Annotated in this window: 44 protein-coding genes and 1 pseudogene (2 of these 45 cut by a window edge); 31 read left to right on the top strand and 14 right to left on the bottom strand. The window is 73.5% G+C overall.

Annotated features, from left to right (window positions below):
- The 14 genes from OG286_RS07215 to metH all read left to right on the top strand — a co-directional run.
- Positions 1 to 193 carry the 3' end of a thioesterase domain-containing protein gene (locus OG286_RS07215; protein ID WP_405366038.1) on the top strand. Its footprint begins 647 nt before the window's first position, so the window shows 193 of its 840 coding nt (coding positions 648-840); the start codon falls outside the window, past its left edge; the stop codon is at positions 191 to 193.
- Positions 190 to 987 carry an FkbM family methyltransferase gene (locus OG286_RS07210; RefSeq protein WP_405362639.1) on the top strand — a complete coding sequence of 266 codons (798 nt, stop codon included), beginning with the start codon at positions 190 to 192 and terminating at the stop codon, positions 985 to 987. Before OG286_RS07215 ends, OG286_RS07210 begins: the two co-directional genes overlap by 4 nt.
- Positions 984 to 1,754, top strand: coding sequence for a thioesterase II family protein (locus tag OG286_RS07205; protein ID WP_405362641.1), 771 nt, complete (start codon positions 984 to 986; stop codon positions 1,752 to 1,754). Before OG286_RS07210 ends, OG286_RS07205 begins: the two co-directional genes overlap by 4 nt.
- A gap of 45 nt (positions 1,755 to 1,799) precedes the next feature.
- Positions 1,800 to 2,795, top strand: a complete 996-nt coding sequence (locus OG286_RS07200; protein WP_405362643.1) for an ornithine cyclodeaminase family protein — start codon at positions 1,800 to 1,802, stop codon at positions 2,793 to 2,795.
- Positions 2,792 to 3,712: an MBL fold metallo-hydrolase gene (locus OG286_RS07195; RefSeq protein WP_396322541.1), complete on the top strand. Its 921-nt coding sequence runs from the start codon at positions 2,792 to 2,794 to the stop codon at positions 3,710 to 3,712. The genes OG286_RS07200 and OG286_RS07195 overlap by 4 nt, the downstream gene beginning before the upstream one ends.
- Before the next feature lie 50 nt (positions 3,713 to 3,762).
- Positions 3,763 to 5,658 carry an FAD/NAD(P)-binding protein gene (locus OG286_RS07190; RefSeq protein WP_405362645.1) on the top strand — a complete coding sequence of 632 codons (1,896 nt, stop codon included), beginning with the start codon at positions 3,763 to 3,765 and terminating at the stop codon, positions 5,656 to 5,658.
- A 48-nt stretch (positions 5,659 to 5,706) separates the two neighbouring features.
- Complete coding sequence (locus OG286_RS07185; RefSeq protein WP_405362647.1) at positions 5,707 to 7,845, top strand: amino acid adenylation domain-containing protein; 2,139 nt, start codon at positions 5,707 to 5,709, stop codon at positions 7,843 to 7,845.
- 62 nt (positions 7,846 to 7,907) lie between these two features.
- The gene (locus OG286_RS07180) at positions 7,908 to 8,864 is read left to right on the top strand and encodes a TauD/TfdA family dioxygenase (RefSeq protein ID WP_396322538.1); all 957 of its coding nucleotides are present in this window, start codon (positions 7,908 to 7,910) and stop codon (positions 8,862 to 8,864) included.
- A gap of 164 nt (positions 8,865 to 9,028) precedes the next feature.
- On the top strand, positions 9,029 to 13,045 hold the full coding sequence (locus OG286_RS07175) for a non-ribosomal peptide synthetase (RefSeq protein WP_405364901.1): 4,017 nt from the start codon (positions 9,029 to 9,031) through the stop codon (positions 13,043 to 13,045).
- A 29-nt stretch (positions 13,046 to 13,074) separates the two neighbouring features.
- Complete coding sequence (locus OG286_RS07170) at positions 13,075 to 14,883, top strand: carbamoyltransferase (protein ID WP_396322536.1); 1,809 nt, start codon at positions 13,075 to 13,077, stop codon at positions 14,881 to 14,883.
- Positions 14,884 to 14,897: 14 nt separating this feature from the next.
- Positions 14,898 to 17,009, top strand: a complete 2,112-nt coding sequence (locus tag OG286_RS07165; protein ID WP_405364899.1) for a hypothetical protein — start codon at positions 14,898 to 14,900, stop codon at positions 17,007 to 17,009.
- 892 nt (positions 17,010 to 17,901) lie between these two features.
- A complete protein-coding gene (locus OG286_RS07160) occupies positions 17,902 to 19,233 on the top strand; it encodes a helix-turn-helix domain-containing protein (RefSeq protein WP_396322534.1) in 1,332 nt (443 codons plus the stop codon).
- A 130-nt stretch (positions 19,234 to 19,363) separates the two neighbouring features.
- A complete protein-coding gene (locus tag OG286_RS07155; RefSeq protein WP_405364897.1) occupies positions 19,364 to 23,182 on the top strand; it encodes an amino acid adenylation domain-containing protein in 3,819 nt (1,272 codons plus the stop codon).
- Between the two features lie 199 nt (positions 23,183 to 23,381).
- A complete protein-coding gene (gene metH / locus OG286_RS07150; protein ID WP_396322532.1) occupies positions 23,382 to 26,969 on the top strand; it encodes a methionine synthase in 3,588 nt (1,195 codons plus the stop codon).
- Positions 26,970 to 27,039: 70 nt separating this feature from the next.
- On the opposite strand, the gene OG286_RS07145 is transcribed toward metH, so the two are convergent.
- On the bottom strand, positions 27,040 to 30,384 hold the full coding sequence (locus tag OG286_RS07145) for a condensation domain-containing protein (RefSeq protein WP_405364895.1): 3,345 nt from the start codon (positions 30,382 to 30,384) through the stop codon (positions 27,040 to 27,042).
- 257 nt (positions 30,385 to 30,641) lie between these two features.
- On the opposite strand from OG286_RS07145, the gene OG286_RS07140 reads away from it, so the two are divergent.
- The 6 genes from OG286_RS07140 to OG286_RS07115 all read left to right on the top strand — a co-directional run bounded on the left by OG286_RS07140 (position 30,642) and on the right by OG286_RS07115 (position 35,592).
- Entirely contained in the window at positions 30,642 to 30,887 is a 246-nt protein-coding gene (locus OG286_RS07140; RefSeq protein ID WP_396322530.1) for an MbtH family protein, read from the top strand.
- Positions 30,884 to 31,618: a hypothetical protein gene (locus tag OG286_RS07135; protein WP_396322529.1), complete on the top strand. Its 735-nt coding sequence runs from the start codon at positions 30,884 to 30,886 to the stop codon at positions 31,616 to 31,618. Before OG286_RS07140 ends, OG286_RS07135 begins: the two co-directional genes overlap by 4 nt.
- Positions 31,619 to 31,622: 4 nt before the next feature.
- Complete coding sequence (locus OG286_RS07130) at positions 31,623 to 33,143, top strand: amino acid adenylation domain-containing protein (RefSeq protein WP_396322528.1); 1,521 nt, start codon at positions 31,623 to 31,625, stop codon at positions 33,141 to 33,143.
- 85 nt (positions 33,144 to 33,228) lie between these two features.
- Complete coding sequence (locus tag OG286_RS07125) at positions 33,229 to 33,624, top strand: phosphopantetheine-binding protein (RefSeq protein WP_396322527.1); 396 nt, start codon at positions 33,229 to 33,231, stop codon at positions 33,622 to 33,624.
- Positions 33,614 to 34,726 carry an acyl-CoA dehydrogenase family protein gene (locus OG286_RS07120; protein WP_396322526.1) on the top strand — a complete coding sequence of 371 codons (1,113 nt, stop codon included), beginning with the start codon at positions 33,614 to 33,616 and terminating at the stop codon, positions 34,724 to 34,726. The genes OG286_RS07125 and OG286_RS07120 overlap by 11 nt, the downstream gene beginning before the upstream one ends.
- Entirely contained in the window at positions 34,723 to 35,592 is an 870-nt protein-coding gene (locus tag OG286_RS07115) for an acyl-CoA dehydrogenase family protein (protein ID WP_405364893.1), read from the top strand. Before OG286_RS07120 ends, OG286_RS07115 begins: the two co-directional genes overlap by 4 nt.
- A gap of 66 nt (positions 35,593 to 35,658) precedes the next feature.
- On the opposite strand, the gene OG286_RS07110 is transcribed toward OG286_RS07115, so the two are convergent.
- Entirely contained in the window at positions 35,659 to 35,952 is a 294-nt protein-coding gene (locus tag OG286_RS07110) for an acyl carrier protein (protein WP_396322524.1), read from the bottom strand.
- Between the two features lie 99 nt (positions 35,953 to 36,051).
- Entirely contained in the window at positions 36,052 to 37,326 is a 1,275-nt protein-coding gene (locus OG286_RS07105; protein ID WP_405364891.1) for an MFS transporter, read from the bottom strand.
- Positions 37,327 to 37,508: 182 nt separating this feature from the next.
- Here OG286_RS07105 and sbnB point away from each other — a divergent pair, with 182 nt between their 5' ends.
- The 5 genes from sbnB (at position 37,509) to OG286_RS07080 (ending at position 42,218) form a co-directional block, all read left to right on the top strand.
- Positions 37,509 to 38,516, top strand: coding sequence for a 2,3-diaminopropionate biosynthesis protein SbnB (gene sbnB / locus OG286_RS07100; protein WP_396322522.1), 1,008 nt, complete (start codon positions 37,509 to 37,511; stop codon positions 38,514 to 38,516).
- Positions 38,517 to 38,892: 376 nt separating this feature from the next.
- Positions 38,893 to 39,747, top strand: a complete 855-nt coding sequence (locus tag OG286_RS07095) for an aspartyl/asparaginyl beta-hydroxylase domain-containing protein (RefSeq protein WP_396322521.1) — start codon at positions 38,893 to 38,895, stop codon at positions 39,745 to 39,747.
- Between the two features lie 128 nt (positions 39,748 to 39,875).
- A complete protein-coding gene (locus tag OG286_RS07090; protein WP_396322520.1) occupies positions 39,876 to 40,328 on the top strand; it encodes a VOC family protein in 453 nt (150 codons plus the stop codon).
- Entirely contained in the window at positions 40,325 to 41,320 is a 996-nt protein-coding gene (locus OG286_RS07085; RefSeq protein WP_396322519.1) for a hypothetical protein, read from the top strand. Before OG286_RS07090 ends, OG286_RS07085 begins: the two co-directional genes overlap by 4 nt.
- A 13-nt stretch (positions 41,321 to 41,333) precedes the next feature.
- Positions 41,334 to 42,218, top strand: a complete 885-nt coding sequence (locus OG286_RS07080) for an LLM class flavin-dependent oxidoreductase (protein WP_396322518.1) — start codon at positions 41,334 to 41,336, stop codon at positions 42,216 to 42,218.
- Between the two features lie 61 nt (positions 42,219 to 42,279).
- On the opposite strand, the gene OG286_RS07075 is transcribed toward OG286_RS07080, so the two are convergent.
- The gene (locus tag OG286_RS07075; protein WP_396322517.1) at positions 42,280 to 42,924 is read right to left on the bottom strand and encodes a DUF6629 family protein; all 645 of its coding nucleotides are present in this window, start codon (positions 42,922 to 42,924) and stop codon (positions 42,280 to 42,282) included.
- 289 nt (positions 42,925 to 43,213) lie between these two features.
- A pseudogene (locus OG286_RS07070) lies at positions 43,214 to 44,053 on the bottom strand (DMT family transporter); the annotation flags it as partial.
- A 327-nt stretch (positions 44,054 to 44,380) separates the two neighbouring features.
- On the opposite strand from OG286_RS07070, the gene OG286_RS07065 reads away from it, so the two are divergent.
- On the top strand, positions 44,381 to 44,644 hold the full coding sequence (locus OG286_RS07065; RefSeq protein ID WP_148641447.1) for a dsRBD fold-containing protein: 264 nt from the start codon (positions 44,381 to 44,383) through the stop codon (positions 44,642 to 44,644).
- Positions 44,645 to 44,829: 185 nt separating this feature from the next.
- Here OG286_RS07065 and OG286_RS07060 read toward each other — a convergent pair whose 3' ends face one another.
- The 3 genes from OG286_RS07060 to OG286_RS07050 all read right to left on the bottom strand — a co-directional run bounded on the left by OG286_RS07060 (position 44,830) and on the right by OG286_RS07050 (position 47,183).
- A complete protein-coding gene (locus tag OG286_RS07060; RefSeq protein WP_396322516.1) occupies positions 44,830 to 45,585 on the bottom strand; it encodes a maleylpyruvate isomerase family mycothiol-dependent enzyme in 756 nt (251 codons plus the stop codon).
- On the bottom strand, positions 45,582 to 46,133 hold the full coding sequence (locus OG286_RS07055) for a DUF6817 domain-containing protein (protein WP_396322515.1): 552 nt from the start codon (positions 46,131 to 46,133) through the stop codon (positions 45,582 to 45,584). Before OG286_RS07055 ends, OG286_RS07060 begins: the two co-directional genes overlap by 4 nt.
- 126 nt (positions 46,134 to 46,259) lie before the next feature.
- Positions 46,260 to 47,183 (bottom strand): alpha/beta fold hydrolase, encoded by a 924-nt coding sequence (locus OG286_RS07050; protein WP_396322514.1) that lies wholly within the window; start codon positions 47,181 to 47,183, stop codon positions 46,260 to 46,262.
- 113 nt (positions 47,184 to 47,296) lie between these two features.
- Here OG286_RS07050 and OG286_RS07045 point away from each other — a divergent pair, with 113 nt between their 5' ends.
- On the top strand, positions 47,297 to 47,734 hold the full coding sequence (locus tag OG286_RS07045; protein WP_396322599.1) for a MarR family winged helix-turn-helix transcriptional regulator: 438 nt from the start codon (positions 47,297 to 47,299) through the stop codon (positions 47,732 to 47,734).
- Positions 47,735 to 47,798: 64 nt separating this feature from the next.
- Here the strand turns inward: OG286_RS07045 and OG286_RS07040 are convergent, their stop codons facing one another.
- Entirely contained in the window at positions 47,799 to 48,737 is a 939-nt protein-coding gene (locus OG286_RS07040) for an AEC family transporter (protein WP_396322513.1), read from the bottom strand.
- A 170-nt stretch (positions 48,738 to 48,907) separates the two neighbouring features.
- Between OG286_RS07040 and OG286_RS07035 the strand changes: the two genes are divergently transcribed.
- Positions 48,908 to 49,357, top strand: coding sequence for an HD domain-containing protein (locus OG286_RS07035; protein WP_396322512.1), 450 nt, complete (start codon positions 48,908 to 48,910; stop codon positions 49,355 to 49,357).
- A 353-nt stretch (positions 49,358 to 49,710) separates the two neighbouring features.
- Here OG286_RS07035 and OG286_RS07030 read toward each other — a convergent pair whose 3' ends face one another.
- The gene (locus OG286_RS07030; protein WP_396322511.1) at positions 49,711 to 50,085 is read right to left on the bottom strand and encodes a transglycosylase SLT domain-containing protein; all 375 of its coding nucleotides are present in this window, start codon (positions 50,083 to 50,085) and stop codon (positions 49,711 to 49,713) included.
- A gap of 483 nt (positions 50,086 to 50,568) precedes the next feature.
- The gene (locus OG286_RS07025) at positions 50,569 to 50,898 is read right to left on the bottom strand and encodes an NAD(P)H-dependent oxidoreductase (protein ID WP_396322598.1); all 330 of its coding nucleotides are present in this window, start codon (positions 50,896 to 50,898) and stop codon (positions 50,569 to 50,571) included.
- Between the two features lie 257 nt (positions 50,899 to 51,155).
- On the opposite strand from OG286_RS07025, the gene OG286_RS07020 reads away from it, so the two are divergent.
- Positions 51,156 to 51,509 carry a VOC family protein gene (locus tag OG286_RS07020; protein WP_396322510.1) on the top strand — a complete coding sequence of 118 codons (354 nt, stop codon included), beginning with the start codon at positions 51,156 to 51,158 and terminating at the stop codon, positions 51,507 to 51,509.
- A 62-nt stretch (positions 51,510 to 51,571) separates the two neighbouring features.
- Here the strand turns inward: OG286_RS07020 and OG286_RS07015 are convergent, their stop codons facing one another.
- From OG286_RS07015 to OG286_RS07005, 3 genes are all read right to left on the bottom strand, one after another.
- Positions 51,572 to 53,095 (bottom strand): carboxyl transferase domain-containing protein, encoded by a 1,524-nt coding sequence (locus tag OG286_RS07015; protein WP_405364888.1) that lies wholly within the window; start codon positions 53,093 to 53,095, stop codon positions 51,572 to 51,574.
- Positions 53,096 to 53,268: 173 nt separating this feature from the next.
- Positions 53,269 to 54,054 carry a sirohydrochlorin chelatase gene (locus OG286_RS07010; protein ID WP_405362664.1) on the bottom strand — a complete coding sequence of 262 codons (786 nt, stop codon included), beginning with the start codon at positions 54,052 to 54,054 and terminating at the stop codon, positions 53,269 to 53,271.
- A 92-nt stretch (positions 54,055 to 54,146) separates the two neighbouring features.
- Positions 54,147 to 55,295, bottom strand: a complete 1,149-nt coding sequence (locus OG286_RS07005; RefSeq protein ID WP_396322507.1) for a uroporphyrinogen-III synthase — start codon at positions 55,293 to 55,295, stop codon at positions 54,147 to 54,149.
- 192 nt (positions 55,296 to 55,487) lie between these two features.
- Between OG286_RS07005 and OG286_RS07000 the strand changes: the two genes are divergently transcribed.
- Both OG286_RS07000 and OG286_RS06995 read left to right on the top strand, forming a co-directional pair.
- The gene (locus OG286_RS07000; protein WP_396322506.1) at positions 55,488 to 57,587 is read left to right on the top strand and encodes a molybdopterin oxidoreductase family protein; all 2,100 of its coding nucleotides are present in this window, start codon (positions 55,488 to 55,490) and stop codon (positions 57,585 to 57,587) included.
- Positions 57,584 to 57,671, top strand: partial view of an NAD(P)/FAD-dependent oxidoreductase gene (locus OG286_RS06995; protein WP_396322505.1) — the 5' portion only. 1,121 nt of this gene lie beyond the right edge of the window; the window shows 88 of its 1,209 coding nt (coding positions 1-88); the start codon lies at positions 57,584 to 57,586; its stop codon lies off the right edge, out of view. Before OG286_RS07000 ends, OG286_RS06995 begins: the two co-directional genes overlap by 4 nt.

Raw genomic sequence — 57,671 nt, 5'->3', positions numbered from 1 at the left:
CCGCCCCGGGGCCTGCGACGTCCCCGTCGTCCTGCTCCAGGACGAGAAGGAGGCCGACGCCGCCGAGCTGCTCTGGGGCCGGGCGGCCGCGGACCTGCGACCGCACTGGTTCGACTACGGCGTCGAATGGTTCGGGCCGTTGCTCGCCGATCCCAGGGTGGCTGACGTCATGAAGGCGGAGTTGCTGACATGACGTACGAGCAGCGCCTGCCGAACGGCCTGGTGGTGCGGTGCCTCAACCGCCATGAGGCCGAGTATCTGTACAAGGAGATCTTCGAGGACGGGGTCTACCTGCCGCCGGACGGCAAACCGCTCCCGGACGACCCGGTCATCGTCGATGTCGGGGCCAACATAGGGATGTTCGCGCTGTTCGCCGCGCAGCAGTGGCCGACCGCCCGGATATTCTCCTTCGAGCCCGCTCCGGAGGTCTTCCGGTTGCTTTCCGGCAATGTCGCGGGGCTTTCCAACGTCACGGCTCTCAACCAGGCCGTCGGCTCCGTCGCGGAGCGGCGTGAGCTGACCTTCTACCCGCAGTACACGATGATGTCCGGATTCGACGCGGATCCTGCCGAGGACAAGGAACTGGTCCGCTCCTACATCAGGAATGTCGCCGCCGGCCTCGACGACGAGGAGCGCCGCGCGGTGTTGGTCGAGGAGACCGAGGAGATCCTGGCCGGCCGCTTCGAGGAGGTCCGGAAGGTCTCGTGCGAGGTGGTGCGGCTCGACGAGACGGCGACGAGGCTCGGCATCGACCGCATCGACTTCCTGAAGATCGATGTCGAGGGTTTCGAGCTGGAGGTGCTGCGCGGCATCGGCGAGGAGCTGTGGCCGAGGATCCGGCTGGTGGCCGTCGAGGTCGAGGGGGAAGGCCGGCTGGCCGCGGCCGTCGACCTGTTCACCGTCCACGGCATGACGACCACGGTGGAACAGCCCGAGGAGTACCGCGGCACCGATGTCCACACGTTGTTCGCGCGGAGGAACTCATGAGGGGGACACTGGTCAACCGGAAGTGGGTCGTCAGGCCGCGCCCGGTGGCCGAGCCGGACGTGCGGGTGATCTGCTTCCCGCACATCGGTGCCGGGGCCTCGATCTACAACGAGTGGGCCGACCGGCTCCCGGCCGGCGCCGAGCTGTGCGCCGTCCGGTTCCCCGGGAGGGAGAACCGGCTGGACGAGCCGCCGATCGAGGAGATGCCGGAGCTCCTGGAGACGTTGGGCAGCATCCTGGCACCGGTGATGCAGGGACGGTTCGTGCTGTTCGGGCACTGCTCCGGCAGCCTGGTGGCCTTCGAGTTCGCGCGCTGGCTGCGCGCGCAGGGCCGGCCGGAGCCGGAGCTGCTGGTCGTCTCGTCGATCGAGGCGCCGGCCGTGCGCTCGATCGCGTCCCCGCTCCATCTGCTGCCCCGTGAGGAACTCTTCGAACAGGTGGCGTCGTTCGGCGGCGTGGCGCCGGGGGTCCTCGGCGACCCCGACCTGATGGAGATGTTCGAACCCGTGCTGCGGGCGGACTACCGGCTGATCGAACGGGCCCCGTACGCCCCCGGGCTGCCGCTGGACGTCCCGATCGCCGTCGCCGGCGGCATGCACGACCACTTCGTGACCTACGAGTCCATGGCGGCCTGGCGGTGGGAGACCACCCGGCCGTTCTCGCTGCACATGTACCCGACCAGCCACTTCGTGCTGGACGAGGCGTCGGAGCTGGTCTCCGCCCTGCTGCGCGGTGCGCCGGCGGCGGGCGCGGGACCGACCGGCTGACCGACGCCGCTGACGCGTGCACAAGCTCCAGAGAGAGACGAAAAGATGGCAATCATTCTCACCGACCAGGACGTCCGCCGGGCGACCGACGTCAAGGGTGTACTGAACGCGCTGGACGAGGCCTACCGGGAGGACCACGCCGGCAACACGACGATCACCGAGCGGGTCAACCTCCGCTTCGAAGGAGGCTGGCTGCGGCTCATGGCCGCGGCGCTGCCGGGCCTCGGCGTGGTCGGTTACAAGGAGTTCCACCTGGTCGGCAGCACCGTCCGGTTCCAGGTCAACCTCTTCGACATCAGTACCGGTGAGTTCCTGGCCGCCGTGGACGGCAACCACCTCACCGTCCTGCGCACCGCCTCCACCGCCTGCCTGGCCGCCGCCAAGCTGGCGCCGGGCGCCAGGAGGGTCGGGATCATCGGCTCCGGCGCCGAGGCACGCATGCAGGCCACGGTCATCAGCCAACTGCTGGACCTGGAGCGGATCTCCGTGCACAGTCCGCGCAAGGAGCGGCGCGACGGGTTCGCCAGGGACCTCTCGGAGCGCCTCGGCGTGGAGATCGAACCGGTCGCGGGCGGGGCCACCGCCGTGCAGGACGCCGACCTGATCCTGGTGGCGACCAACACCGGTGGCAACGGCCCGGCCTTCTACGCGGACTGGATCCCCGAGACCGTCCACATCAGCTCCACCGGCTCGACCCTGCCCGAGGAGCGGGAGCTGGACGCCGAGGTCTGGCGCGCGCCCGGGCTCATCGTGGTGGACCGGCTGCAGGCACTGGAGGAGTCCGGCGACGCGATCACCGCCGTCAAGGCCGGCACCCTGGACACCGGGCGGGTGATCACGCTCGCCGAGCTGTGCAGCCGGCCCGCCGACGCGCCGCGCCCGGCCCGCACGCTGTTCAAGTCCGTGGGCTCGCCGCTGCAGGACGTCGCGGTGGCCGCGTACGCCTACCGCAGTGCCGCGGCGCAGGGCCTGGGCACCGAGCTGGCGGGATTCCCGTCCACCAAGGGCAGCGTCCCGGTCGTGGCAGGCGGTCGGAAGTGACGCTCGGCGGCGCGCCGCAGACGGTCGAGGTCGGCGAGGGCGTGTTCGCGTACGTCCAGCCGGACGGCAGCTGGTTCCTGAACAACACCGCCTTCCTGGTCGGCCGGCAGGGCGTCATCAGCATCGACACCTGCGCCACCGAGAGCCGGACGCGTGCCTACCTGGACGCGGTCGCCGGGGTGACCAGGGGTCCGGTCCGCACGCTGGTGAACACCCATCACCACGCCGACCACACCTTCGGCAACTACCTGCTCCCCGGCGCCACGATCATCGGGCACGAGCAGGCGCGGGCCGAGGTGATGGCCTTCGGGCGGCCGTACAACCGGGGCGTGTGGAACGAGATCGACTTCGGCGAGTTCGAGCTGGCACCACCGTTCCTCACCTACACCGACGGGGTCACGCTCTGGTCGGACGAACTGCGCTGCGACGTGCGGTACGTGGGGGGCCCGGCACACACGACCAACGACTCGATCGTCCACCTGCCGGACCGGTCCGTGCTGTTCGCGGGTGACCTGCTCTTCAAGGGCGGCGCGCCGTTCGTGCTGATGGGCTCGGTCAGCGGGGCGATCGAGGTGCTGGAGAAGGTGGTGCGGCCGCTGGACGCGCAGACCATCGTCCCCGGCCACGGCCCGGTCTGCGGGCCCGAGGTGATCGACGAGGCGCTCGGCTACCTGCGCACCGTGCAGGAGATCGCCCGCGAGGCCAAGGACGCCGGGCTGAGCCCGCTGGAGGCCGCCTTCGAGAGCGACCTCGGCGAGTACTTCGCATGGCTGGACGTCGAGCGGATCGTCGGCAACCTGCACCGCGCGTACGCGGAGCTGGACGGCATCCCGCCCGGCGCCAGGATCGACACCGCCGCCGCCTACCGGGACATGGTCGTCTACAACGGCGGCAAGCCGCTCACCTGCCACGCCTGAGCCGGCATCACCCGGAACCGACTATCTCTGCCCTCGGGAGGGGGATTCCCTTGACGCGACCCTGGCGGATAGCCGTCGTCGGCAGCGGCCCGCGCGGGCTGGCGGTGACCGAGCGCCTGGTGGCCCGGCTGACCGAGCAGCCCGGCGACCGGCCGGTGGAGCTGCACCTGATCGACGCGGTGGAGGTGGGCTGCGGGCGGATCTACCGCACCGACCAGCCGGAGTGGTTCCTGATGAACACGCCGGTGGGCCTGATCTCCGCGTTCTCCGGCGCCCAGGACGACGGGCCGGCCCGGGCCGGTGCGGGGCCGACCTTCGACCAGTGGTGGTCCGCCCGCCTCCCCGGCCACCCGGGGCCGGAGGGGTACGCGCCCCGGGCGGTGTACGGCCGCTACCTGGGTTTCGCCCTGGACGCGATCGAGGCCCACCTGCCGGCACACGTCCGGTTGACGCGCCTGCGCGCGGCCGTGACCGACCTCGAACCGCGCGGTGGCGGCTACCGCCTGACCACGGCCGGCGGGGGCCGCCTGGACGCGGACCGGGTGGTCCTGGTCACCGGTCACGCCGGGCCGGCGCCGGCGGAGCGCACCGAGCGGGAGCTTCTCGACTTCGCCGCGGACCGCCCCGGTCTCGGCTGGATCCGGGGCGACTCGCCGGCCGAGATGTCCCTCGACGCCATCCCGGCCGGCGCGGCCGTGGGCGTGCTGGGGCTGGGGCTGTCCTTCTACGATGTCATGGCGGCCCTCACGGTCGGCCGGGGCGGCCGGTTCACCGAGGACGCGGACGGCGAGCTGGTGTACCGGCCCGGCGGCGCGGAGCCCGTCCTGCTGGCCGGTTCGCGCAGCGGGCTGCCGCTGCTGGCCAAGGGCGACAACAACCGGCCTCCCGGGTACTCCTTCAAGCCCGTCCTCTTCACCCCGGACCGGGTCCGCAGCCGGGCGGCCGGGCCGGTGCTGGACTTCACGGCCGACGTGCTGCCCTGGCTGACCGCCGAGATCGACCTGGTCTACTACGCGACCGCGTTGCGCCACTCACACGGGCCGGGGGCCGCCGAGGAGTTCACCGCGGAGGTGGTCCTCGCCGTCGGCGCCGGGCTGCCGGACGTCCGCACGATCGCCGCCCGTCACGGTGTCGCCGGGATGCCCCCGATCGACCTGGAGGCGCTGGCCCGTCCGTTCGCCGGGCGGACCTTCGCCGGGCCGGAGGAGTTCGACCGCACGCTCGCCGCGCTGCTGCGCGGGAGTGTCCGGGAGGCCGAGCGCGGCAACACCCGGTCGCCGCTGATGGCCGCGCTCGACGTCATCCGCGACACCCGCTGGGTGATGCGCGAGTGTGTCGACTTCGGGGGGCTCGACCCGGCTTCACACCGGGAGGCGTTCCTCGGCTCGTTCGTGCCGGTCAGCTCGGTGCTGGTGGCCGGGCCACCGCCGGTGCGGCTGCGGCAGGCGCTGGCGCTGATGGCGGCCGGCGTGCTGCGCGTGGTCGGGCCCGAGGTGCGGATCGCCGCCGATCCGGTCCTCGGCCGGTTCACCGTCTCCTCGCCCCGGGTGGCGGGCTCGGGGACGCCGGTCGACCACGTGGTCGACGCCCGCGTCCCGGTGCCGGACCTCGGCCGCGACCCGGCGGAGCTGACCCGCAACCTCCGGGGACGCGGCCTGTGGACCGAGTTCGTCAACCGGGACGCGCAGCACGCCTTCCGCACCGGCGGGGTGGCGGTCACCACGGCCCCGTTCCACCCGGTGGACTGCACGGGCCTGCCCGACACCGGCCTGTACGTCCTCGGCGTACCCACCGAGAACACGCGCTGGTTCACCCAGGTCGGCTTCGGCCGCCCCGGTCCGTGGGGCGACTACGTCCGGGACGCCGACGCGATCGCGGCCCACGCGCTGTCCGGCGTCCGCCCCGGCGAGGAACTGCCCGCGCGGGCGACTCCGGCCTACCAGTAGACGGCACGTCGCGCGCGTGCCGCGGTGCGACCACGAGGAGAGACCGCATTGACCGTCACACTGACCCTGCCCACCGCCTGGCAGCCCGGGCACGCCGCGGGCGAACCCGCCGAGACCGTCGTGGAGTTCGGCGATCTCGCCGACGGCCTGGGCGCACTGGCCGCGACCTGTGGGGCGACCGTCGGCGAGGTGCTGGTCGCCGCGCACGTCAAGGTGCTCGGCATGCTCACCGCGGACCACGGGCTGAGCACCGACGTCAGCCTCCCCGAGCACGAGCGGCCCGTCGCCGTCGAGGTGCACCGGGACGCCGAGACCTGGCGGCAGCTGCTCCAGCAGGTCGTCAAGGACCTGCGCTCCGGCGAGGAGAGCGCCGCCGCCCCGGCCGGCCGGGACGCGACCCGCCCCGACCGGGTCCTGTTCGCCGCGGCCGCCGGGCCCGGGACGGCGTACGCCCTGCTGGTCGCCCCCGAGGACGGACGGTTGCGGCTGACGGCCCGCGCCGAGAGCGTCGCGCCCGCCCGGTTCGCCGTCCTGGCGGAGATGTACCGGCTGGTCCTGGAGGCCATGGCCGCGGCACCCGACGGCGACGCCCTGGCCGCCCGGCTCCCGGCCGGGGAGAGGCAACTGGTGCTGCACACCTGGGCGTCCGGTGACACGGTCGACCACGGGACGGACACCGTCGACGTGCTGATCCACGCCCAGGCCCGCCGCACCCCGGACGCGGTGGCCGTCCGCTCGGACGAGGGCACCCTGACCTTCCGCGAGCTCGACGAGCGGGCCAATCGGATCGCCCACCACCTGAGGGACCTCGGCGCCGAACCCGGCACCCTGGTCGGGGTCTGCCTGCGCCGAGGCCCGGACCTGCTGCCCGCCTTCATCGGGGTGTGGCGCTCCGGCGCCGGCTACCTGCCGCTCGACCCCGACCTGCCGCCCGAGCGCCTCCGGGTGATGGTCGAGACCGCCGGCTGCGAGACGGTGCTCACCGAGACCGCGCAGCTGCCGCTGCTCGAACCGGTGGACGGCGTCCGGAGCGTGCTCGTGGACGGGGACCGCGCCGCGATCGACGCCCGGCCGTCCGGCCTCCCCGACACCCCGGCCGACCCGTACCGGCTCGCCTACGTCATCTACACCTCCGGCTCCACCGGCGCGCCCAAGGGCGTGATGGTCGAGCACCGCGGCCTGGCCAACTACCTGCTGTGGGCGGCCACCGCGTACGCCGGCCGGGGCACCGGTGGCTCCGCCGCCTTCTCCTCGATCTCCTTCGACCTCGGCATCCCGAACCTGTTCAGCCCGCTGCTCGCCGGTCAGCCGGTCCACCTCCTCCCGGACCCGCTGCCGATCGCCGACCTGGGCGAGCACCTGGTCGCCGGCGGGCCGTACAGCTTCCTGAAGATGACCCCGGGCCAGCTGGACCTGCTCAGCCTCGACCTCACCCCGGAGGAGACCCGGGACCTCGCCGGGATCGCGATCGCGGCCGGCGACGCGTTCACCGCCGACCTGGCCGGCCGCTGGATCGCCGCGGCGGGCCCCGACGGCACCGCCGTCGCGACCGAGTACGGCCCCACCGAGATCACCATCGGGAACTCCGGGTACGTCGTCACCGAGCCACCGGGCAACGTCCTGGTGCCGCTCGGCGACCCGATCCCGAACACCACGATGTACGTGCTCACCGACCGGCTCGAGCCGCTCCCGGTCGGTGTCGCGGGCGAGGTCCACATCGGCGGCGTGGGCGTGGCACGCGGCTATCTGCACCGGCCGGAGCTGACCGAGGAGCGCTTCCTGCCCGACCCGTACGGCCCGCCCGGCGCGCGCCTCTACAAGACCGGCGACCGGGCCCGCTGGTTGCCGGACGGCTCGCTGGAGTTCCTCGGCCGGGTCGACCACCAGATCAAGATCCGTGGCTACCGGGTCGAGCCGGGGGAGATCCAGGAGCAGCTCCGCCGCCACCCCGGCGTCGCCGAGGTCGTCGTGATCGCGGCCGACCCGGACGCCCGGACCCAGAGCCTGGCCGCCTTCGTGCTGCCCGGGACGGGGGCCGCGCCCGAGGCCGCGAGCCTGCGCGAGCACCTCGGCGGGCGCCTGCCCGAGTACATGATCCCCAGCAGTTTCGTGACGGTCGACCGCTTTCCCCTGACCGCCAACGGCAAGGTCGACGTCCGGCAGCTGCGAAGCCGGCTCGAGCCGTGACGCTCCCGCACCACCAGACGAGAGGCACCAGTGTGACCGCCCTTGCATCCGAGCCCGTGTCCGTGGACGCGATTCGCCTGGCACTCACCACCGAGGAACGCGCCGTCCTGCGCGGCCTGGCCGCGGAGCTCGTCCGGACCCCGCCGGTCCTGCTCGACGACCCCGACTGGCTGGTCGAGGCCCGCCGGCTCAGCTGCCGGCTGCCGGTCCGGCTGATCGAGGCGTTGCGCGGACTGCGACAGGACGCCGGGGTGGCCGGCATCCTGTCGATCACCGGGCTGCCGGTGGACGAGAGCGCCCTGCCCGACACCCCGACGGTGAAGGACTCGGTCCAGCGGATCCCGGCGGTCCCCTCCGCGGCGGCGATGCTGCTGGCCCAGCAGCTCGGCGAGGTGATCGCCTACCGCGACGAGAAGCACGGCGCCCTGGTCCAGGACGTGGTCCCGGTCCGCTCGCTCGCCGGGTCCCAGAGCAACGCGGGCTCGGTCCCGCTGGAACTGCACAACGAGAACGCCTTCCACCCCTACCGCCCGGACCTGGTCGGCCTGCTGTGCCTGCGCGCCGACCGGGACGGCCGCGCCGGCACCCTGGTCTCCTCGATCCGCGAGGCGTTGCCGCTGCTCGACGACGAGGACCTCGCCGTCCTCAACAGCCCCCGCTTCGTCACCGAGGCGCCGCCGTCCTTCGGTTCGGGCGACGCCACGGCGCCGCACCCGGTGCTCGGGGGCAACGTCCGGGACCCGGACATCCGGGTCGACTTCAACGCCACCACCGCGCTGGACGACGAGGCCGCCGGGGCCATGGAGCGGCTGGGCACGGTGCTGACCAAGGTCTCCTCCTCACTGACCCTGGCGCCCGGCGAGCTGGTCTTCATCGACAACCGCCTGGTGGTGCACGGCCGTAGCGACTTCACCCCGCGCTACGACGGCCGTGACCGCTGGCTGCACCGGGTGTACGTGCACCTCGACAGCAGGCGCAGCGCCGCCCACCGCAACGGCCGCGGGCCCGTGCTGATCTGATCGGCCGTTCCGTGCCGGGAAGGGCCGGGAAGGGCCGGGAATCGGGAATTCCCCGACTTTTCCCGGGACCGGTCGTCACCTGTTCGCAGGCACCTGCTTTCTGCCCCCGAAGGTGCCGCAATCCACCGGCCGAGGCCCCTAGCGTTGTCAATCTGACGTCTCGAATGGAACCGGGCAATGGGAGGCGGATACGCCAGTCGCCCGGCGTGAGGAATTGGAGCTCAACAGTGTTCTCGCCCTCCGTCAGGCAGCAAGGCCTGTGGTTTCTGAGTCGGCAGGAAGGCTTGTCCCCCACCTACAACGTGCCGAGCGCGGTGCGGCTGGTGGGGGAATTGGACCGGGAGGCTCTCCGGCTCGCGCTGGGCGACGTGGTCGCCCGCCACGAGCCCCTGCGAACGGTCTTCGAGGTCGTCGACGGCACCCTCTGCGGGCGGGTCCTCGACGTCGGGGACGGCGGCGTGGACCTCCCGGTGACCGAGGCCGACGAGGCGGGCGCCGCCCACACCCTCGTCCGGCTCGGCCGGGTGCCGTTCGACCTCGCCAAGGACCTGCCCTTCCGGGCGCACCTCCTCGCCCTGGGCGAGCGGACGCACGTGCTGCTGCTCGTCGTCCACCACATCGCCACCGACGGCACCTCGGAAGGGCCGCTCTTCCGCGACCTGGCCGTGGCCTACCGGGCGCGGACCGGGGGCCGGGCCCCGGTCCGGGAACCGCTGCCGGTGCAGTACAGCGACTACGCCGCGTGGCAGCGCGACTTCCTCGGCACCCCCTCGGACCCTGCGAGCGAGGCCGCCGAGCAGCTGGCCCACTGGCGCGAGGCGCTGGCCGGTCTGCCGGAGGAGGCGCTGATCCGGCCGGACCGCCCGCGGCCCCTCACCGCCTCGTACCAGGGTGTGGCGCACACCGTCAGCTGCTCCCGGCAGGTCCACTCCCGGCTGCTGGAGATCGCCCGGGAGACCGGGACCACGCTGTTCATGGTGGTCCAGGCGGCGACCGCCGTCCTGCTGTCGCGGACCGGGGCCGGCGACGACGTCCCGATCGGCGTGCCGGTCGAGGGCCGGGCCGACGAGGCGCTGGAGGACCTGGTCGGCTTCTTCGTCAACACCGTCGTGCTGCGGACCAGCACCGCGGGCAACCCGTCCTTCCGCGCGCTGCTCCAGCGGGTGCGCGAGACCGACATCGCCGCCTGGGCCAACCAGGACGTCCCGCTCGACTGGGTCGTCGAGGAGCTCAACCCGGAGCGCTCCACCAGCCGCAACCCGCTCTTCCAGGTGCTGCTGACCCTGGAGGAGGCCGGAGACCACCCTCTCGACCTGCCCGGACTCACCGTCAGCGCCGAGCCGGTCCACATCGGCACCGCCAAGTTCGACCTCTCCATCGGCTTCAGCCGGCAGCGGACCGAGCACGGCCTCCCGGACCGGCTCGCCGTCACGGTCGAGGGCAGCACCGACCTCTACGAGCAGGCGACGGTCCGTGCCGCGGCCGAACGCCTGGCGCTGGTCCTGGAGGCGGTGGCGGCCGAGCCCGACACCCCGATCCGGGAGATCGCGCTGCTGGACGCCCGCGAGCGCGGGCTCCTCACCGAGTGGAGCGGCACCCTCGGGGCCGAGCCCACCGCCACCCTGGTCGGGCTGTTCGAGGCGCAGGCCGCCGGCCGGCCCGACGCGACCGCCGTGGTGGACGGTGAGACCCGCGTCACCTACCGGGAGTTGAACGCCCGGGCCAACCGGCTGGCCCGGCTGCTGCGCGCCCGGGGTGCGGGCCCCGAGGAGCGCGTCGCGGTGCTACTCGACCGCTCCGCCGACCTGGCCGTCGCGCTGCTGGCGGTCCTCAAGACCGGTGCGGCCTACCTTCCGGTGGACCCCACGTATCCGGCCGAGCGCATCGCGACCCTCTTCGAGGAGGCACGGCCCGCCCTGGTGGTCACGGACGGCGCCGCCTCGGCGTCCCTGCCGCCGCAGTTCGAGGACGCCCCGGTCCTGCTGGGCGCCGGCGCCGTCGAAGCGGACCTCGCCGCCAGGGACGCGGCCGACCTGACCGACGCCGAGCGCACCACGCCGCTGCTGCCCGGGCACCCGGCGTACGTGATCTACACCTCCGGCTCCACCGGGCGCCCCAAGGGCGTCACCATCGCGCACAGCAGTGTGGTCGCTCTCCTGGAGGCCACCCGCGAGCAGTTCGCCTTCGGCGGCGACGACGTGTGGACCTGGTTCCACTCCTACGCCTTCGACGTGTCGGTGTGGGAGATGTGGGGCGCCTTCGCGCACGGCGGCACCCTGGTCAGCGTCCCGTACGAGGTGTCGCGCCTGCCGAAGGACTTCCTGGCCCTGGTGGCGAGGGAGCGGGTCACCGTGCTGTGCCAGACCCCTTCGGCCTTCTACCCGCTGATCCCGGAGGACGCCAGGAGCACCCCCGAACTGGCGCTGCGCGCCGTGATCTTCGCGGGAGAGGCGCTCGACTTCGCCCAGATCTCCCCCTGGTACGACCGGCACCCGGACGACCGGGTGACGCTGGTCAACATGTACGGCATCACCGAGACCACCATCCACGCCACCTACCTGGCGCTGGACGCGCCGAAGGTGGCCGGATCGGTCGGCCGGAGCCTGGTCGGCGGGCCGTTGGCCGGCCTGCGGATGTTCGTGCTGGACGAGCGGCTGAGCCCGGTGCCGGTCGGCGTGGTCGGCGAACTGTACGTGGCGGGGCCGCAGTTGGCGCGCGGCTATCTGAACCGGCCGGGCCTGACGGCGGAGCGCTTCGTGGCCTGCCCGTTCGAGGGCGCGGGTGAGCGGATGTACCGCAGCGGCGACCTGGCCCGCTGGAGCCCGGACGGCGGGCTGGACTACATCGGCCGGGCCGACGACCAGGTGAAGGTCCGCGGCTTCCGCATCGAACTGGGCGAGGTCCAGGCGGTGTTCACCCGCAACCCCCGGGTCCGCCAGGGCGCGGTCATCGTGCGCGAGGACGTACCCGGTGACAAGCGCCTGGTGGCCTACGCGGTGCCGGCGGACGACGGTGTGACGGCCGGCGAGCTCCACGAGGACCTGCGGATGCAGCTGCCCGACTACATGGTCCCGAGTGTGATCATGGTCAGCGAGCTGCCGCTCACCCCGAACGGCAAGCTGGACAGCCGCGCACTGCCGGCCTGGACGGTCACCGGCGGCGGGGTGCGGGCCTCCGGGACACCGGTCGAGAAGGCGCTCTGTGCGCTGATGGCCGAGATCCTCGGCGTCCCGGACGTCGGTGTCGGCGACAACTTCTTCAACCTCGGCGGCCACTCGCTGCTCGCCGTGATGTTCCTCGACCGCGTCAAGGACATCGCCGACATCGGCGGCGTCCCGCTGACCATCCGCGACCTGTACCGCTGGCCGACCGTGGCCCAGCTGGCCCAGCAGCTGACCAACCGCACCCGGGGCAACCCCATGGAGCCGGTCCTCACCATGCGCGAGGGCGTCGGCGAACCGCTGTTCATCCTGCCGGTGGCCTCGGGCCTGAGCTGGACCTACTCCCCGATCCTGCCGCACCTCGACGACGACCGCCCGGTGATCGGCCTGCAGTCCGCCCAGCTCGCGGGCGGGCTGAAGCCGGCCTCCATGGCCGAGATGGCCGACTCCCACGTCGCGGCGATCCGCGAGCTCCAGCCGCACGGGCCCTACCACCTGATGGGCTGCTCGTTCGGCGGGGTGCTGGCGTACCTGGTCGCCGTCCGGCTGGAGGCGGCGGGGGAGGAGGTCGCGACGCTGGCCCTGCTGGACGCCCGGCCGCTGCCCGAGGAGTTCCGGCCGGCCGAGGCGGACAGCCGCTGGGTGATGGAGGTCCTGCTGGGCCACCGCGCCGACGGACTGGCCGACCCGGCGAGCCACGAGGAGCTGGTCGACCTGCTCCGCGCGCACGACCCGGTGCTCGGCATGCTGGAGTGGAAGCAGGCCTCCACCGTCGCGGCCACCACCGTCGGCAACTGCGAGGCGTTCCTGCACTACCACGCCGAGGAGCGATTCTCCGGCGACCTGCTGTTCTTCAACGCCACCCGGACCAGCGACCGTTCGGGCGCGCAGACGTGGGGAGCGTTCGTCGACGGCGAGATCCTGCAGCACGACCTCGACTGCGGGCACCTGGAGATCACCGACCGCGAGCCCCTGCGGGAGATCGGTCAGCTGATCGACGACCACCTGGCGCAGTGGTGAAAGCAGTGGTGAAAGCGGAAGGAAACCGAATGTCCACCAGTGTCACCCCCCGGCGCAAGCCCGCCTCTGACGTCAACGTCCTGGGCGTATCGGCCGGTTACCACGACTCGGCAGCCTGCCTGATCCGCAACGGCAAGCTGGTCGCCGCGGTCCAGGAGGAGCGGTTCACCCGGGTCAAGAACGACAAGTCGTTCCCCCGGAACGCGCTCCGCTACTGCCTGGACGAGGCCGGGCTGAGCCTTGCCGACGTCGACGCCATCGGCTACTACGAGGACCCGGTGCGGAAGCTGGGCCGCCAGATCTGGATGGGCCTGATGCCCGGCGTGCCGGCCAAGCGCCGCCGCGACATCCAGGACCGGATGACCAGGACCCCGCCGATCGACGTGCTCCGCACGGTGACCGGGTACGAGGGCCCGGTCGAGATCGTCGACCACCACCTCTCGCACGCGGCGAGCAGCTACTACTTCTCCGGCTTCGACGAGGCGGCCATCCTGACCGTGGACGGCGTCGGCGACTGGCCGACGACCACCTACGGCTCCGGCAACGGGCACCTCGTGGAGCGCTTCGAGCAGGTGGACTTCCCGGACTCGCTGGGCTTCTTCTACAGCGCCGTCACCGGTTACCTGGGCTTCGAGGTCAACGAGGGCGAGTACAAGGTCATGGGCCTGGCCCCCTACGGGGAGCCCCGCTACGCCGACCGGATCCGCGACCTGGTCGAGCCGGGCGAGGGCGGGCAGTACCGGCTCAACATGAAGTACTTCTCCTTCCTCTCGGAGGAGTCCATGTACTCGCCGGCGCTGGCCGAGCTGCTCGGCCGGCCGGCCCGGGTGCCGGAGTCCGAACTCCAGCCCTTCCACCTGGACGTGGCACGCAGCGTCCAGGTGGTCCTGGAGGACATCCTGCTGGAGAAGGTGCGCTACCTGCACGAGAAGGTGCCGAGCGAGAACCTCTGCATGGCGGGCGGTGTGGCGCTGAACGTGGTGGCGAACAGCCGCTGCCTGAGGGAGGGCCCGTTCGAGCGGCTGTTCGTGCAGCCGGCCGCCGGCGACGCGGGCGGTTCGATCGGGGCCGCCGCGGTGGCGCACGTACGGCTGACCGGTGAGCGGCCGGAACACAAGCGGCAGGAGCACGTCTACCTGGGGCCCGCCAGCTCCGGCGACGAGGTGCACCGGCTGCTGAGGAACACCTCCGCGCGCTACCGGGACTTCCGGGGCAAGGAGGAGCAGTTGATCACCCACGTGGCCCGGAAGCTGGCCCGGGGCAAGGTGGTCGGCTGGCTCCAGGGGAGGATGGAGTTCGGCCCGCGCTCGCTCGGCGCGCGTTCGATCCTGGCCGATCCCCGGGGCGCCGGGACGCGCGACCGGATCAACGAACTGGTCAAGCTGCGGGAGTCGTTCCGCCCGTTCGCGCCGGCCGTGCTGGAGTCCGAGGCGCAGAACCACTTCGACCTGGACCACCCGTCTCCGTTCATGCTGGAGACCCACCAGGTGACCTCCCCGATCGACCTGCCCTCCATCACGCACGTGGACGGCTCGGCGCGGATCCAGACCGTCAACGACGGGAGCAACCCGAGGTTCGCGAAGCTGCTGGGCGAGTTCCACCGGCAGACCGGGTGCCCGATCCTGCTCAACACCTCGTTCAACGTGCGCGGGGAACCGATCGTGTGCACTCCGCTCGACGCCATCAGGTGTTTCGTCAAGAGCCAGATCGACCTCCTGGTGATCGAGGACTTCGTTCTGGACCGTTCGTCGATTCCGCTGTTGTGGGAGTTGGAGACCGCGATTCCCACGCCGCTGGCCGGCGAAGCGGTCGACCACCTCGTCTACACGCTCCTCTGAACAGGAACGGGCCCATGGACCGACCTTCGGATTCCCTGAAGTTCTTCGCCGATCAACTGGCGCGGCAGCTCTCGACCGACGACGGCGCGCGGCTGGCACAGCTGCTGCGGCTGCTGTCCACCGACCCTCCCGGCCCCGCACCGGCGCCGGGCGCGTCGGCCGGGCCACCGGACGTGCAGCGGGTCGGGATCTGGCAGCGCACCGGCGGCGACGAGCCGTTCGTCCGCGACCAGGAGCGGCGGCTGGAATGGCCCATGTGGGCCAACGCGGGTGAGATCCCGGCCAAGGCGGGCGGCCGGCGGGTGCTGCTCCTCGGCGAGTCGGTGGCCCGCGGTTTCCTGTACGACCCGGCCTACAATCCCGCCGGGGTGCTGGCGGCGCTGCTGGAGTCCCGGCTGGGGCCCGGCGAGGTCGAGGTCGTCGACCTGGCCCGTACCTCGCAGGGGCGGGAGATCAAGGACCTCGCTCTGGCCGCCGCCGTGCTGGAGCCCGACGCGGTGGTGCTCTTCTGCGGCAACAACTGGCGCTACGAGCTGCCGACCGAGCCGCTGGAGCGCGGAGTGCTGGCGGCGGCGGTGCGCGAGCGGGGCCCTGCCGGGTACCGGGAGCACGCGGAGGAGTTCGTCCGGCGGACCTCGGAGGAGATCGTCGACGAGGTCTCCGCGTTCTACGCGGAGCGCGGTGTGCCGGTGCTGTGGATAGCCCCGGAGTTCAACCTGGCCGACTGGCGCGACCCGGTGGCGAACGCCGCCCACCTGCCGGACGACGGCAACCCGCGGTGGGCGGCCCTGTACGGGACGGCCCGGGCCGCGCTGGCCGAGGGCCGCTTCGAGGAGGCGGCCGAGGCCGCCCGCCGGATGGTCGAACTCGATCAGGGCACCAACGCGGCCGGCCACTACGTCCTGGCGGACTGCGCCCGGGCCGCCGGCGACGAGGACGCGGCCCGGGCGGCGCTGGAGGCCGCCCGGGACGCCCAGATCTGGGACACCACCGTCGTCTACGCCCCGCGGAGCACCGCGCCGGTCCTCGCGGCCCTGCGCGAGGGCGCCGAGCGGCACGGCGGCCTGCTGGTCGACTCGCCGGAGCTGTTCCGCGAGCACCTCGGCGGCGGCATACCGGACCGGCGGCTCTTCATCGACTACTGCCACCTCAACGCGGAGGGCATCCGGGTGACCATGGCGGCCGCGGCCGCCGCGCTGCTGGGCGCGTTCAAGGAGACCGCGGTGAGCTGGCGGGAGCTGCTCGCCGAGGCACCCGGTCCGGAGGCCGGAGCGGAGGCGGAGACGCTCTTCCTGGCCGCCGTCCACAATGCGCACTGGTGGCAGGACGGGGAACTGGTCGAGCACTCGATCGAGCGCTCCGTCGGCCTTTCCGACCGGCTCGCGCCGCTCATGTCGGCCTATCTGGAGCTGCAGGCCCGGCGCACCCCGATGCTGATGTGCGAGTCCGCGGAGAGGCTGCTCAAGGCCGGTTCGCCGCAGATCCAGCGCTACCTCTTCGTGAATGTCCGCCAGTATCTCGATCCGCTCATCACGGGATCGATCGCCAACGTACTGGCGAAGTACGGCCAGGACGTCCGCCGGCAGGTCGAGAAGGTGTGGATCGACGAGCATTCGGTCGGACTCCGGAAGGCCGATCTGCTCGACCCCTCGTACAACTCGGCCGGCCGCCAGGCACTGGAGCTCCAGTGGTCGACCCCCGGTGCCCCGGCGTACGAGCGGAACTACTACAAGGCCTTCTCGGCGCGATCGGTGTTCTTCTTCGTGGGTGAGGCCGGCCGGCCGGTCGAGCTGGACGCCACCTGGCGGACACCGCACCCGGCCGGCGCCGGGGGGCAGGTGTCGGTCGAGGTGAACGGTCGGCCGGTCGCCACCGCGTCGGGCGGCGCCGGGTGGGAGCGCCACGGGATCTCGCTGCCCGGCGAGATCGTGTGCGACGGCCTCAACGAGGTCGTCCTGGCCTGGCCGTCACCGGCCTTCCCCGGTGACGCGGGGATCCGGAGGTTCTCCGCCGACGTCCTGGCGGGCCGGACGCCCGACCCGTACTGCTCCTTCGGTGACGTCCACACGTTCACCGCTGTCGCCGGGGGTGCCGGCGACAGCGACCGACCCGGGGCGGGCCGGTAACAACGCATTCCCCGAACGGCGGTGCCGAAATCATCGGCACCGCCGTTCTGCGTGTACGAGCGAAAAATGCCCGATGGCACACCAAGGGAATTGGGCGCGTCCTCCGGCCCGCTTCAGACAATCACGGTGCGGCCGATGGCCGCAAACGGTTGTCCACCATGCGGACGTGACGGCGAGACGCCCTCCGGGACTGCGGAAGATTCCTCTCCCGGCTGGCCGGAATGAGCCCCTCCGGATGGCCCGGAACGTGAGGATCCCGGCTGTGGAGCGGCACGCGGCACTCACAACCGGGCTCGCCGGGGCCTGACGAGACGGTGTAAAGCGGGCGTATCCGCGGCCGGAGATATGCCGGGGATGTGCGCTTCTGGGGGCGATCAAGGGCGTTTGGCGAGCTGCTCGGGACGGCTTCGATCGAGCCAGGCGCTTTCCTTGTGTACCCGTCATGTGTTGTCATCTGATGCCGCACGAACTGCGGTGAGCGCCGTCAGGTTGCCGGAACGGGGGGGTGTCATGCCGGGCAAAACCGACATTTGGTCCGTCAGGCGGAAGACCGGAGAAATCGTTCTGGGGGCGACGCTCTGTCATTCGGTGGCCATGCGCCGCGCATGAGCCACCTCCGGTGGTCAAAGGTTCCCCGAGAGCTCGGGGTCGATTCAAATATCTCCGCAGCAGGCCGTTGCGATGACCGAATCCCTCTGCGTGTCATTTCTGGCGGACGGTGGCTGCGAGCCGAATGGCCGATGCGGAATCCCATGTGATCTCCATGAAATCGGTGAGATCGGCGCATTCCGTCCGGGCCGGCCAGTGGTGTGGTCCGCCCGAGGGGGTGCGGTGACGATCTAGACCCATCCGTCCGGCCGATCCCAGCGAATCGGACGGCAATCTCTGGAGCGTGTTCAAAATCACTGCCAATCATGTGCAGAATGCACAGTTCAGTGTCCTGCTGCGAAATGCGCGAAAGCGCGTGGGGATGACCCAGCGGCAGCTTGCCGAAATCTCCACGATCAGTGTCCGGGCCATCCGCGACCTGGAGCTTGAACGCACGAGGACCCCGAGGATCCAGACCATCCGGCTGCTCGCCGACGCCCTGCGGCTGAGCAAGGCCCGCCGGGCCGAACTCGAGGCGGCGGCCGGCCCCTTCGTCGGCGAGCCGCTCATCGACGAGCTGATCGCACCGCCCGCCCCCCTGGGCCCGATCATCGGCCGCGGGCGCGAGACGGCCACGCTGACCGCCATGCTGGAGTCCTCCGGACACCGGCTGGTCAAGGTCGTGGGCATGCCCGGCGTCGGCAAGACCCGCCTGATCCACGAGGTCGCCAGCGTGCTGCACCAGAGCGGCCGGATGCCGGCCGTCTGCATCGAACTGAACGGCCCCGGGCCGGTCGGCGACGATCCGCGCGACCCCGCGAACACCCTGCTCGGCCGGATCGCCGATCTCCTGGGGTGTGAGCCCGCCCTCGACGACCTGGCCGCCGTCCTGGCCAAGAACGACATCCTGCTCACCGTCGACGGCCGGGACCTCGATCAGGACGACGAGCTGATGCTGCGTCTCATGCTGAGCCGCTGTCCGGGACTGCGAGTGCTGTACGAGACCTGCGAGACCTCGCCGACCGCCGGCGACCCGGTCTTCCCGGTCTTCCCGCTCGCCGTGCCGGAGTGGGCCCGCGGCGAGGCCCGCGACGCCGACCTCGCCGCGTACCCGGCGGTGGAGTTCATGCGATCGCGCTGCGCGCAGCTCTACCTGGAGACCGCCGCGGACATGGAGGTGACCGCCGCGATCGCCCGCATCTGCTGGCACCTGGACGGCGTTCCCGCAGTTCTGGAGGCCGCGGCCTCCTGGCTGCTCCTCTACGAGCCCGCCCAGCTCCTGGACCCCGCGGCCGGCCTGCCCGCGATGCTCACCAACGCCCTGGTCAACGCCGACGACTCGCTGACCGCCTGGCTCGCCCGCACGGTGGCCGCGCTGCCGGTGGAGGACACCGAGGGGCTGCGGCGTCTGGCCGACGCCGACCCGTGGACGGTGGACCAGGCCGTCGGCCTGCTCGGTGGCCCCGCCGCCGCGGCGTTGCGCGCCATCCACCTGCTGCGCACGCTCGGCCTGGTGCGCCGGATCGCCGGGGCGAGCGGCGAACCGCCCCGCTTCTCCGTGCTCAACCTGGTGCGCCACGCCCTCCCGCCCAGAACCGTCACGGTGCAGCGGCAGCTGACGTGCACCGTGCCTTAGGTCCTGCCCGGCCTCGAGCCGGAGCCCCGTCGGACCGGGCCGAGGCGGCGGAGCGGATATTGCCTCCGCTCTGCCGCCGATGGTGCCGATGGAGGCGTTCCGAGGCGACTTATTCTGACCGTCGACGGGTGTGTTCTCGCAGCTCGACGGCGGTGAACGAGCGTATCTACACGAGGTGGGGGTCGGCGTGGGCGACAGTGCTCGGCGAGCGCTCCGCGAGCTTCTGGCGGAGGTTCTGGGTGTGGCCACGGTGCGTGGGGAGGACTCCTTTCCCGGCCTCGGCGGTGACTCGCTGAAGGCCGTTCGGCTGGCCGGCCGGGCACGGGCCGAGCTCGGGGTGACGCTGAGCGTCCGGGACCTCTACGACGCCCCGGACGTCGACGCGCTGGCCGCCCTGGCGGTGCCGGCGGACACCGCCGCCCCCCGGGGAACCGCGCCGGACGGCGCCCGCCTTCCGCTCACCTCCGCCCAGCAGGGCCTGCGCTTCCTGGAACGGCTGGAGGGGCCCGGCGCGAGCTTCAACCTCCCCCTGGCGCTGCGCCTGCGCGGTCCGCTCGACCGGGAGGCGCTGCGGGCCGCGGTGGACGACGTGGCCGCGCGGCAGGAGGCGTTGCGCACGGTCCAGGGGGAGACCGGCGGTGTCAGCGGGCAGCGAGTGGTCGACGCCGGTGTGGCGTTCCAGGTCGAACGGGTCGCCGAGGAGGAGCTCGAGGCCCGGCTGGCCGCCCTGACGACGTACGGCTTCGATCTCGCCGCGGAGATCCCACTGCGGGTCTGGTTGCTCGAACTCGGCCCGGACGACCACCTGTTGCTCCTGCTGACCCACCGGATCGCCGTCGACGAGGCCTCACTCGGACTGCTCGCCCGCGACCTCGACACGGCCTACGCCGCCCGCTCCCGGGGCGGTGCGCCGGACTGGGCCGAACTGCCCGCCCGATTCACCGACTTCGCGCACCGCCAGAGCCGGTTCGCGGCCGCGGCCGGCTGCGCCGACCCGGCCGTGGCCGCGCGGTTGAAGGCCCGCGCGGAGCTGCTCGCGGGCATGCCCGACGAGCTGGCCCTGCCGTACGACCGGCCGCGCCCGGCCGTCGCCACGCACCGGGGTGAGGAGGTCGGCCTCCGGCTCGACGCGCAGACGCACCGGCGCCTGGCGGAGGTGGCCCGGGCGGCCCGGAGCAGCATGTTCATGGTGGTCCAGGCCGCCGTCGCGGTGCTCCTGAACCGGCTCGGCGCGGGCGAGGACATCCCCCTCGGCACCCGCGCCGAGGGCCGCACCGACGCCGACCTGCACGACGTGGTCGGGCCCTTCGCCAACCTGCTGGTGCTCCGTACCGACGTCTCCGGCGACCCGACCTTCGCCGAGCTGCTCGGCCGGGTGCGGGAGACCGGCCTGGACGCCTACGCCGACCTGGACATCCCCTTCGGACTGCTGGTGGGTGCCGTCAACCCGGCCCGCTCGCTCGCCCGGCACCCGCTCTTCCAGGTGCTGGTCACCGCGGGGACCGACCGGGCCCCCGCGTCCCTGGCCGGCGTCGACGCGCAGCCCCACGGGACGGCCCCGCACCCCGCCCGGCACGACCTCGCCTTCGCCTTCGCCGAGCGCTTCGGCGAGGACGGCGCGCCCGGCGGCATCGAGCTGACCCTCACCTACCGGACGGACCTCTTCGACCGGGCGACCGCCCGGACCGTCGGAGAACGGCTGCTGCGCGTGCTCGCCGCCGTGGCCGCCGACCCCACCGGAAAGGTCGGCGGGATCGACGTCCTCGACCCCGCCGAGCGTCATCGGCTCCTGGTGGAGTGGAACCGCAACAGCCCGCCGTTCGAGGTGCCGCGCAGGACCCTGCCGGACCTGCTGGAGGCCCAGGCCGGGCGGACCCCCGACCTGCCGGCCGTGCAGATGGGCGACACGGTGCTCACCTACGCCCAGCTCAACGCCCGGGCCAATCAGCTCGCCCGGTACCTGGTCGGCCACGGCGTCGGGCCCGAGTCGGTGGTGGCGCTGATGATGGAGCGCTCGGTCGACGTGATCGTGGCCCTGTGGGCGACGCTCAAGGCGGGCGGTGCCTACCTGCCGGTCGACCCGAGCTACCCGGCCGACCGCATCGCGTTCATGCAGAGCGACGCCGCCCCGGTGCTCACGCTCACCGAACCGGTCGACGCCGGACACCTGCCGGCGACCGACCTCACCGACGCCGACCGCCTGGCGCCGCTGCGGCCCGAGCACCCCGTCTACGTCATCTACACCTCGGGCTCCACCGGCCGGCCGAAGGCGGTGGTCATGCCGGGCGCCTCCCTGGTGAGCCTGCTGACCTGGTACGAGACCACGCTCACGCCCGGGCGGATGGCCCAGTTCTCCTCGCTCAGCTTCGACACCTCCGCCTTCGAGGTGCTGTTCGCCACCACCAGCGGCGGCGCCCTGGTGGTGCCGCCGGAGGAGGTCCGGCGCGATGTCGACCTCTTCGCGCGGTGGCTGGCCGACCACGACGTCCACGACATGAATCTGCCGAACCTGGTGCTCGACGCGCTGTGCGAGTCCGCCGAGCGGACCGGCGTCCGGCTGCCCGAACTGCGGATGATCGCCCAGGGTGGCGAGGCGTTGACCCTCTCGCCCCGGCTCAAGGCCTTCTTCGAGCCCGAGCGGCGCCGGCTCGACAACTACTACGGTCCGACCGAGACCCATCTCGCGATCGCCCACTCCTTCCCCGCCAGGGGCGCGGACTGGCCGGCGGAGGCGCTGCTCGGCCGGCCGATCGGCAACATGCGGGGGTACGTGCTGGACGGCCGGCTGCAGCCGGTGCCCGCCGGCGTGGTCGGCGAGCTGTACCTGGCGGGCGAGCAGTTGTCCCGCGGATACCTGAACCGTCCGTCCGCGACCGCCGCGCGCTTCGTCGCCAATCCCTTCGACGGGCCGGGCAGCCGGATGTACCGCACCGGTGACCTGGTGCGCTGGACCGGGGACGGCCACCTGGTGTTCCTCGGGCGGGTCGACCACCAGGTGAAGATCCGTGGCTTCCGGATCGAACTCGGCGAGATCGAGACGGTGCTGCGCAGCCATCCGGCCGTCGCGCAGGTGGCCGTCCTGGCGGTGGAGGACCGCCCGGGCGCCAAGCGTCTGGTCGCGTACGTCGTGTCGGAGTCCGGCCCGGTGGACCAGGCCGCGCTGCGCGCGCACGTGGCCGAGGCGCTGCCCGACTACATGGTGCCGTGGGCCTTCGTCCAGCTCGACAGGATGCCGCTCAATCCCAACCGGAAGCTGGACCGCGGGGCCCTGCCGAAGCCCGGCCGCGCGGCCGCCGGCCGGGCGCCCCGCACCCCGGTGGAGCGGGCGCTCTGCGGGATCTTCGCCCAGGTGCTGGCGGTGCCCGAGGTCGGCATCGACGACAGCTACTTCGACCTGGGCGGCACCTCACTGCGCGCCGGCGAGGTGACCGCGCTGATCCGGGCCGAGCTGGGGGCCGAGCCGCCGCTGCGGGTGCTGTTCGAACGGCCGACCCCGGCGGGTCTCGCCGAGCACCTCGCCCCCGGCGCCGGGCACCCCGCTCCCGGAGCCGCCGACCTGGCCGATCACGGGTCGGCCGATCACGGGTCGGCCGATCGTGGGACGGCCGCCCGGGTGGTGGCCGGCTCCGCGTCGGCCTTCTCCGGCGGCTCGCCGGGGGGACCGGCACGAAGGCGCCCCGTCCCGCCCCGTCCCGAAATGCGGACAGCCGTCCTCGGGGAGATATTCTCGGAGCTCCTGGAATGCGGCCCGGTTTCCGGCGAGGACAACTTCTTCGCGCTGGGCGGCCATTCCCTGCTCGCCACCCGGCTGGCCAATCGGATCAGGGACGAGTTCGGCGTCGAGGTGTCGCTGAAGTCCCTGTTCGACAGCCCCACGCCGGAGGGAATAGCGGCGCTGCTCGACGGAGGGCGGGCGGCGCGGCCCGCCCTGAGGGCCCGGCCGCGGTAGCCGGGCGCCCTGTCGGCACGGCCTGACTGGGCGTCAGATGAGCGTGGGCGGGAAGCATTTCATTCCGTTCCGCCGAGGGGATCCGATATAGTTGGGGCCGGAGTCGAGAGGCGCTGCAACGGGAAATCCTCCCGCCACGCTCGACTTGAAATCACTCGACCAAGGGCGCCTCCGGTGATTTCGTACGGAGGTTGTCGAAATGAGTGATTCTCGTACCCGACGCGACGCGACCGCGACGCTGAGGCGGCTGATGAGTGAACGGATCCTGGTTCTCGACGGCGCCTGGGGCACCCTGCTGCAGGCCATCAAGCTGGGTCCGGCCGACTACCGGGGCGAGGTGATCGACGGGGCCCACCCGTACGACGTGACGGGTGACCCGGACCTCCTCAACCTGACCCGGCCCGATCTGGTCCTGGACGTGCACCGGCGCTACCTCGCGGCCGGGGCGGACATCATCACCACCAACACCTTCACCGCGACCAGCCTCGGCCAGGCCGACTACGGCCTGGAGCACCTGGTCCGGGAGATGAACCTGAGCGGGGCGCGGCTCGCCCGGCAGGCGGCCGACGAGGCCGGGGGCAAGTTCGTCGCGGGCTCGGTCGGCCCGCTGAACGTCACGCTCTCGCTCTCCCCGAAGGTCGACGACCCGGCGTACCGGGCGGTCACCTTCGAGCAGGTCAAGGCGGCGTACGCGGAGCAGATGGCGGCGCTGGCCGAGGGCGGGGTCGACCTGCTGCAGATCGAGACGATCTTCGACACGCTCAACGCCAAGGCGGCGATCGCGGCCGCCCGCGAGGTCGCGCCCGAGCTGCCGCTGTGGCTCTCGGTCACCATCGTCGACCTCAGCGGCCGCACCCTGTCGGGGCAGACGGTCGAGGCGTTCTGGCGGTCGGTCGAGCGGGCCGAGCCGCTGATCGTCGGCGTGAACTGCGCGCTCGGCGCCGCCGAGGTGCGCCCGTACGTCGCCGAGCTGGCCCGGCTGTCCGGCGCCCACGTGGCCTCCCACCCGAACGCCGGCCTGCCCAACGCCTTCGGCGGCTACGACCAGACGCCGGAGGAGACCGGCCGGCTGATCGGCGAGTTCGCTCAGGCGGGTCTGGTCAACATCGTCGGCGGCTGCTGCGGCACGTCGCCCGACCACATCGAGCAGATCGCCGCCGCCGTGGCCGGGGTGACGCCGCGTGTCGTCGCCGAGCCGCCCGCCGCGACCCGGTTCAGCGGGCTGGAGCCGTTCGAGATCGGCCCGGACACCGGCTTCGTCATGATCGGTGAGCGCACCAACGTCACCGGCTCGGCGAAGTTCCGGCGGCTGATCGAGGCGGACGACTACCAGGCCGCGGTCGACGTCGCTCTCGAACAGGTCCGCGGCGGCGCCAACCTCCTCGACGTCAACATGGACGCCGACCTGCTCGACAGCGAGCGGGCGATGACCACCTTCCTCAATCTGGTGGCGACCGAGCCGGAGGTGGCCCGGATCCCGATCATGATCGACAGCTCCCGGTGGAGCGTGATCGAGGCGGGTCTGGCCTGCGTGCAGGGCAAGGGGGTGGTCAACTCGATCAGCCTCAAGGAGGGCGAGGAGCCCTTCCTCGCCCAGGCCCGGCGGATCCGCGACTTCGGGCTCGGCGTCGTCGTGATGGCCTTCGACGAGCTGGGCCAGGCCGACACCACCGAGCGTAAGGTGGACATCTGCGGCCGGGCGTACGACCTGCTGGTCGACAAGGCGGGCTTCGCGCCCGAGGACATCATCTTCGATCCGAACGTCCTCGCCGTCGCCACAGGCATCGCCGAGCACAACGGCTACGCCAAGGCGTTCATCGACGCCCTGCCGCTGATCAAGCGGCGTTGCCCGGGCGCGCGCACCAGCGGCGGAATCTCGAACCTGTCCTTCTCGTTCCGCGGCAACGACGTGGTGCGCGAGGCCATGCACTCGGCCTTCCTGTTCCACGCGGTGCGCGCCGGCCTGGACATGGGCATCGTCAACGCCGGACAGCTCGCGGTCTACCAGGACATCCCCGCCGAGCTGCTGGAACTCGTCGAGGACGTGCTGTTCGACCGCCGCACCGACGCGACCGACCGGCTGGTCACCTTCGCCTCCACCGTCACCGGCAGCGGCACCAAGCGGACCGTCGACCTCTCCTGGCGCGAGGGCACCGTCCAGGAGCGCCTCTCGTACGCCCTGGTCCACGGTGTCGTCGATTTCGTCGAGAAGGACACCGAGGAGGCCCGGCAGGTCCTCGGCCGCCCGCTCGAGGTGATCGAGGGGCCGCTGATGGACGGCATGAAGATCGTCGGAGACCTGTTCGGCTCGGGGAAGATGTTCCTGCCGCAGGTGGTCAAGAGCGCCCGCGTGATGAAGCGCTCGGTCGCCTACCTGGAGCCCTACATGGAGGACGAGAAGACCTCCGGGCGCGGTCAGGGCAAGGTGGTGCTGGCGACCGTCAAGGGCGATGTCCACGACATCGGCAAGAACATCGTCGGCGTCGTGCTCGGCTGCAACAACTACGAGGTCATCGACCTCGGTGTGATGGTGCCCGCCGCGAAGATCCTGGACACCGCGATCGCCGAGGGCGCCGACGCGATCGGCCTGTCCGGCCTGATCACGCCCTCGCTGGACGAGATGGTCTCCGTCGCCGAGGAGATGAGCCGGCGGGGCATCGAGCTTCCGCTGCTGATCGGCGGCGCGACCACCTCCAGGCAGCACACGGCGGTGCGGATCGCGCCGGTGTACGAAGGCCCCTCCGTGCACGTCCTCGACGCCTCCCGGGTCGTCGGCGTGGTCTCCGACCTGCTCGACCCCGAGCGGGCGGCCGAGCTGGACACCGCCAACCGCGCCGAGCAGGAGCGCCTGCGCGAGCAGCACGAGACCCGGCACCGCGTCGCCCAGCTCACCCTCGCGCAGGCCCGCGCCAACAGTGAGCGGATGGACTTCACCGACCTGCCGACGCCCGCGTTCACCGGCGTGCGCACCGTGACGCCGGAGATCGGCGAGCTCCGCAAGCTGATCGACTGGCAGTTCCTGTTCCTCGCCTGGGAGCTCAAGGGCAAGTTCCCGGCGATCCTCGACCAGCCGGTCGCGCGTGAGCTGTACGACGACGCCATCGCCATGCTCGACCGGATCATCGCCGACGGTGCCTTCCAGGCACGCGGCGTCTACGGCTTCTGGCCCGCCCACTCCGAGGGCGACGACATCGTGGTCGACGGCGTCCGGCTCCCGATGCTGCGCCAGCAGACCGCCAAGCCCGCCGGCCGGGCCAACCGCTGCCTGTCCGACTACGTGGCCCCGTCCGGTGACCACCTCGGCGGATTCGCGGTCGCCATCCACGGCGCCGAGACGCTGGCCGCCCGGTACGAGGCCGAGCGTGACGACTACCGGGCGATCATGGTCAAGGCGCTCGCCGACCGGCTGGCCGAGGCGTTCGCCGAGTACATCCACCTGCAGGCGCGCCGGGAGTGGTTCGAGCCGGACGCCGACCCACTGCTCGAGGACCTCCACGCCGAGCGGTTCCGGGGCATCCGCCCCGCGCTCGGCTACCCGGCCAGCCCGGACCACTCCGAGAAGCGCGAGCTGTTCGAGCTGCTCGACGCCGGCTCCCAGGAGATCGGCCTGACCGAGTCGTTCGCGATGACGCCGGCCGCCAGCGTCAGCGGTCTGATCTTCGCGCACCCGGGGTCGCGCTACTTCAGCGTCGGCCGGATCGGCCGCGACCAGCTGGAGGACTACGCCGTCCGGCGCGGCTGCGAGCTCGCCGAGGCCGAGCGCTGGCTGCGGCCCAACCTGAGCTGACGGCGGCTCGGAAACGCCGCGGCGGCCGGATCCCGGGTGTCCGGGATCCGGCCGCCGTCGTCTGCGGGGCTCAAGCCTCCTTGCAGATCACGCCGAGCGCGGAGAGCCGGATGCCGGGGGTGGCGACCACCGACTCCAGCAGGCGGCCGAACTCGCCGACCGCCCGCGTGACGGTCGCCCGGTCGTAGAGCGCCGTCGGGTACTCCACGGTGCCGAGGACGCCGGCGGGGGAGCCCTCCTCGTCGAGCGTCTCCGTCAGGGTGAGATCGAGATCGAGCTTGGCGGAGACGCCGCGCATCGGGAAGGCCTCGACGGCCAGCCCCTGCGGTCCGAAGGCGAGCGAGGTGTGGTGCTCCATGGTGAAGCCCACCTGGAACAGGGGGTTGCGACCGGTGGCACGCGGCGGGTTGACCGCCTGCACGACCTTGTCGAACGGCACGTCCTGGTGGGCGAGCGCGGCGAGGTCCGCGGCGCCCACCCGCGCGAGGAACTCACGGAAGGCGACGTCCACCGAGAGGTCGGCCCGCAGGACCACCGTGTTGATGAGGAAACCGACCAGCTCGTCGAACTCGGCGTGGGTCCGCCCGGCCACCGAGGTGCCGATCGGGATGTCGTTGCCGGCGCCGAGCCGGGCCAGCAGCACCGCGAAGCTCGCGTGCAGGGCCATGAACAGGGTCGTGCCGGTCTCCCGGGAGAGCCGCAGCAGCGCGGCGTGCAGCTCCGGAGCGATCGAGACCGCGACGGTGTCGCTGGACGGGTCGGCCATCGCGGACCTCGGACGGTCGGGCGCAAGCGTCGCCTCCGCGGGCAGGCCGGCCAGCGTCGCCCGCCAGAAGGCGAGCTGACGGTACGTCTCGGACTGCTCGTCCGTCTCGTCGCCGAGCAGCTCGTGCTGCCAGAGGGTGTAGTCCGGGTACTGCAGGGCGAGTTCGGGCCACTGCGGTCCGGCGTTCCGCAGCCGCGCGGTGTAGGCGGTCGTCAGGTCGGCGAGCAGGGGGCCGGTCGACCAGCCGTCGCAGACGGTGTGGTGCATGAGGAGCAGGAGCACGTGCTCGCCGGGGGTGCGGGTGAAGAGGTGGGCGCGGACCAGTGGCCCCCGGGCGAGGTCGAAGACGTGGGAGAACTGCTCGGCGACGAGGCCGGCGAGGTCGGCCTCGGTGGTGTAGCCGGCCCGGTGGAGGTGGAGGTGTGCCTCGGTGGGTGAGAGGACGTGCTGGTGGGGCTCCCCGTCGGTGTCGTGGAACTCGGTGCGGAGGGCCTCGTGGCGGGCGATCAGGTCGTTGAGCGCGTGGTGGAGCGCGGTGGCGTCGAGGTCGCCGCGCAGGCGCAGCGCGATGGGGACGTTGTAGGAGGCGCTGGGCCCCTGGATCTGGTCGGTCATCCACAGGCGGAGCTGGGCGGGCGAGAGCGGTAGCGGGGAGGGGCGGGGGTCGATCCGGCGGGGGGTGACGCGGGGGCGGGCGGCGGACTGCCGGATGTGGGCGTCGAGCTTGGCGACGGTGGAGGCCCGGAAGACGGTGGCGAGGTCGAGTTCGGTGTCGAAGACGGTGCGGACGCGGCTGGCGACGCGGACGGCGAGGAGGGACTGACCGCCGAGGTCGAAGAAGTCGTCGTGGAGGTTGACGCTGTCGCGGCCGAGGAGGTCGGCGAATATGCCGCAGAGGATCTCCTGGGCGGGGGTGCGGGGCCGGCCGGCCTCGGTGGTGCCCGCGGTGCCGGCGGCGGCCTCGCCGACGGGGGCGTCCCGGTCGGCGGCGGCCGGGGGCGGCGGGAGTTCGAGGTGACCGTCGGGCCGGCGGCGGGCGCGCTGGCCGGTGGGGAGGGTACCGGTGACGCCGAGGGGGGCGGGCCGGCCGGCGCGGTCGAGGACGGCGAGGGGGGTGGCCACGGTGGGGCGCAGGTGGGGGTGGGCCCGGTGGAGGGCGGCGAGGGTTTCGGGGGCGGGGACGTCCCCGGTGAGGTGGAGCCGGGTGAGGGAGGGGTCGGTGGCGAGCAGGGCGGCGAGCTCGCCGGTGTCGACCGTGGGGGCGTCCGGCGGTGTGGCGGGGGTGCGGCCGAGGAGGTCGGCCTCGCCGGGCACCAGGATGTCGGCGTGGGAGACGGGTGCGTCGGGCGTGGTGGAGAGGGCGTCGAGGACGAGGGTGAAGCGTCGGGCGAGGAGTGCGGCGGAGTCGTGGTCGAACAGGTCGGTGGCGTAGTTGACGTGGCCGCGGATTCCGGTGGGGGTGCCGTCACGGTCGAAGGTCTCCGCCAGGTCGAGGTAGAGGTCGAACTTGGCGGAATGGCGCTCGACGGATTCGGCGGTCTGCATGCGGACGTCCAGACCGGGGAAGTCGGGCACGGCGGTGTCGTGGTTCTGGAGTTCCAGCATGGTCTGGAAGAGCGGGTGCCGGCCGGGGCGGCGCTGTGGTGCGGCGGCGTGGACGACCGCTTCGAACGGCGCGTCCTGGTGGTCGAAGGCGCTCAGGTCGAAGCCACGGACACGGTCGATGAGTTGGAGCCAGGTCGGGTCGCCGGAGAGATCGGTGCGCAGCGCGACGGTGTTGACGAAGAAACCGACGAGGTCGGTGAGGGCTTCGTCGGAGCGGCCGGCGGTGCCGGTGCCGATCGGGATGTCGTCGCCGCCGCCGAGGCGGTGCAGGAGGGCGGCGAGGGCGGCGTGCAGGACCATGAAGAGGCTTGCGCCGCTCTCCTGGGCGATCTGCCGTAGCCGGGCGTGGAGTTCACCGCCGGTGGAGACTGCGGCGCCCCCGCCCCGGTGGGTGGCGACGGCCGGGCGGTGCCGGTCGGTGGGCAGGGCGATCTCGTCCGGCATGCCGGCGAGGGCGGTGCGCCAGAAGCCGAGTTGCTCGGCCAGCAGTGACGTGGGGTCGTCGACCGACCCGAGGACCTCGCGCTGCCAGGCGGCGAAGTCCGCGAACTGCACCGGCAGCGGCGGGGAGGTGGGCGGGGTGCCGGCGAGCCGCGCGGAGTAGGCGTGGGCGAGGTCGCGCATCAGCGGCCGCACCGACCAGCCGTCCACCACGATGTGGTGGAAGACCAGTTGGAGGACGAAATCCTCCGGCGCGGTGCGCAGCAGCCGGGCGTGCACGGGGGCCTGGCGGGTGAGGTCGAACAGGTGCCGGCCGCCGGCTTCGAGCAGGTCCGGCAGGTCGTCCCGCGTCGCGTCGACGAGGTGCAGCACGCCGCCGGCCGGGGGCGCGGCGATCTGCTGGACGGGCGTGCCGTCCACGTCTGGGAAGCTCGTGCGCAGCACCTCGTGCCGGGCCAGCACGTCCCCGACGGCCGCGTCCAGCGCGGCGACGTCGAGCGGGCCCGAGATCGCGGCCTGGACGACGATGTTGTACGTCCAGCCGGTCCGCTCGAACCGGTCGAGCAGCCACAGCCGGTGCTGGCCGAACGACACAGGGATCACGAAATCTCCTCCAGGGGTATCGAGGGCCGCCACCACACGCCGCAATGGTCAACATCCGAACGCTAGACGCCGGGCCCCGCCCGCACCGGCACCCCGACCGGCAGAACCCAGGCACCTGGGCCGGCCCGCGGAACCGCCGGGGGAATCTGCCGCCCGGCCGCCTCCGGCGCTGCCGATCCCGGGCTTCCCGATCTCCTACGGTCGTGATTCGTCGTACGCGGCGGTTTTCGGCAGAACGGCAATCCCGAGGTGGGTCAGTGAGCGCTCTATTCGATGATGTGGACGGCGAGTTCCTCGTCCTGGTGAACGGTGAGCGGCAGCACTCGCTGTGGCCCGCGGCCCTGGACGTCCCGGGGGGCTGGGCTCGCGTGCACGGCGGGGACAGCCGGCAGAACTGCCTCGACTACATCGACCGGCACTGGACGGACATGCGCCCGGCGTCCCTGGTCGCCGCCGTCGAGGGCACCGCACGGGCGACCGCCCCGGGCGGTAGCCCGTCGTGACCGGCGCGCAGACGGTCCTCGCGCTGGAGTTCCGCGGTGCCGGCGACACGGCCGACTTCGGGTTCCTCGCCCGCGAGGGAGTGGCCGGGCTGGTCCGCGTCGACCCGCTGGTGCACCACGTCGACCGGCCGCTGACGCTCTCCGAGCAGGCCGCCCTCGTCGCCGCCCGGCTTCCGGACCGGCCCGCCCTGGTGCTCGCCTACTGCGGCACGGCCGCCCTCGCGTTGCACGTCTCGGCGCTCACCGGCACGCCGGCGCTGCTGGTGGACCCGTATCCGGTGACCGTCGAGGACATGGTCCAGGACTTCCGCAGGCTGTGCGCGGCGACCGGCATCGACCCGGACACCGCGGCGGAGCCTGCCACCGGCCCGGACGTGGCCCGGTGGGAGAGGGCGCTGTCGGCCGGGCGGGACGCCATGGCGGACGTGCACGGCGGCGACGAGGAGGCGTACGAGATGGTCGACGACCTGCTCGACCGCTACCGCGCCTGGCTGCGCTTCCTCCAGGCGAGCAGGGCCGCCGAGCCGGTGGCACCCGCTGCGCCGGTCGTCGGTGTGACGGCCCGCCCGGATCCGCGGCTGGACCTCCTGGTCGCCGACCCGGCCGCCGTCGAACTCCACCGCGTCGACGTCCCCGCCGGGCTGCTCGACTCCCCGGAGGTCCGGGCCCGGCTCACCGCCGCCATCCACCGGTACGCGCCGACCGCCGCAGCCGCACAAGGGAACAGTTGAGTTGATGGAGCAAGTCACCGGACCCGGCACGCTGCACGAGCTGATCGAGGCGCGCGCCGAGCGGGCCCCCGACGCGGTCGCGGTCGTCGCCGGCGGCGAGTCGATCACGTACGCGCAGCTCGTCGCCCGCGCCCGCCGGCTCGCCCGCTGCCTCGTGCGGGCGGGCGCCGAGCCCGACACCTTCGTCGGAGTGGCCGTCGACCGTTCGGTCGAGGCCGTGGTGGCCGTGGTGGGCACGCTCTTCTCCGGCGCCGCCTACATCCCGATCGCCACCGACCTGCCCGGGGACCGGATCCGCCTGATCGCCTCCGAGGCGCGGCTGCGGCTGGTGACCGGCGTGGACGCCGAGGTCGCCGCGGCGGCCGGCGCCGAGTTCCGGCCCGTGGACGCCCCGGAGGACGACGGCGACGACGGCGAGCTGCCCGTCGTCCACCCCGACCAGGCGGCGTACGCGATCTTCACCTCCGGCTCGACCGGCCTCCCCAAGGGCGTGGTGATCTCCCACCGGTCGGTGGTGGGCTCGACCCTGGCCCGGTTCGGCAGCTACCCCGAGCCGTCCGTCTACGCCGTCCTCGCGCCGCTCACCATCGACGCCGCCGTCGCGGGCCTCTACTTCACGCTCGCCGCCGGCGGCCGGGTGCTGCTCCCGGGGGAGGAGGAGATCCGCGACCCGCAGCTCCTCGCGGACCTGCTCGGGACCCACGAGGTCAGCCATCTGGACGGACTCCCCTCGCAGTACGCGGCGCTGCTGCGCTTCCACCCGGAGGCCGCGGAAGGGCTGCGCTGCGTCATCCTCGGCGGCGAGGCCCTGCCGTACCCGCTGGCCCGGGAGCACCTGGCCGCGGTCCCGGGGGCGGAGCTGCACAACGAGTACGGCCCGACCGAGTCCACCGTCTGGGCCACCACCCACCGCTGCACCGACACCGACACCGGGCCGCACGTACCGATCGGCACCGGCGTCCCGGGCATCCGCGCGGAGGTGCTGACCGATGCGCTGAAGCCCGCCGCGCCCGGCGAGGTCGGCGAGATCTGGCTCTCCGGCCCGCACCTCGCACGCGGCTACCTGGCCCGGGCGCGACAGACGGCGGAGCGCTTCGTCGCCCACCCCGACCCGGGCTTCCCCGGCGAGCGGATGTACCGCACCGGCGACCTCGGGCACCTCGACGAGGCCGGCGAGATCGTCTACCACGGCCGCTCGGACCACCAGGTGAAGGTCCGGGGCTTCCGGGTCGAGCTGAGCGAGGTCGAGGCGCGGCTGCTGGAGCACCCCGAGGTCCTGGACGTGGCCGTGGTGCCGCACACGGGCATCACCGGCGTCCGGCTGGTCGCCGTGACCGTGCTCGCCCCCGGCTCGGAGCCGGGCGCCCGGGCGCTGTCCGCGTTCGCCGCCGGCCGGCTGCCCGCCTACATGGTGCCCACGGTCTGGCGCCGGGTCGACGTCCTGCCGGTCGCGGTGAGCGGCAAGGTCGACCGGCAGGGGCTGCAGGCGGACGCCCTCGGCGTGGGCCCCGCGCTGCCCGCGTGACCCGCGGCGCGACCCGACCAACCCGGGGCGCCGCACCGGCGCCCGCCACGAGGCAACGAACAGAGGAAGCGGAGGTCCGGCACCCATGAACGGCCATGCCGACGAACAGAACCCCGTCCGGTCGGACGGCACACAGGCCGGCGCCACGGGCGGCGACCTGTCCGCGCTCGTGCTCGCGCTCGCGCACGAACTGCTGGAGCGGACCGACGTCCGTGCCGACGAGGACTTCTTCTCGGCCGGCGGCGACAGCATCCTGGCGATGCACCTGGTCGGCCAGCTGGCCCGCCGCACCGGGCTCAAGCTGCGAGTCTCGCTGCTCTTCGCCAATCCGGTGCTGCGCGACTTCGCGGCCGAGGTCGAGCAGCTGCGTGCCGCCGCCACGGCCGCCGCCGCGGCACCCGCCGCGGCACCCGCCGTGCCCCTCGCCGCCGCCCTGAGCGCCGCTCGCGCCACCGACGGGAGTGCCGCCAGTGCGTCGTGACTTCGATCCGGTCCAGGCGGCCCTGGTCACCGAGGTCGACGAGGTGCTCGACGGCCTCCGGCCGGACGCCGGCGTCCGGGAGTCCTTCGAGGCGCTCGGCGCCGCACGGCTGCTGGCCGTGCACTACCCCGAGGAGTACGGCGGCCGGGGTCTGAGCCTGGCCGCCCACTCGGCGGTGTCGGAACGCATCGGCCTGCGCGGCCTGCCGGACGTCGCCCACCTGATCACCGTCCAGGGGGTGGGCTGCCCGCTGCTGACCTTCGGCACCGAGGAACAGCGCCGCCGCTGGCTGCCCCCGATCACCTCCGGCCGGCTGCTGGCCAGCCTGCTGCTCTCCGAGCGGGGAGCCGGCAGCGACCTGACCCGCGTCACCACCGGCGCCGTGCCCGACGGCGGCGGCTGGCGGATCACCGGCGAGAAGACCTGGAGCCTGCTCACCGAGTTGTCGCAGATCGCACTCTGTTCGGTGCGCACCCGGCAGGGCGACAGCCGGTACGACGGGATCTCCCTCTTCCTGGTCGACCTGCACGACCCCGGGGTGCGGATCGAGCCGGTCGCCCGTGCCTCCGGCGAGCCGTACTACACGGTCACGCTGCGGGACGTCCGGGTCGACCGCGATGCGCTCGTCGGCGAGCTGCACAAGGGCTGGGCCCTGCTGCCCACCGTGATCGGCTTCGAGCGCGGTGGCTTCGACTACCTCACCCGCGCCCAGTCCTGGCTGGCCGCCGCCCGCACCGAGCTGACCGCCCGGCCGGAGGCCGAACGGCGTCTGCTGGCAGCGGACTTCGCACGCCGTCAGTTCCTCGTCGAGAACGCCCGGGCGCTCGCCTACCACGCCGCCGGAACCGCCGAGGACCTGGAGACGGACGAGACCGTCACCGCGTACGCGAAACTCGCGAGCGGCCTGGCCGCCCAGGCCGTCACCCGCTGGGCCGCCGAGGAACTGCTCTCCGTGCCGGGCCCGGACGAGGCCGCACCCCACCGAACCCTGCTGCGCGCCGCGGTGGCCGAGGCTCCGGAGCTGACCATCTCCGGCGGCGCGCAGGAACTCCAGCTCGACCTGATCGCAGGAGAATTCATGATCGGCAGGACGGTCCGATGAACCTCCAGCTGGATGCGACCCAGCACCGGCTGACCGACGCCGTCGGCAAGCAGGAGGCGGCGGCCGCGCCCGACGCCTCGGGCTGGGACGTCCTCGACGCGGTCGGCCTCTCCGAACTGCTCGCCCCCGCACCCGGTGCCCGGCCGCTGTTCGGGCAACTCGAATGGCTCCTCGTGCTGGAGGAGCTGGGCGCGGGCTGCCGCCCGCACACCCTGGTGCGCTCGGTCCGCAGCTACCTCGACGTGTACGCGGAGGGCGGCCACGCGCCGGCCGCCGCCGAGGCCTACCGGGCCTGGGTCGGCGACCACCGCACCGCGCCGGCCGCCGCCCTGGTGGAGCACGCCCCCGACGGCCGGTGGCGGCTGTCCGAGCCCCGGCCGGAGGCGCTCGCTGGCCTGCCGCAGCCGGTCCTCGACGCCTCCGCGGCGAACGCGGCGCGCGACCGCGACCTGCTCGCCCTCGCCGCGTACGCGTGCGGGGTGGCCCGGCGCTGCCTGGAGGCCGCCCAGGAGCGGGCCGGCGAACGCGTGGTCGCGGGCCGCCGCCTGCTGGAGCACCAGGGCACCGCCCACCGCATCGCGCGCTGCGCCGTCGACCTGACCATCGCCCGGATCGGGCTGTGGCGGGCGGCGCACGGCGAGGACGAGGGCGTGCCCGCCGGTCACCTGGCCCCGTCCGCGGCGGCGGCCTGCGTGTCGGCGGCGCTGGACAGCGCCCACACCGTCGTTCAGGCCTTCGGGGCGGCCGGTACCAGCGACCCCGGGATCGTCCGGCTGTTCCGCACCGCCTGCTCGCTGCCGGCGCTGACCGGCTCGCCGCGCGCCCTGTGGCAGGAGGCCGGAGCGCGGCTTCCGCTCACCGTCTGAGCGGCCGCCGCCGTCCACGAGAAAGGCCCGGGCCGATGGCCCGGGTCTTTGACGTGCGGCGTGCCCTCACGCGGCGGTGTCTTCGGCCGTACGGCGGGTCAGCGGGGTGACCGGGGCGGCCTGGGCGGCGCAGAGCGCGAGGCCGGCGACCGTCGGGGCGGAGAACACGTCCGCGACGGCGACCTTCACACCGAGCCGCTTGCGTGCCAGGGCCGCCAGGCGGATGGCGAGCTGCGAGTGGCCGCCGAGGCTGAAGAAGTCGTCGTCGAGGGAGATCTGCCGTCCGTCGAGTTCGAGCACCTGGGCGAACAGCTCGCGCAGCGTCTCTTCCACGGCGGTGGGGGTGTGCTCAGTGGTCATGTCGGTTCACTTTCCTGACTCCGGGAGTTCCGGTCTGCGGAGGGACGAGGGCGGCCGCCGCACCGGGGCGGTGGCCGGCGTGAGGGACGGCGCCGCGGGTCAGACGGCGGTGGCGACGGGCTCGCGCCCGGCGGCGAGCTTGGCCGGCGTCATCAGCCGCCAGACCAGCGCCGTCATCACGGTCATCGCCACGAAGCCGACCCAGAACGGCGCGGTGATGCCGAACGACCGCGCGATGACGCCGCCGAGCAGCGAGCCGATCGCGGCGCCGCCCATGCTGAACAGCATGTAGACGCTGTTGATCCGGCCGAGCATCTCGCTCGGGGTCACCCGCTGGCGCAGCGTCACCCCGACGACGCCCCAGATCGTGGCGTGGGCGCCGAAGAACACGAGCGTGAGCGCCGCGATCCACGGCGCTCGGGTCACGGCGAGGACGAGATGGGAGAGGGTCTCGATGAGCAGCCCCGCGCGGAGCAGGGCGGCCGATCCGAACCTGGCCTCCAGGCCCGAGACGGACACGGTGCCGATCACCCCGCCCACGGCGGACACCGCGAGCAGCAGGCCGTAGCCGGCTCCGGTCAATCCGAGCCGCTCGCGTGCCCACAGCACGTACACCGCGAAGATGCCGCCGTAGGTGAGGTTCATCAGGCCCATCGTCACCGCGAGCATGCGCATGGCCTTGTGCTGCCACAGCCAGCGGAGGCCCTCGGCGATCTCCTGCCACACCGTGCCGCGCGCCGCGGGCGTGGCGTCCGGGGCCGGCTCCGCGGCGTCACCACCGGGGCTGTGGCTGTGGCTGTGGCTGGGGCGGGGGCGGAGCGAGAGGACGAGGACGGCGGCGAGCACGAAGCAGGCGGCGTCCGTCCCGAACGGAAGGGCCGCCGCGAAGACGAACATCCAGCCGCCGAGCGGCGGGCCGGCGAACTGGTTGCACACCATGCGGATGCCGGACAGCCAGGCGTTGGCCTTCGGCAGCTCCTCCGAGGAGACCACACTGGGCAGCAGCGCCTGACCGGCGTTGTCCGCGAGCGTGGCGCCCACGCCCAGCAGGAAGACCGCCGCGTAGACGGCGGGTATGCTCGCCCACCCGCGCCACACCAGTACGGCGAGCACGGTCATCACCACGGCGCGCAGCACACTGACCGCGCCCACGACGAGCCGCCGGTCCACGCGGTCGACGAACACACCGCTGAAGAGCGAGAAGAGCAACCACGGCAGCTGTTGGGCGAACACGGCGCCGGCGACCACCGCGGGATTCCTGCTGATGGTCGCCATCAGCAGCGGGCCGGCGGCGACCGTGACGCCGTCTCCCAGTGAGGACATTCCGGATGCCAGCCAGAGCCTGGCGTAGTCACCCTTGAGAAAAGCAGCCATGGATGAGGGATCCTAGCAACGTAAACCTGCGCCGGGGGAGGAGATATCGCGCCCGTCACAGCGGCAATTTCCCGGGCAGAAATGCGGCAGATCCGCCGAGTCGGGCTCCCCGTGTGAACTACTGGCAGGCGCCGGCGTTCGATGGCGGCATTCACCTGGAGAACCGGATGGGGAGAGCGGAAATGAATGACGGGGTACTGGTCCTGACCCGCGAGCAGGTCGGCTCCTGCCTGGCCGGCGGGCAGGCCGAGGTGCTGGCCGCGGTGCGGTCCGCCTACGAGGCGCACGCGGACGGTGCGACGGCCGTACCGCTCTCCAGCTTCCTCACCGTCGCCACCCGGCCCCGGGACCGCATCGTCGGGATGCCCGCCTACCTGCGCACCGACGAGGAGCGGGCCGGGATGAAGTGGAGTTCGTCGTTCCCCGGCAACGCCGAGGCCGGCAAGGACCGCGCCTCCTCCGTCATCGCACTCAACTCCCTTGCCGACGGCCGCGTCACAGCCCTCATGGAGGCCTCGGCGATCAACCTCGCGCGCACCGGCGCCAGTGCGGCCCTCGCGGCGTCCACCCTGCACGGCGAGGAACGGCTGACCGCCGTCGGCGCCATCGGCTGCGGGCCGATCAACCTCTCGATCGTGCGCTACCTCCGTGCCGTGTACGGCGAGGGGTGGCGCCTGCTGGTGTTCGACATCGTGGCGGAGCGGGCCCACGCCTTCGCCGCCCGCGTCAGGGAGTTCGCGCCCGACGCCGCGGTCGAGGCGGTCGGCTCGGCCGAGGCGGTGCTGAGCGCCGCTCCGCTGGTGTCGATCGCCACCAACACGCCCGCGCCGCACATCGAGAGCCTGGCCGGGTGCCCCCGCGGCGCGACCGTCCTGCACATGTCGGTGCGCGACATCGCCCCCGACGAGATCGAGCGGCACGACAACGTGGTGGACGACCCCGACCACGTCCTCCGGGTCAACACCTCGCTGCACCTGCTGGAACAGCGCCACGGCCGACGGGACTTCATCCGCACCACGCTCGGCGACGTGGTGCGCGGCCGGCAGCCGGCCCGCCGGAGCGCGGACGGCGTGGTGGTGTACTCGCAGTTCGGACTCGGCATTCTCGACATCGCCGTGGCGGCCCACGTCCAGGCCGTCGCGGAGAAGGCCGGCATCGGTACCCGGATTCCCGACTTCCACGTCGGTTAGGTCCCGTCCGGCCCGCCCCGGGAGATGGCGGCGGCGTCCCGCGGCCGGACTCTCCGCCCGGACACCGGCTGACCAACGGTCACCGCGCGGACACGGAAATGCCGCAGGGCCCGGCCCGTCGTATCCGACGGGCCGGGCCCGACGCGTTGTGCGGCGCATCCGGCGGGTGCGAAGGCTGCCTCCGGCCTGCCTCCATTGCCGCCCGTCCGTTCGGCCTCATCCGCCTAGCATGGGTGTCCCCGAGGACGAGTTGCGCATATCTGGACAGCAATTCCTCGCACGATCTCCTGGGCGAATCCCCCCGCCGGCGCTGTGCAGCCTTTCACGCGGTGATCGCATTCCTCTGGGGTCCAATGAGCGAGTCAAGGAGTGAGCCATGCGTACGCAGTTGATCGGCAAGATCGAGCTCGACCGGACGAAGCTGTCGGACGACCTGGAGGCGAGCTTCGGCATCAACTTCGGCGAGCCGTACGACGAGTTCGTCTGCGGCCGCCCGTGGAAGAGCGCCATGCTGATGACGCCCGGCGGCGGTGAGGGCACCGTCCTCTCGCAGTTCGACCCGTCGGAGCCGGCCGCGTTCACCGCCGACGGCGTGCGCCTGCCGTACGTCCAGGAGCTGATCCGGAAGCACTTCGCGACCGAGCACATCACCTTCGCCCGTCTGGTGGCACTCAGCAACAGCGTGCTGGTCCCGCACCGCGACTACGTCGAGCTGTCCGACGACGTGTCGAAGGCGCGGATCGCGCACCGCGTGCACATCGTGCTCTCCACCGCCGAGGACGCGATGTTCAACGAGTCCGACTCGGTCTACCGGATGAAGGAGGGCGAGGTCTGGTTCATCGACGTCACCAAGCCGCACAGCGCCGGTGTCGTCGGCGACACCCGCCGCGTCCACCTGCTGATCGACGTCGCCAACGTGGACGACGTGGAGAAGCTGTTCAAGTTCGAGCACGAGCTGACGGGCGGCATCCCGGAGGCCAACCTCTGCGAGCGTCCGGAGCTGACCGCCGAGGAGCGTGAGGGCATTCACGCGCTGTCGGGGGTCATCGACGAGGAGAACATCATGGAGGTGCTCGGCCTCGTCATCAGGAAGCACTACCGCAAGGACGGCGGCCCGAAGTTCGTCTGGAGCACCATGACGGAGATCGCCCGGCTGAGCGGCGACGAGCGGATCGTCAAGAAGGTGGCGGACCTGTACCACCACACCAACCTCGAGCGCATCGAGAAGTAGCGGCCACACGACGAGGGGCACTTTCCACTCGCGGAACGGGCCGATGCGGTGGCCAGGGACTCCTGACGGGCCCTGGCCACCGGCACGCACACCGCGCCACGAATCGGGCGAGCTGACAGGAATCATCAATGACAGTCCACCACCACCATATCGGCATACAGACTGCGGACCTGGACAACTGTCTGGCGTGGTACCGCGACTACTTCGGTGCCCGGGAGACCTGGACGCTGGACACCTTCTCGGAGCTGACGCTAAGCCGGCTTCCCGGGATCACCCGCCTGACCGAGGTGATGGTCGGGGACGTCCGGTTCCACCTGTTCGAGCAGACCGGTCAGGACGACCGGCTGCCCGGCGGCAACACCGTGCAGTTCCAGCACACCTGCCTGTCGGCCGACTCGCCGGAGCGGCTCCAGTGGTGGCGGGACCACTGGGTGGAGCTCCACGAGTCCGGGCGCTACCACTTCGCCCGGCCGGAGGGGCCCACCGACATCGTGATCGACGCGGACGGCATCCGGAGCTTCTACACCTACGACGTCAACGGCCTCGAATTCGAGTTCACCTACGTGCCGGATGGTTCATGAACATCAGCTTTGAGGCACTGTCCGCCGAGCTGTCCACGCCTGAGGGCTGGACCTTCGCCGGCCGCCCCTACGGCCTCGAACCGCTCATCCTGCCGCCGCCCGTGGCTGCCGACGAGGAGCTCGGGCGACTGCGGCTGGACGCCGCGTCAGGACCCGACCTGCGCGATCTCTGCCCGACCCTGCTCGCGCACGGTGACTCCCCCCTGCCCGGAGGCCCGTCGTCCGGCGTGGACGCCGCCACGGACGCACCGGATCCGAGGGTCCACTGGTTCCGCTGGATCACCGGCCACCAGATCTCCTTCGTCATCTGGCGGCTGCTGGCGCAGGAGATGCGTACCGCGACCCTCACCGAGGGGGTCCGGCAGGCGAACGCCATCGCGGCGATGTCCGCGTACGTCCGCGGCTACTGCGCGATGCTGCTCTACACCGGATCCTGCTCGCGCGAGGTCTACGAGGAGCTGATCCGGCCCTCGATGTTCCTGGCGCACCCCGGCTTCAGCGGCACGTGGGCGCCCGACTTCACGGCCGTGCGCCAGGTGTTCCGCGGGAGGCAGCTGTCCTGGCTGGGCGGTGGGTCCGTGGTGGCCGAGCTGCGCCGTGCGGTCGCCGTCAGTCACCTGGTCCACTCGGGCGTCGCCGCCAAGCTCGTCCCGGCCGGCGGCTCGCTGCTCCAGGAGGCCGTCTCGACCGGCAGCAACCGGCGCCCGAACCTGCTCGGGATCCTGTACGACAACTACTTCATGACCGCCCGCGCGCACGACGCCGACGACCAGGTCGTCCCGCAGCTGCTGCGCCGGCTGGAGGCGGTCGCCCTCGACGTGGCCGCGCACGGCCTGAACTCCGGGGGCGCGGACGAGCAGCGGCCGCCGGAGCTGCGGGACGCGGACGTGCTGGAGGTCGAACGCGACCTCCTCGGAACCATGGTGCGGGTGGCCGAGCACGCTGCGGGGCTCGACTCCAGCGACCTCGACCTGCAGCCGCAGTCGGTCTGAGGGAAGTGACGAGATGCGATACGGTGCGCTGATTCTGCCCGACCGCCGCTGGGCGGACTCCCAGCGGCGATGGGTGCGGGCCGAGGAACTCGGCTTCGACCACGCGTGGACCTACGACCACCTGATGTGGCGCTGGCTGCGGGAGAAGCCCTGGTTCGGGGCGGTACCGACGCTGGCCGCGGCCGCCGCGGCCACGTCGCGGATCCGGCTGGGCACCATGGTGGCCAGCCCGACCTTCCGCCACCCGGTCACCTTCGCCAAGGAACTCATGGCGCTGGACGACATCTCCCAGGGCCGGATCATCTGCGGCCTCGGCGCGGGCGCCGGCGTCTACGACGACGAGGCGACCGGCGGGAAGTCACCGAGCGCCCGTGAGCGCGGTGAGCGGTTCGCCGAGTTCGTGGAGCTCACCGACCGCCTGCTCCGCTCGCCCGAGACCAGCTACCAGGGTGCGTACTTCACCGCGCACGAGGTACACCTGCACCCGGGGTGCGTGCAGCGCCCCCGGGTGCCGTTCGCCGTCGCGGCGACCGGCCCGCGCGGCATGCGGCTGGCCGCCGAGCACGGCGACCTCTGGGTGACGGCCGGCGAGGCGGGCAACTTCGAGCGCCGGCCGTACCAGGACCTGGTCCCGCTGTTCCGCCGGCAGATGGAGGCACTGGACCGGGCCTGTGAGGCGGCCGGCCGGGACCCGGCGACCATCGACCGGGTGCTGCTCACCGGCGGGATGGTCGACGGCACCCTGGAGTCCGCCGGTTCCTTCTTCCACGCGTCCGAGCTGTACGCCGGGATCGGCTTCACCGACATGGTGGTCCACTGGCCCCGGGAGGAGTTCCCGTACGAGGGCCGGGAGACGATCATGGAGGAGATCGCCGCCCGCTTCCCGAGCCGGACCTGACCCGGCCGGCCTGCTCCGGCCTGACCGTGGCCGGACCTGATCCGGTCCGGGCCCACGGCGGTCAGCTGCGCGGAGGGCGGCCGGTCCAGTGCAGGAGGAGCAGACTCGCCAGGGCGGCCAGCGCGCACCAGGTGGAGACGAACGCCAGCCGCCACAGCAGTGCGCAGACGACGGCGCCCACACCGGTGAGGAGGTCGAGGCGGCGGAGCAGGCGGTCGCCGCTGAGGAGGAGCGAACCGACGGTGGCGAGCAGGTAGCCGGTCAGCAGGACGGCCGGGTGGGGGAGACCGATGGCGTAGCTGAGGGTGTGGCCGTGTTCGGTGGCCGCCACCGGGTGGACGGCGACGGCCACGGTGAGCGGGACGGCGACGAGCAGCCCGAGGAGGACGAAGGGCAGGACCACGCGCCGGCGGGCCGGTTCCCGGGCCGCGCACCAGACGCCCGCCGGGACGAGCACGGGCAGCAGCGGCAGCGCGATCGCCGCCCAGGCCGTACGCGCCCACCCGGCCGGTCCGGCGGGTAGCCCGCCGTCGATGCCGTACCAGACGGCGGCCTCGACCAGCTGGTGCACGCCCAGGAGGAGGGGGAGCGCGGCGAGCGGCAGCCGTTCCGGCCGTCCGGCGCGGTGGGTCCGGACCAGGCAGAGCACGCCGATGCCGGACACCACGCCGCCTGCGACCAGGTCCGCCTGCGCGCTCCAGCACATGTCGCCGCCTCTCCGCCGCCGTTGGCCCGCGGTCGCGGGGCCGTTACCGGGAGCCGCCGGAGCGGCCGGAGCCATCGGAGTGGCCCGAGTGGCCCGAGTGGCCCGAGCCGTCGGCGTCGTCGGTGCCGGGGCGGCCGCCGGTGGGGTGCGGCGGGTCGGGGGCGCCGCGGCCGCCGGACCCGGGCCCGCCCGCGGGCTCGCTCGTCGCGAGCCCCTCGTCCTCCACCGCCTCCCCGTCCACGTCCTCCGGAAGTTCGCCGACGGTCTCCAGGAGGTCGCGGGTGGTGCCGGGCATGGCGGGGTGGCGGCCGATCACGATCACGCCGATGATGATGGCCACCAGTCCGGCCGACTCCCAGGCCAGCGCACCGGGGGTCACCCGCAGGCGGTCCCCGAGGAAGCCGACCGCGCACACGATCCCGGAGATCGGCTGGGCGGCGGTCAGCGCGGGCAGCGACATCCGCAGCGGCGCGGCCTCGAACGCGCTCTGCACCAGCAGCAGTCCGACCACGCCGGCCGCCACCACCGCGTACGGCTGCCAGCTGCGCAGGACGGCGTCGAGTCCGTCGTGGTCGAGGCGCTGGGTGGTGGTCCGGGTGAGCGCGTCCTGGAGTCCGTAGAGCAGGCCGGCGGCCAGGGCGAGCAGGGTGGCCTCCTCGAACAGCGGCAGCCGGCGGGCGAGGGAGACCAGCAGCAGGGTCAGCCCGGTGACCGTGCCGACGACCAGCCAATGTCGCAGCTCCCCGGCCGGTGGACCGCCTCCGCTGGGACGGCCGGCCACGATGAAGGCGGTCACGCCGAGGCCGAGCAGCAGCACCCCGGCCCAGCCGGAGCGGCCGAGGCTCTGGTGGGTGAGCACCCGGGAGAGCGCCATCGCGAACAGCAGGTTGGTGGCGAGCAGCGGTTCGACCAGCGAGACCTCGCCCTGGTTGAGGGCGAGCGCGGAGAGGATCAGACCGCTGACCATGAAGCCGGTGCCGAGCAGCCACTCGGGCATCCGCACCAGGTCGAGCAGCAGTCGCCAGTGCAGCAGGTCGGAGCGCGGCGCCCGCTGTGCCGCGTGCTGCTGGAGGACGAAGCCGAGGCCCAAGCAGCAGGCGGCGCTGAGTGCGAGAAGGAAGACCGCCACGGAGGGACCACCCGAACGTCGCTGCCGGCGCCGGACCGTCGGTCCGTGGTTCGACCGCGGCTGTGGCGCGCTGTCGCCAGCCTACCGCCGGGGCGGGACACCGACCCCCGGGACACCGCGGGCCGGGGGCCGGAGCTCGTGGCCGGGAGTGCCGGCGGAGTGCCGGGCCAGGAGTGCCGGGCCTGCCGGGCCTGCTGCGCCCGCCGCGCCCGCCGCGCTTGCCGCCGCAGGCGCAGCGGGCGCACGCTGGTGTGAGCAGCCGCCACGGGGTCCGCATCCGTGCCGGTCTGAACAGGCACGTCGGGGGCCGGCACCAGGAGGTGTGGCATGCACAACCAATGGGACGTGGAGCTGAGCTTCGAGGAAGACGGTGTGCACACGGGGTGCAACGCGAGGCTGACCGGTGCCAGGGCTCCGGGCCTCAGCGCCCACGGGGAGGCGGTCAAGAGCGCGGAGGACCGCCCGCTCGCCCGGATCGGCGAGGAGGTGGCGGCCTCCCGCGCGCTGGAGGAGCTCTCCCGCAAGCTGCGGGCGCAGGCCACCGGCGAGATCGAGGACGAGGGGCACCGGCCCGGCTACCTGATCTACTGACGACCGCCCCCGCCGGCACCCGTCGGGCTCATCGCTCACCCACCGGGGCCGCCGCCGGCCTGACCGGACCACGGAGAACGGCGGCGGACCCCGGCGGGCGGGAAGGCGGCCGCGGGCGGGAGGAGCGGGGCGTCACTCGAAGCCGCGTGACGTCCGGTCATGTCCGGGCCTGTCGTCACGTCCGGTCAGGTCCAGGCCTGGACCGGGGGGAGTGGCCAGGCGGGGGGTGTGGGGAGGGGAGCGTCGGCGGTGCTGCGGAGAGGGGCCTCGGCGCGGCCGCCGAGCCAGGCGAGCAGGGCGTGGCCGGGGGCGGCGACGGACGGGCCGGTCGGTGCGAGCGTCCAGTGCCGGCCCAGGTCGACGGCGTCGACCCGGCCGAGGGGGAAGTCGCGGGCGGCCAGGGCGGCGAGGGTGTCGTCGAGGGCCCAGGCGACGTAGGCGGCGGGCCAGTCGGGCGGGCCGTAGCCGGCGGCCAGGTCGGCGTGGTGGGTCTCCAGCTCCCGCCGGCAGCGATGGAGGGTGAACCAGGCCGGGTGGGGCCAGCCGGCCAGGGCGGTCACCCTCGCGTCCCATGCGGCCGCGGGCATGGACCGGGCATCCTCGATCAGGCCGGCGAGGGAGTCCCGCAGGCCGTTCACGAGGTCGGCGGCCGGGCGGGCCGCGCCGTCCTCGACGGCTCGCGCCAAGGCCCCGGCGTCCGGGCGCGGGTCGGGCCCGGCGCCGGTGCGGGCCGCCTCCAGCAGCCCGCGGTAGGCGTTGGCGCTGCGGGCGAGGTGGGCGACGACGTGCGCGCGTGTCCAGCCGGGGAGGGCGGACGGGGCCCGCAGGTCGGCGTCGGTCAGGCCGGCGAGTGTGTCGGCGAGCCGGGCACCGGAGCGGACGAGCTCGTCGACGAGGGCGGACCGGGAGAGGGAACGGGAGGCGCGAGGATGCGTGGTCATGACGGCGGGACCAGGCCGCTCGCTCCCAGGACGCTGCGGCAGTGCGCCCGGGCCGGGTCGGACAGCAGTGGCCGCCACCGGGTGAACAGGTCGAGCAGGCCCGCGCCGTGGCGGGTGCGGAACTCCGGGCTGACGGCGGCGAGGTCCAGCTCGTTGGCCGCGGTGAGTTCGGCGAAGTCCCGGCGTTCCCGGAGGCTCGGGCACCGCTGCGTGCCGGTGAAGCGGTCGACGAACGGGCCTGCCTCGTCGGCCAGTCCGCGGTAGGAGGAGGCGCGGTCGCAGGAGGCGTAGAAGTGGACGAGCGCCTCGGCCTCGGTGCCGATCGCCTCGACCAGCTCCGCGCGGCGCCCGGGATCCAGCAGCGCGCCCGGGAAGCCGTCCGTCCCGTAGAAGGCGTGGCAGAGGCCGGCCGAGACCAGCGCCGGGCGAGCGCCCCACGTGTCGAGAAGGGCGGCGACCCGCTGCAGGTGCGCGAGCAGTGTGCCGCCTGGGTGTTCCACCCCCTCGGCTCCGGCCGCCCGCAACATCGCCAGTGCTGCTGCCGTCATCTCGACCTCACCTGTCCGAACGATCGCGGGTGCGTGCGGGACCTGCCCCCGATCATAGGAGCCGCCGGCCGCCTGCCGCACCGTCACCGGTGGGGTCGCGCCCGCCCGGAGCCCGGGCGGTGACCCTCAGGCGCGTCCGGGGTGTGGGGCGAGGAACTCGGTGAGATGGCGGTTGAGTTCGGCCGGCCGGGCCGTCAGGAGACTGTGGTGGGAGGTGCCGGGGAGGACGGTCACCGTGGCCTCGGGGAGGGCCTGCCGGGCGAGGGCGGCGACGCGGCGGGTGTCGTGCGGGCGGCTGTGCTCGGCGAGCACCACCAGGGCCGGGGCGCCGAGGGTGCGCAGACGGGCGGCGGCCGGGCGGGGGCCGGTGACCGGGCGGACGGCGGGGTAGTCGGCGTGGCCGAGGGCGTACACCTCGCGCCAGGCCGGGTCGAGGCCGGTGCCGCCGGTCTCCCAGCCGAGGTAGCGGCGCGCCTTGCCGGTGGTGCGGGGCGGCAGGAAGAGGGGGACGACGCGGAACAGGTAGCCGGGGCGGAAACCGGTGAAGCACTGGGTGGGGTCCAGCAGTGCGAGCCGGCGGACGCGGGCCGGGGCGTGCAGCGCGTACTCCAGTGCGATCCAGCCGCCGTACGAGTGGCCGCAGAGGTCGGCCCGGGGGACGGCGAGGCCGTCGAGGACGGCGTCCAGCCAGCCCAGCAGGCCGGGCACGCCGGCGAGCGGCGGGCCGTCGAGGGTGCTGCGTCCGGGGTCGCCGACGAGGTCGACGGCGAGGACGCGGTGGCCGGCGGCGGCGAGCGGGCCGACGTTGGCGAGCCAGCCGGTGGAGGTGGCGCCGCCGCCGTGGAGCAGTACCAGCGGGCGGCCGTCGCGGGGGCCGCAGGCGTTGACCCGGGTGGTGCCGTGCGGGGTGCGGACGGTGAGGGCCTCGACGGGGACGGGCCAGCGGGCCAGGGCGGCGTCGTAGGCGGCGAAGAAGGCGTCGAGTCCGGCCTCCGGGGGAGCGGTGGTGCCGGTGGCGTCGGACGTTCTGGCGGAGCGTGCTGACATCATGCCCTCCGGTGGGCGACGAAGTTACTCGCTGAACAATAATCTCGCTGAGCGAGAGAATAGTCGCACGGATGTGCCCGGGGAAGGACGACAGGGTGGACAGAACAGAGGAACCGATGCAGCTGGTCCATCTGCTGCGCGGGCTGACCGTCGAGCTCGACCTGTTCGGCGCCGGGTTCGCCGGACGCAACGGCCTGCATCCGACCGACCTGCGGGCACTGATCCACCTGCTGGACGCCGCCCGGGCCGGCACGGTGGTGACCCCCGGGCGGCTCGGCGAGGTGATGCGGCTCAACTCGGCGGGCACCACCGGCCTGATCGACCGGCTGGAGCGGCTCGGCCTGATCCGCCGCGAGCGCGATCCGGGGGACCGCCGCAAGGTCCAACTGCTGGTGGAGGATCAGGCGATGGAGCTGGGGCAGGCGTTCTTCGGTCGTCTGATCGCCGATCTGGTGGCCGCGATGGGCCGGTTCGACGAGGCGGAGCTGGCGACGGCCCGGCGGTTCCTGCTGGCCATGACGGAGGTGGTCGCCGCGGCCCGCGACGAGGAGTGACCGGGCCGACGCGACGGAGTCGACGCGACGGTGGAGGCGGGCCCGGCCGGCGCGGGGGCCCGCCTCAGGCCGGCCCGAGCGCCCAGCTGACGGCCGAGAGCGTCGCCATCGAGACGAGGGTGGACCAGAGCACCGAGTCCCGGGCCAGCGCGGTGCCCTTCCCGTACTCGCGGGCGTAGGTGAAGACGTTCTGCGCCGTCGGCAGGGCGGAGAACAGTACGACGGTGAGCAGTTGGTGGGGCGGCAGGTGGAGGAGGAACGCGCCGACGGCGAACGCGGCCAGCGGCTGTATCAGCGTCTTGACCGCGACGGACACCCCGACCTCCGCGTACCGGGCCGTGCCGGAGGCTGCCGGGCGGTGGTGCAGCGACATGCCGAGCGCCACCAGCGCGGTCGGCACGCCGGCGCCGCCGAGCAGCGTGCAGGAACGGTTGAGTTCGTCCGGCAGGTGCCACCCCGTCGCGGAGGTCACGGCGGAGACCACGGCGCCGGCGGCGACCGCCAGCAGGATCGGGTTGCGCAGCGGGAGCGTGCGCAGCGCTCGACGGCCTTCGCGCCCGTTGTCCAGCACGGTCAGCACGGCCGGCGTGACCAGCAGGATCTGGAACAACACCACCGGTGCGACGAAGGACGCGTCGCCGAGCACCTGCATGGCGACGGGGATGCCGAGGTTGGCCGAGTTGACGTAGCCGGCCGCCATGCCGCCGATCGCCCGCTCGGGGAGCTCCCGGCCGAACAGCCGGTGTGCGGCCAGCAGTCCGAGCCCCGTCGCGACCACCGTTCCGGCGGCGAAGGCGAGCATCGAGGGGTTGGCGAACCGGTCCAGCGGCTCGCGCGCGATCATCAGGAAGAGCGCGGCAGGCATGGCCACATGGAAGACGAACCGGTTCAGCACCGTGTCCGCGTGCGGCCCGAGCAGGCCGCTGCGGCCGACCAGGTAGCCGACCCCGGTGAGGGCCCAGATCGGGGCGAAGCCGGAGAGCAACGGATGCAGGCTGGGCATGGTTCCTCGGAGGGCTCGGGTCGCCGGGTCGGGACGGCGACGTGGCGGCCTGGCGGCGTGGCGCGGTGGCGACACGCGTGTCGGCCGCCCGTGGGCGGTGCGTGGGCGCGGCCGGGGGTCGCCCGGCACCGCCGCAGTCAACCAGATGCCCGGGGGCCTACGATGACCTGGTGGACTATCTGAGCCTGGCTGAGGTGGAGACGATCGCACGGCGCGCGCACGAGGGGCAGGTCGACAAGAACGGCCACCCTTATGCCGAGCACCTCGCCGCGGTCGCCCACGGCGTGGCGGACCGCGGCGGCAGCGCGGAGCAGATCGCGGCAGGCTGGCTGCACGATGCGATCGAGGACGACGCGCTCACCCGGGACTGGCTGGCCGCGGCCGCGCTCCCCGACACCACCAAGGCGATCGTCGACGCCCTCACCAAACGCCCGGGCGAGCCGCTGGAGGAGTACACCGCCCGCATCCTGGCCACCCCCGGCGCCCTGTTGGTCAAGCAGGCCGACCTCGCGCACAACGCCGACCCGGTCCGGCTGGCCAGTCTCGACCCCGCGACGGCCGAGCGGCTGGCGGCCAAGTACCGCCGCACGCGCGCGCTGCTCGGCCTGGACGAGGGTTGACGCTCGGCTGACGGGCCGTCGGCTCCCGCTGCCGGCCGCCGGCGGTGGGACGAGCCGGTGAACGGCCGCCGGCGCCGGCGCCGGCGCGGTGACCGGCCGGCTGGGCGCCCGGCCCGGGAACGGGCGAGAGGGCCCGTGCACGCGGATCACGCGTGCACGGGCCCTCTCGGTCACCCCGGTTCTCCCTGTCCGATCCCCGGGGTGAGGGGGGACAGCGGTCTGACGGCGGGCGTCGGAGCCCCAGCGGCTCAGCGGCTCAGCGGCTCAGCTGCTCGCCTGCTCGCCTGCGCGGTGGCTCGGAGACTCGGTGACTCGGCGGCTCGACGGTCCGGCTGGTGCCGGAGTGGAGCGGCTTAGTACCAGTGGTGGGTCTGCCAGAACGACCAGGCGGCGTTCGGGCTGCCGTAGCGGGTGTTCATGTAGTCCAGCGCCCACTTGATCTGGGTCTTCGGGTTGGTCTTCCAGTCCGCGCCGGCCGAGGCCATCTTGGAGCCCGGCAGCGCCTGGGCCAGTCCGTACGCGCCCGAGCTCGGGTTGGTCGCGGTCACGTTCCAGCTGGACTCGTGGGAGATGATCTGGCTGAACGAGGAGAGCTGGTTGGCCGGCACGATCTGGGCGGCGATGGCCTGCGGGGAGGCGGTCGCGGCCGAGGCGGTGGCGGGCATCAGACCGGCACCCAGGGCGGTCACACCGGCGGCGCCGGCAAGAAGAGCAGCGGAAGTACGCATACGGAGCTTGAAAGCGGGCATGAAGAACAGGACCTCAATCAGGTTGGGCCGGTGTCACGCCCCGCCTCGACCAATGGCCGGACAGGGGCCGAAACGGTCGCGGGGCGTGACTCGGCAGCTAGCCGTTCCCCGGCGGGACAGGTGCCGGGGCGGCTGACGACTGAGCCATTGTTGCCAGACCGGATCGGCCGTCGCCAAGACCCCCTGTTTACGATGCGTCGTCGTAGTGCGGGGCTGCGCCGTGGATTCGAAGGGCCCGCCACGGCGGCCGCCGAGGTGCCGCTGACGTCGGCGGATGCGCCCGAAGAGCGTCCGCCCGGACTGCCGCCCGCCGACCACTACCGGTCGTCGTGGCGGCCAATTGTGTGTGAGCGCACTCACCGACCGCCCGCCCGGGGCCGTCACCCACCGGACGGCCGGCGCCACTGCGTGTACAGACGATCTGAGAGCGGCGCCACACTCCGGCGAGGTCGCGGCCCCGCCTCAGCCCCGCGGGCGGACGTGCAGGTCCAGCCCGCTCGCCCCCGCCTCCTCCACCCCGGGCGGCAGCCGCATGTCGTGGTCGTAGTCGCCGCCGACGAGCGTGCGGAACGGCACCGGCTCGTCGGTGAAGAGGCCGTCGAGCCGCCGCGTGCGCCGCCCCGCCAGTGCGCCCTCGCCGTAGGGCGGCGGAACGGCCGGGCCGTAGCCGAAGCCGGCGGTGAACACCCGGTCGATCCAGCCCTTCATGATCGCGGGAGCCGAGAACCACCACATCGGGAACTGCAGGACCACCGCGTCCGACCAGAGCACCTTCTCCTGCTCCGCCGCGATCTCCGGCGCCAGCCGCCCCGCCAGCGTGGCCCGCTCCGAGGCGGCCAGGCGAGACGGGCCTGGTGGTGCACGTGTTCAGCGCCGGGGAGGGCAGCCCGGAGGCCGCCGCCCCCGACCGGCCGGCCGCGTCCCTCACCGCCGCGCCGGCCGCGTCCGGGCACACTCCCTGACGAGTCCCGCGCGGCAAGGCCGGCGGGCGGATGCGGGTGGTGGTGCGGTGCCGGCCCGCCCGGCCGCCGTCCTGGCAGGATGGCGCCATGGAACATGTGCTTGGAATCGGTGGGTACTTCCTGCGGGCCGCCGACCCGGTGTCCCTGAATGCGTGGTACCGCGACTGCCTGGGCCTGGACGCCGATGAGCACGGCCTGTGGCGTCAGGGGGCGGGGCCGACGGTCTTCGCGACGTTCGAGCCCGGGACCGACTACTTCGGCTCCCGCTCCCAGCAGACCATGCTCAACTTCCGCGTCCGCGACCTGGACGCGATGCTCGCGCAACTGCGTGCCAAGGGAGCGGACGTCGCCGAAGGGACGCAGGACATGGAGGGGGTCGGTCGATTCGGCTGGGTCACCGATCCCGAAGGCAACCGGGTCGAGCTGTGGCAGCCTGCCTGACCGCGTCCTCGCGGCGGCGCTGACTCGCGCCCGCCCGCCCCCGACCCGCGCAGGGGAACTCGTCAGCCCAGGACGTCCCCCAGCCGGCGGTGCCGGGCGGCGCGGGCGGCGAGGCGCTGCGGCTCCGTGGCGGCGGTGAGGGCGCCGAGCGCGGCGCCGATCGCCTGCCCGAGCCGGTCGCAGAAGGCGGCCGGCTCCTCGGCGGCGTCCGGCCGCTCGGGCACGACGGTGTCGACCAGGCCGACGTCCGCCAGGTCGTAGGCGCCGATGCCCTGTGAGCGGGCCAGTTCGGGCGCGTGGGCGCCGTCGCGGTGGACGATCGCCGAGGCGCCCTCGGGCGGCAGTGGGGCGAGCCAGGCACGTTCGGCGGCGAGCACCCGGTCGGCGGGCAGCAGGGCGAGCGCGCCGCCGCCCGAACCCTGGCCGAGCAGCACCGCGAGGACGGGTGTGCGCAGGGCGAGCAGGGTGGTGAGGCAGTGCGCGATCTCGATGGCGATGCCGTCCAGCTCGGCCTGGGCGGAGAGTTCGGCGCCGGCTGTGTCGACCACCGTGACCAGCGGCAGCCCGAGCTGTTCGGCGAGGCGGGCGCTGCGGCGGACGGCGCGCAGGTCGGCGGCGGTGAACGGGCGTTCCCGGCCCGGCTCCTGCCGCTGCTGCCCGATCACCAGCGCGGGCCGGCCGTTCAGCACGGCGAGCGCGCGCACCAGCGCACCGTCCCGGCCGCCGGGGGCGTCCAGCAGGACCAGCTCCTCGGCGGTGCGGCGCAGCAGCTCACGGGCGCCCGGCCGGTCGGGCCGACGGGTGCTGCGCACGGACTCCCAGGCGTCGGGGCGGGCCGCGGGCCCGGTGGGCCGGGCGTCCGTCCGGGCGCCGCCGGGCGCGGGCGTCGGTTCGAGGGTGAGCACGGCCAGTGAGCGCCGCAGGACCTCGCGCAGCTCCTCCGGTGCGACCACCGCGTCCACCAGGCCGCGCCCGGCCAGCGTCTCGGCGCGCTGCACGTCGGCGGGCAGCTCCACGCCGCGCAGTTCCTCGTACACCCGGGGCCCGAGGAACCCCAGCCGGGCGTCCGGTTCGGCGAAGACCAGCTGCCCGAGCGTCCCCCAGGAGGCGAACACGCCGCCCATGGTGGGGTTGCGCAGGTAGGTGAGGTAGGGGAGGCCGGCCGCGCGGTGGGTCTGGACGGCGGCGGTGATCCGGAGCATGCAGACGAAGGCCGACGAACCCTCCTGCATCCGCGTCCCGCCCGAGACCGGCAGGGCGACCAGTGGCAGCCGTTCGGCGGTCGCCCGCTCCACGGCCCGGGTGATCCGCTCGGCCGTGGCCACCCCGATCGACCCGCCGAGGAACCCGAACTCGGAGGCCACGAGCGCGACCGCCCGGCCGCCGATCAGCCCGGCCCCGGTGACGACCGCCTCGTCCGTGCCGGTCCGCTCCCGGGCCCGGGCCAGCGCGGCCCGGTAGCCGGCCTCGGCGGGCTGCGGGGCGAGCGGCTCGTCCCAGCTCCGGAAGGTGCCGGAATCGACCAGTAGGTCCAGCAATTGACGAGCCGTCAGAGAAGTTCCCGTACCCAACGTCCACCCCGTCACCCGAGTGCCACCCGCACCGACAAGATCCACCCTACGCAGCGGCGGCGGGCCCGTCCCGGTCCGACGTGCGGATGTGAGCAGGCCGACAGGCTCGGGGAGCCGGCAAGCCCGTCGCAGACCGCGCGGGCCTTCGGCACGCCCCGAGGGACCGGCCCGACCGCCCGGGCCCGGCCTCAGCCGCGGGCGATCGCCGGCTCCGGCCGCCGCCGGGCCGCGTCGTCGTGCGTCCGGTCCTCGCATGCCCGGTCCTCGCATGCCCGGTCGTCGCGTGCCAGGTCGAGGCATGCGCGGTCGTAGCGGGCGGCGACCAGGCGGGCGAGGGTGTCGTGGGCGCCGAGCGGGGCGCTGGTCCAGCGGGCGGCGGTGCCGGCGGCGCGGTCGGCGAAGAAGCCGGGGCCGAGGAGGTGGGTGGCGACGGCGACGTGCTGGTGGCCGTCGGCGTGCAGGGCCTCGACGGCCTCGCGCGGCGTCGGGCGGGCGGCGGACAGGTAGGCGGGGACGACGAGCCGGCCGTCGGCGAGGCGCGAGGCGAGCAGGCGGGCCATCCGGCGGGTGTCGGTGACGGCCGCGGGGTCGGAGGAGCCGGCCGCGGCGAGCACCACCGGGCCGGCGCCCGCGGGCCGCCCGCTCTCGGCGAGCCGGTCGGCGAGCACGGCGGCCAGCAGCGGGTCGGGGCCCAGCGCGGGGGCGAGCCGGACGTGCGGCGGCCGGGCGGCGGCCAGCGCGCCGGGGATGTCGACCCGCAGGTGGTAGCCGGTGCCGAGCAGCAGCGGCACGAGGACGGCCGGCCGGTCGTCGCGGAGCCGGGCCAGTGCCTGGGGGAGCGAGGGCGTGGCGAGCTCCAGGAAGCAGCAGCGGACGTCCAGTCCGGGCCGCTGTGCGCGCACCCGTTCCAGCAGCGCCCTGGTCGTGGCGACCCCGGCCGGGTCCCGGCTGCCGTGCGCGACGGCGAGCAGCACCGGACGGTCACCCCGCCCCGGGCCCGCGCCCGGACCTGCGCCCGGGCCCGCGCCCGGAGGCGCCCCCGGCCCCGGCCGCACGCCGGCGCCCATCAGCCCGCCGCCAGGCGGTAGCCGCGCTTGGGCACCGTCCGGATCAGCCCGCCGTGCGGCCCGAGCGCCGCCCGCAGTCGCCCGACCGCCGCCTCGACGGCGTGCTCGTCCGCCGTGGCGTCGGCCCAGGCGGTGCGGAGCAGTTCGGCGCGGCTGAGTACGCGGCCCGGCCGCTCGGCGAGGGCGCGCAGTACGGCGGCGCCGCGCGGGCTGAGCCAGTGGCTCCGGCCGTCGACCAGTACGGCGTTGCCCTGGAGGGTCAGCACCCGCCCGGCGAGGGCCACCTCCTGTCGGCCCCTCCCGGGCAGCGCCTCGGCGAGCAGGCGGACCAGCGAGCCGAGCCGGCCGCGTTCGGGGAAGACCACGGGCAGGCCGAGTTCGGCGAACGGCCGGGCGCAGAGCGCGCCGACGCAGACCGGCAGGACGTCCCCGCGCAGCGCGTCGAGCAGGGGTTCGCGCAGGCCCTCGGCGGTGGCGGTCTCCACGAACGCGGTGACCGCCGGGGCGCTGGTGAACGTGAGCGCGTGGACCTGGCGCCGGACGGTCTGCTCGACCAGCCGCCGCACCGGTGCCGGGTCGTCCGGCGGCTCCCAGCGGTAGACGGGGACGGAGATCACCTCGGCGCCGCGCTCGCGCAGGGCGGCCGCGAAGGCGTCCAGCCGGATGCCGTGCTCCTGGACGGCGATCCGGCGGCCGGCCAGCGGGCGGGCCAGCAGCCAGGTGAGCAGCTCGTCGGTGGCCTCGGAGTCGGGCGAGAAGCCCTCGCCGAGGCCGCTGGCCCGGACCGCACCGGTGGCCTTGGGGCCGCGGCTGAGCACCACCGCGTCCCGGCAGGCGTCGGCGAGGGCGGCGCCCCGGCCCCAGCCCTCGGCGGCGCTCATCCAGCCGCGCCAGCCGACGCCGGTGGTGGCGACCACGTAGTCGAGCGGCGCCGCGAGACAGCGTTCGGTGGCCTGACGCAGGGCCAGGTCGTCGGCGAGCGGGGTGATCCGCAGGACCGGCGCCTCGACCACCTGGGCGCCGCGCCGGGTGAGCAGGGCGACCAGTTCGTCGCGGCGGCGCGCGGCGGTGACCCCGATGCTGAAGCCGGTGAGGGGGCCCGGCTGTGCAGTGGGACGCGGACCGGCGGGTGTGGGGGAGGGTGCCATGGCCGCAAGGGTGGGGTGGCCGCGTTACGCGGGGATTGCCCGCCCGTCACCTGCGCGTTAGCGAATCCGCCCGTCCGGTTACGACTGATGTCCGGCCGCGCACCCCGGTCCGGCGAGGGCGTGAGCGAGGCGTACCGCGCGCGCAACACGGGGGACCCGGCGGCGAAACGATCACCGGTCAGATTCGTCGCCATGACGACGACCACCGACACCCACTGCCCGTACTGCTCGCTGCAGTGCGGCATGCGGCTGCGCACCGGACCTCAGGTGGGTGCGGCCCGGGCCGAGGTGCTGGAGCGGCCGGACTTCCCCGTCAACCGTGGCGCGCTCTGCGGCAAGGGCCGTTCGGCGCCCGCCCTGCTGGCGCGGGACGTCCGGCTGACCGGGCCGCTGCTGCGCGACCGGCCGGGCGGGCCGCTGCGGTCGGCGGGCTGGGCGGAGGCGCTGGACCGCGCGGCCGAGGGCCTGGCCGCGGTCCGCGAGCGCCACGGGGCGGACGCCGTCGGGGTGTTCGGCGGCGGCGGGCTGACCAACGAGAAGGCCTACCAGCTGGGCAAGTTCGCCCGGGTCGTGCTGCGCACCGCCAACATCGACTACAACGGCCGGTTCTGCATGTCCTCGGCGGCGGCCGCGCACCGCAGGGCGTTCGGACTGGACCGCGGACTGCCGTTCCCGCTGGAGGACATCCCGCACACCGACTGCCTGATCCTGGTCGGCGGCAACCCGGCCGAGACGATGCCGCCCGCGCTCCGCTACTTCCGCGAACTCCGGGAGAACGGCGGCACGTTGATCGTGGTCGACCCGCGCCGCACCCGGACGGCGGCCGAGGCGGACCTCCACCTCCAGCCCCGGCCCGGCGGGGACCTCGCGCTGGCGCTCGGTCTGCTCCACCTGGTGATCGCGGACGGCCGGGTCGACGAGGAGTTCGTCGCCGCCCGCACCACCGGCTTCGACCGAGCCCGGTCCGCCGCGATGGCGCACTGGCCGGACCGGGTGGAGCGGCTCACCGGCGTTCCGGTGGCGCAACTGCGCACCGCCGCCGAGCTGTTCGGCAGGGCGGCGACCGGCATGGTGCTGACCGCCCGCGGGCCGGAGCAGCAGAGCAAGGGGACGGACACCGTCGGCGCCTGGATCGACCTCTGCCTGGCCACCGGCAAGGCCGGCCGGCCCCGCTCCGGCTACGGCTGCCTGACCGGCCAGGGCAACGGCCAGGGCGGTCGCGAGCACGGCCAGAAGGCCGACCAGCTCCCCGGCTACCGCTCGATCGAGGATCCGGCGGCCCGGGCCCACGTGGCCGGCGTCTGGGGCGTGGACCCGGCGGCGCTGCCCGGCGCGGGCCGCTCCGCGTACGAGCTGCTGGACGGGCTCGGGCGGCCCGGCGGCGCCCGGGCGCTGCTGCTGATGGGCTCCAACCCGGTGGTCTCCGCGCCGAACGCCGCCCACGTCACGGCCCGGCTGCGCGCCCTGGACCTGCTGGTCGTCGCCGACCCGGTGCTCTCCGAGACCGCCCGGCTGGCGGACGTGGTACTCCCGGTCACCCAGTGGGCCGAGGAGGACGGCACCACCACCAACCTGGAGGGGCGGGTCATCCTCCGCCGCCGTGCGCTCGACCCGCCGGAGGGCGTGCGCGGCGAGCTCTGGGTCATGCGCGAACTCGCCGCCCGCCTCGGTGTGGTGGACGGCTTCCCGGCCGAGGCCGAGCCGGTCTTCGAGGAGCTGCGCCGCGCGTCGGCCGGCGGGGACGCCGACTACGCGGGCATCAGCTACCGGAGGATCGCGGCGCAGGACGGCGTCTTCTGGCCCTGCCCGGACGAGGCGCACCCGGGCACGCCGCGGCTCTTCCTCGACCGGTTCGCCACTCCCGACGGCCGCGCCCGGTTCGCCGGCGTCACCCACCGCCCGGCGGCGGAGGAGCCGGACCGCGACTACCCGCTGTACCTGACCACCGGCCGGGTGCTCGCCCAGTACCAGAGTGGCGCGCAGACCCGGCGGGTGCCGGAGCTGAACGCCGCCGCGCCGGGCCCCTTCGTGGAGCTGCACCCGCGGCTGGCCGCCCGCCTCGCCGTCGCGGAGGGCGAGCTGGTCACGGTGGTCAGCCGGCGCGGCCGGGCGGTGGCGCCGGCCCGCGTCACCGACACCATCCGGCCGGACACCGTCTTCATGCCGTTCCACTGGCCGGGTGCCGGGCGGGCCAACACCCTCACCAACCCGGCGCTCGACCCGGTCTCCCGGATGCCGGAGTTCAAGCTCTGCGCGGTCCGGGTCGAACGGGCCGGGGAGGTGGCGTCATGAGGACCGTGAAGGACCGCAGGATCGCGGTGGTCGGCGGCGGCATGGCCGCGGCCCGCTTCGCCGAGCGCCACACCGCGCTGGGCG

Origin of the sequence: Kitasatospora sp. NBC_00039 (assembly GCF_045160625.1) — a bacterium.
In the GTDB taxonomy this organism is placed as follows: Bacteria; Actinomycetota; Actinomycetes; order Streptomycetales; family Streptomycetaceae; genus Kitasatospora.
This window is presented reverse-complemented; position numbering and strand designations above follow the sequence as displayed.

Bases quoted from the DNA above. Each gene is read 5' to 3' on its own strand.
- sbnB (WP_396322522.1), top strand. From the start codon at position 37,509: ATGAATGACGGGGTACTGGTCCTGACCCGCGAGCAGGTCGGCTCCTGC.
- OG286_RS07080 (WP_396322518.1), top strand. From the start codon at position 41,334: ATGCGATACGGTGCGCTGATTCTGCCCGACCGCCGCTGGGCGGACTCC.
- OG286_RS07060 (WP_396322516.1), bottom strand. From the start codon at position 45,585: ATGACCACGCATCCTCGCGCCTCCCGTTCCCTCTCCCGGTCCGCCCTC.
- OG286_RS07130 (WP_396322528.1), top strand. From the start codon at position 31,623: ATGGAGCAAGTCACCGGACCCGGCACGCTGCACGAGCTGATCGAGGCG.
- OG286_RS07045 (WP_396322599.1), top strand. From the start codon at position 47,297: ATGCAGCTGGTCCATCTGCTGCGCGGGCTGACCGTCGAGCTCGACCTG.
- metH (WP_396322532.1), top strand. From the start codon at position 23,382: ATGAGTGATTCTCGTACCCGACGCGACGCGACCGCGACGCTGAGGCGG.
- OG286_RS07175 (WP_405364901.1), top strand. From the start codon at position 9,029: ATGGAACCGGGCAATGGGAGGCGGATACGCCAGTCGCCCGGCGTGAGG.
- OG286_RS07125 (WP_396322527.1), top strand. From the start codon at position 33,229: ATGAACGGCCATGCCGACGAACAGAACCCCGTCCGGTCGGACGGCACA.
- OG286_RS07040 (WP_396322513.1), bottom strand. From the start codon at position 48,737: ATGCCCAGCCTGCATCCGTTGCTCTCCGGCTTCGCCCCGATCTGGGCC.
- OG286_RS07115 (WP_405364893.1), top strand. From the start codon at position 34,723: ATGAACCTCCAGCTGGATGCGACCCAGCACCGGCTGACCGACGCCGTC.
- OG286_RS07200 (WP_405362643.1), top strand. From the start codon at position 1,800: ATGGCAATCATTCTCACCGACCAGGACGTCCGCCGGGCGACCGACGTC.
- OG286_RS07085 (WP_396322519.1), top strand. From the start codon at position 40,325: ATGAACATCAGCTTTGAGGCACTGTCCGCCGAGCTGTCCACGCCTGAG.
- OG286_RS07165 (WP_405364899.1), top strand. From the start codon at position 14,898: ATGGACCGACCTTCGGATTCCCTGAAGTTCTTCGCCGATCAACTGGCG.
- OG286_RS07170 (WP_396322536.1), top strand. From the start codon at position 13,075: ATGTCCACCAGTGTCACCCCCCGGCGCAAGCCCGCCTCTGACGTCAAC.
- OG286_RS07105 (WP_405364891.1), bottom strand. From the start codon at position 37,326: ATGGCTGCTTTTCTCAAGGGTGACTACGCCAGGCTCTGGCTGGCATCC.
- OG286_RS07055 (WP_396322515.1), bottom strand. From the start codon at position 46,133: ATGACGGCAGCAGCACTGGCGATGTTGCGGGCGGCCGGAGCCGAGGGG.
- OG286_RS07090 (WP_396322520.1), top strand. From the start codon at position 39,876: ATGACAGTCCACCACCACCATATCGGCATACAGACTGCGGACCTGGAC.
- OG286_RS07005 (WP_396322507.1), bottom strand. From the start codon at position 55,295: ATGGCACCCTCCCCCACACCCGCCGGTCCGCGTCCCACTGCACAGCCG.
- OG286_RS07210 (WP_405362639.1), top strand. From the start codon at position 190: ATGACGTACGAGCAGCGCCTGCCGAACGGCCTGGTGGTGCGGTGCCTC.
- OG286_RS07020 (WP_396322510.1), top strand. From the start codon at position 51,156: ATGGAACATGTGCTTGGAATCGGTGGGTACTTCCTGCGGGCCGCCGAC.
- OG286_RS07110 (WP_396322524.1), bottom strand. From the start codon at position 35,952: ATGACCACTGAGCACACCCCCACCGCCGTGGAAGAGACGCTGCGCGAG.
- OG286_RS07075 (WP_396322517.1), bottom strand. From the start codon at position 42,924: ATGTGCTGGAGCGCGCAGGCGGACCTGGTCGCAGGCGGCGTGGTGTCC.
- OG286_RS07000 (WP_396322506.1), top strand. From the start codon at position 55,488: ATGACGACGACCACCGACACCCACTGCCCGTACTGCTCGCTGCAGTGC.
- OG286_RS07205 (WP_405362641.1), top strand. From the start codon at position 984: ATGAGGGGGACACTGGTCAACCGGAAGTGGGTCGTCAGGCCGCGCCCG.
- OG286_RS07050 (WP_396322514.1), bottom strand. From the start codon at position 47,183: ATGATGTCAGCACGCTCCGCCAGAACGTCCGACGCCACCGGCACCACC.
- OG286_RS07065 (WP_148641447.1), top strand. From the start codon at position 44,381: ATGCACAACCAATGGGACGTGGAGCTGAGCTTCGAGGAAGACGGTGTG.
- OG286_RS07095 (WP_396322521.1), top strand. From the start codon at position 38,893: ATGCGTACGCAGTTGATCGGCAAGATCGAGCTCGACCGGACGAAGCTG.
- OG286_RS07030 (WP_396322511.1), bottom strand. From the start codon at position 50,085: ATGCGTACTTCCGCTGCTCTTCTTGCCGGCGCCGCCGGTGTGACCGCC.